This is a genomic window from Bacillus sp. FSL R5-0447 (assembly GCF_038606125.1).
Taxonomy (GTDB): Bacteria; Bacillota; Bacilli; order Bacillales; family Bacillaceae; genus Bacillus; species Bacillus velezensis.
Genome location: NZ_CP152012.1, coordinates 2311768 through 2366593 on the forward strand (window position 1 = coordinate 2311768; position 54826 = coordinate 2366593).

At 43.5% G+C, this 54826-nt stretch carries 68 protein-coding genes and 2 pseudogenes (1 of these 70 cut by a window edge); 26 read left to right on the plus strand and 44 right to left on the minus strand.

Annotation, left to right across the window (positions count from 1 at the left end; all coding sequences use genetic code 11):
* Positions 1 to 197 precede the first annotated feature (197 nt).
* The 6 genes from NYE68_RS11410 to cdaS all read right to left on the minus strand — a co-directional run bounded on the left by NYE68_RS11410 (position 198) and on the right by cdaS (position 7284).
* Positions 198 to 2114, minus strand: coding sequence for a VWA domain-containing protein (locus NYE68_RS11410; protein ID WP_324636886.1), 1917 nt, complete (start codon positions 2112 to 2114; stop codon positions 198 to 200).
* 10 nt (positions 2115 to 2124) lie between these two features.
* Complete coding sequence (locus NYE68_RS11415; RefSeq protein ID WP_003153758.1) at positions 2125 to 3015, minus strand: MoxR family ATPase; 891 nt, start codon at positions 3013 to 3015, stop codon at positions 2125 to 2127.
* A gap of 77 nt (positions 3016 to 3092) precedes the next feature.
* The gene (locus tag NYE68_RS11420) at positions 3093 to 3683 is read right to left on the minus strand and encodes a superoxide dismutase family protein (RefSeq protein WP_007407968.1); all 591 of its coding nucleotides are present in this window, start codon (positions 3681 to 3683) and stop codon (positions 3093 to 3095) included.
* Positions 3684 to 3765: 82 nt separating this feature from the next.
* Positions 3766 to 5007 carry a peptidoglycan endopeptidase gene (locus NYE68_RS11425; protein ID WP_053573300.1) on the minus strand — a complete coding sequence of 414 codons (1242 nt, stop codon included), beginning with the start codon at positions 5005 to 5007 and terminating at the stop codon, positions 3766 to 3768.
* Between the two features lie 320 nt (positions 5008 to 5327).
* The gene (locus NYE68_RS11430; protein WP_061890660.1) at positions 5328 to 6539 is read right to left on the minus strand and encodes a macrolide family glycosyltransferase; all 1212 of its coding nucleotides are present in this window, start codon (positions 6537 to 6539) and stop codon (positions 5328 to 5330) included.
* Positions 6540 to 6657: 118 nt separating this feature from the next.
* Positions 6658 to 7284, minus strand: a complete 627-nt coding sequence (gene cdaS / locus NYE68_RS11435) for a sporulation-specific diadenylate cyclase CdaS (RefSeq protein WP_015417634.1) — start codon at positions 7282 to 7284, stop codon at positions 6658 to 6660.
* A 277-nt stretch (positions 7285 to 7561) separates the two neighbouring features.
* Here cdaS and NYE68_RS11440 point away from each other — a divergent pair, with 277 nt between their 5' ends.
* Positions 7562 to 8923 carry an MATE family efflux transporter gene (locus NYE68_RS11440; RefSeq protein WP_156240378.1) on the plus strand — a complete coding sequence of 454 codons (1362 nt, stop codon included), beginning with the start codon at positions 7562 to 7564 and terminating at the stop codon, positions 8921 to 8923.
* Between the two features lie 13 nt (positions 8924 to 8936).
* Positions 8937 to 9785: an STAS domain-containing protein gene (locus NYE68_RS11445; protein WP_324636882.1), complete on the plus strand. Its 849-nt coding sequence runs from the start codon at positions 8937 to 8939 to the stop codon at positions 9783 to 9785.
* Between the two features lie 27 nt (positions 9786 to 9812).
* Here NYE68_RS11445 and bshB2 read toward each other — a convergent pair whose 3' ends face one another.
* From bshB2 to rarD, 4 genes are all read right to left on the minus strand, one after another.
* On the minus strand, positions 9813 to 10478 hold the full coding sequence (gene bshB2, locus NYE68_RS11450; protein ID WP_007407961.1) for a bacillithiol biosynthesis deacetylase BshB2: 666 nt from the start codon (positions 10476 to 10478) through the stop codon (positions 9813 to 9815).
* 17 nt (positions 10479 to 10495) lie between these two features.
* Positions 10496 to 10846 carry a YojF family protein gene (locus NYE68_RS11455; RefSeq protein WP_156240380.1) on the minus strand — a complete coding sequence of 117 codons (351 nt, stop codon included), beginning with the start codon at positions 10844 to 10846 and terminating at the stop codon, positions 10496 to 10498.
* Positions 10843 to 11121, minus strand: coding sequence for a hypothetical protein (locus tag NYE68_RS11460; RefSeq protein WP_003153742.1), 279 nt, complete (start codon positions 11119 to 11121; stop codon positions 10843 to 10845). Before NYE68_RS11460 ends, NYE68_RS11455 begins: the two co-directional genes overlap by 4 nt.
* A gap of 67 nt (positions 11122 to 11188) precedes the next feature.
* A complete protein-coding gene (gene rarD, locus NYE68_RS11465) occupies positions 11189 to 12085 on the minus strand; it encodes an EamA family transporter RarD (protein ID WP_039254865.1) in 897 nt (298 codons plus the stop codon).
* Positions 12086 to 12182: 97 nt separating this feature from the next.
* On the opposite strand from rarD, the gene NYE68_RS11470 reads away from it, so the two are divergent.
* A complete protein-coding gene (locus NYE68_RS11470; protein WP_039254863.1) occupies positions 12183 to 12647 on the plus strand; it encodes a hypothetical protein in 465 nt (154 codons plus the stop codon).
* Positions 12648 to 12681: 34 nt separating this feature from the next.
* On the opposite strand, the gene NYE68_RS11475 is transcribed toward NYE68_RS11470, so the two are convergent.
* Positions 12682 to 12921, minus strand: a complete 240-nt coding sequence (locus tag NYE68_RS11475; RefSeq protein ID WP_003153736.1) for a hypothetical protein — start codon at positions 12919 to 12921, stop codon at positions 12682 to 12684.
* A gap of 202 nt (positions 12922 to 13123) precedes the next feature.
* On the opposite strand from NYE68_RS11475, the gene NYE68_RS11480 reads away from it, so the two are divergent.
* Positions 13124 to 13513: a tautomerase family protein gene (locus NYE68_RS11480; protein WP_064115624.1), complete on the plus strand. Its 390-nt coding sequence runs from the start codon at positions 13124 to 13126 to the stop codon at positions 13511 to 13513.
* Positions 13514 to 13565: 52 nt separating this feature from the next.
* On the plus strand, positions 13566 to 13934 hold the full coding sequence (locus NYE68_RS11485; RefSeq protein ID WP_324636878.1) for a hypothetical protein: 369 nt from the start codon (positions 13566 to 13568) through the stop codon (positions 13932 to 13934).
* Between the two features lie 39 nt (positions 13935 to 13973).
* Here NYE68_RS11485 and NYE68_RS11490 read toward each other — a convergent pair whose 3' ends face one another.
* Entirely contained in the window at positions 13974 to 14315 is a 342-nt protein-coding gene (locus NYE68_RS11490) for a winged helix-turn-helix transcriptional regulator (protein ID WP_012117759.1), read from the minus strand.
* Between the two features lie 129 nt (positions 14316 to 14444).
* On the opposite strand from NYE68_RS11490, the gene NYE68_RS11495 reads away from it, so the two are divergent.
* Positions 14445 to 15053, plus strand: a complete 609-nt coding sequence (locus NYE68_RS11495) for a nitroreductase family protein (RefSeq protein ID WP_003153727.1) — start codon at positions 14445 to 14447, stop codon at positions 15051 to 15053.
* A gap of 43 nt (positions 15054 to 15096) precedes the next feature.
* Here the strand turns inward: NYE68_RS11495 and NYE68_RS11500 are convergent, their stop codons facing one another.
* Positions 15097 to 15699, minus strand: a complete 603-nt coding sequence (locus tag NYE68_RS11500) for an alpha/beta hydrolase (RefSeq protein ID WP_023356960.1) — start codon at positions 15697 to 15699, stop codon at positions 15097 to 15099.
* A 2-nt stretch (positions 15700 to 15701) separates the two neighbouring features.
* Positions 15702 to 16625: a ring-cleaving dioxygenase gene (locus NYE68_RS11505; protein WP_251257404.1), complete on the minus strand. Its 924-nt coding sequence runs from the start codon at positions 16623 to 16625 to the stop codon at positions 15702 to 15704.
* A gap of 185 nt (positions 16626 to 16810) precedes the next feature.
* Here NYE68_RS11505 and NYE68_RS11510 point away from each other — a divergent pair, with 185 nt between their 5' ends.
* Together NYE68_RS11510 and NYE68_RS11515 are read left to right on the plus strand one after the other, a co-directional pair.
* Positions 16811 to 17011 carry a DUF3311 domain-containing protein gene (locus NYE68_RS11510; protein WP_003153716.1) on the plus strand — a complete coding sequence of 67 codons (201 nt, stop codon included), beginning with the start codon at positions 16811 to 16813 and terminating at the stop codon, positions 17009 to 17011.
* Entirely contained in the window at positions 17011 to 18501 is a 1491-nt protein-coding gene (locus NYE68_RS11515) for a sodium:solute symporter (protein ID WP_324636875.1), read from the plus strand. The genes NYE68_RS11510 and NYE68_RS11515 overlap by 1 nt, the downstream gene beginning before the upstream one ends.
* A 33-nt stretch (positions 18502 to 18534) precedes the next feature.
* Here NYE68_RS11515 and NYE68_RS11520 read toward each other — a convergent pair whose 3' ends face one another.
* Both NYE68_RS11520 and bglA read right to left on the minus strand, forming a co-directional pair.
* Entirely contained in the window at positions 18535 to 20013 is a 1479-nt protein-coding gene (locus NYE68_RS11520; protein ID WP_324636872.1) for a glycoside hydrolase family 30 beta sandwich domain-containing protein, read from the minus strand.
* Between the two features lie 147 nt (positions 20014 to 20160).
* Positions 20161 to 21603: a 6-phospho-beta-glucosidase BglA gene (gene bglA, locus NYE68_RS11525; protein WP_012117765.1), complete on the minus strand. Its 1443-nt coding sequence runs from the start codon at positions 21601 to 21603 to the stop codon at positions 20161 to 20163.
* Positions 21604 to 21852: 249 nt separating this feature from the next.
* Between bglA and NYE68_RS11530 the strand changes: the two genes are divergently transcribed.
* Positions 21853 to 22578 (plus strand): GntR family transcriptional regulator, encoded by a 726-nt coding sequence (locus NYE68_RS11530; RefSeq protein ID WP_015417645.1) that lies wholly within the window; start codon positions 21853 to 21855, stop codon positions 22576 to 22578.
* A 60-nt stretch (positions 22579 to 22638) separates the two neighbouring features.
* On the opposite strand, the gene NYE68_RS11535 is transcribed toward NYE68_RS11530, so the two are convergent.
* On the minus strand, positions 22639 to 24042 hold the full coding sequence (locus NYE68_RS11535) for a S41 family peptidase (protein WP_015417646.1): 1404 nt from the start codon (positions 24040 to 24042) through the stop codon (positions 22639 to 22641).
* A gap of 146 nt (positions 24043 to 24188) precedes the next feature.
* Between NYE68_RS11535 and NYE68_RS11540 the strand changes: the two genes are divergently transcribed.
* The gene (locus NYE68_RS11540; RefSeq protein ID WP_174747116.1) at positions 24189 to 24890 is read left to right on the plus strand and encodes a class I SAM-dependent methyltransferase; all 702 of its coding nucleotides are present in this window, start codon (positions 24189 to 24191) and stop codon (positions 24888 to 24890) included.
* Between the two features lie 92 nt (positions 24891 to 24982).
* A complete protein-coding gene (locus tag NYE68_RS11545; RefSeq protein ID WP_007407946.1) occupies positions 24983 to 25234 on the plus strand; it encodes a hypothetical protein in 252 nt (83 codons plus the stop codon).
* Positions 25235 to 25277: 43 nt separating this feature from the next.
* Here NYE68_RS11545 and NYE68_RS11550 read toward each other — a convergent pair whose 3' ends face one another.
* Together NYE68_RS11550 and deoD are read right to left on the minus strand one after the other, a co-directional pair.
* On the minus strand, positions 25278 to 26096 hold the full coding sequence (locus NYE68_RS11550; protein WP_015417648.1) for a M15 family metallopeptidase: 819 nt from the start codon (positions 26094 to 26096) through the stop codon (positions 25278 to 25280).
* Between the two features lie 83 nt (positions 26097 to 26179).
* Positions 26180 to 26878, minus strand: coding sequence for a purine-nucleoside phosphorylase (gene deoD, locus NYE68_RS11555; protein ID WP_003153702.1), 699 nt, complete (start codon positions 26876 to 26878; stop codon positions 26180 to 26182).
* Positions 26879 to 27014: 136 nt separating this feature from the next.
* Between deoD and NYE68_RS11560 the strand changes: the two genes are divergently transcribed.
* Positions 27015 to 27140: a hypothetical protein gene (locus tag NYE68_RS11560; RefSeq protein WP_003153701.1), complete on the plus strand. Its 126-nt coding sequence runs from the start codon at positions 27015 to 27017 to the stop codon at positions 27138 to 27140.
* A gap of 54 nt (positions 27141 to 27194) precedes the next feature.
* On the opposite strand, the gene NYE68_RS11565 is transcribed toward NYE68_RS11560, so the two are convergent.
* The 3 genes from NYE68_RS11565 to NYE68_RS11575 all read right to left on the minus strand — a co-directional run bounded on the left by NYE68_RS11565 (position 27195) and on the right by NYE68_RS11575 (position 28433).
* Positions 27195 to 27515: a YodL domain-containing protein gene (locus NYE68_RS11565; RefSeq protein WP_003153700.1), complete on the minus strand. Its 321-nt coding sequence runs from the start codon at positions 27513 to 27515 to the stop codon at positions 27195 to 27197.
* Between the two features lie 59 nt (positions 27516 to 27574).
* Complete coding sequence (locus NYE68_RS11570) at positions 27575 to 28186, minus strand: phosphatase PAP2 family protein (RefSeq protein WP_025284872.1); 612 nt, start codon at positions 28184 to 28186, stop codon at positions 27575 to 27577.
* 73 nt (positions 28187 to 28259) lie between these two features.
* Complete coding sequence (locus NYE68_RS11575; protein ID WP_003153696.1) at positions 28260 to 28433, minus strand: YozD family protein; 174 nt, start codon at positions 28431 to 28433, stop codon at positions 28260 to 28262.
* A gap of 117 nt (positions 28434 to 28550) precedes the next feature.
* Between NYE68_RS11575 and NYE68_RS11580 the strand changes: the two genes are divergently transcribed.
* Positions 28551 to 28694 (plus strand): hypothetical protein, encoded by a 144-nt coding sequence (locus NYE68_RS11580; protein WP_012117771.1) that lies wholly within the window; start codon positions 28551 to 28553, stop codon positions 28692 to 28694.
* On the opposite strand, the gene NYE68_RS11585 is transcribed toward NYE68_RS11580, so the two are convergent.
* The 15 genes from NYE68_RS11585 to cgeC all read right to left on the minus strand — a co-directional run bounded on the left by NYE68_RS11585 (position 28691) and on the right by cgeC (position 40444).
* Positions 28691 to 29371, minus strand: a complete 681-nt coding sequence (locus tag NYE68_RS11585; RefSeq protein WP_014418138.1) for a hypothetical protein — start codon at positions 29369 to 29371, stop codon at positions 28691 to 28693. The two genes, NYE68_RS11580 and NYE68_RS11585, sit on opposite strands and share 4 nt — an antisense overlap.
* A gap of 227 nt (positions 29372 to 29598) precedes the next feature.
* Positions 29599 to 29817 (minus strand): hypothetical protein, encoded by a 219-nt coding sequence (locus NYE68_RS11590; protein WP_039254843.1) that lies wholly within the window; start codon positions 29815 to 29817, stop codon positions 29599 to 29601.
* 315 nt (positions 29818 to 30132) lie between these two features.
* Positions 30133 to 30357 (minus strand): YozE family protein, encoded by a 225-nt coding sequence (locus NYE68_RS11595; RefSeq protein WP_007407941.1) that lies wholly within the window; start codon positions 30355 to 30357, stop codon positions 30133 to 30135.
* Positions 30358 to 30431: 74 nt separating this feature from the next.
* Positions 30432 to 30710: a YokU family protein gene (locus NYE68_RS11600; RefSeq protein ID WP_007407940.1), complete on the minus strand. Its 279-nt coding sequence runs from the start codon at positions 30708 to 30710 to the stop codon at positions 30432 to 30434.
* On the minus strand, positions 30707 to 32128 hold the full coding sequence (gene ablA, locus NYE68_RS11605) for a lysine 2,3-aminomutase (protein ID WP_031379013.1): 1422 nt from the start codon (positions 32126 to 32128) through the stop codon (positions 30707 to 30709). The genes NYE68_RS11600 and ablA overlap by 4 nt, the downstream gene beginning before the upstream one ends.
* Complete coding sequence (gene ablB, locus NYE68_RS11610; RefSeq protein ID WP_033574677.1) at positions 32125 to 32997, minus strand: putative beta-lysine N-acetyltransferase; 873 nt, start codon at positions 32995 to 32997, stop codon at positions 32125 to 32127. The genes ablA and ablB overlap by 4 nt, the downstream gene beginning before the upstream one ends.
* Complete coding sequence (locus NYE68_RS11615; protein ID WP_148660087.1) at positions 32960 to 34267, minus strand: peptidase; 1308 nt, start codon at positions 34265 to 34267, stop codon at positions 32960 to 32962. Before NYE68_RS11615 ends, ablB begins: the two co-directional genes overlap by 38 nt.
* Positions 34233 to 34928, minus strand: a complete 696-nt coding sequence (locus tag NYE68_RS11620) for a 3-oxoacid CoA-transferase subunit B (protein WP_015240034.1) — start codon at positions 34926 to 34928, stop codon at positions 34233 to 34235. Before NYE68_RS11620 ends, NYE68_RS11615 begins: the two co-directional genes overlap by 35 nt.
* Entirely contained in the window at positions 34913 to 35602 is a 690-nt protein-coding gene (locus NYE68_RS11625; protein WP_015240035.1) for a CoA transferase subunit A, read from the minus strand. The genes NYE68_RS11620 and NYE68_RS11625 overlap by 16 nt, the downstream gene beginning before the upstream one ends.
* Positions 35603 to 35608: 6 nt before the next feature.
* Positions 35609 to 36940: an aspartate aminotransferase family protein gene (locus tag NYE68_RS11630; protein WP_015417655.1), complete on the minus strand. Its 1332-nt coding sequence runs from the start codon at positions 36938 to 36940 to the stop codon at positions 35609 to 35611.
* A 247-nt stretch (positions 36941 to 37187) separates the two neighbouring features.
* Positions 37188 to 37634, minus strand: a complete 447-nt coding sequence (locus tag NYE68_RS11635; RefSeq protein ID WP_039255090.1) for a GyrI-like domain-containing protein — start codon at positions 37632 to 37634, stop codon at positions 37188 to 37190.
* 137 nt (positions 37635 to 37771) lie between these two features.
* Positions 37772 to 37912, minus strand: coding sequence for a YjcZ family sporulation protein (locus NYE68_RS11640; protein WP_007612029.1), 141 nt, complete (start codon positions 37910 to 37912; stop codon positions 37772 to 37774).
* Between the two features lie 78 nt (positions 37913 to 37990).
* The gene (locus tag NYE68_RS11645) at positions 37991 to 38770 is read right to left on the minus strand and encodes a GNAT family N-acetyltransferase (protein WP_015240038.1); all 780 of its coding nucleotides are present in this window, start codon (positions 38768 to 38770) and stop codon (positions 37991 to 37993) included.
* 38 nt (positions 38771 to 38808) lie between these two features.
* A complete protein-coding gene (locus tag NYE68_RS11650) occupies positions 38809 to 40080 on the minus strand; it encodes a glycosyltransferase family 2 protein (RefSeq protein ID WP_324636860.1) in 1272 nt (423 codons plus the stop codon).
* A 64-nt stretch (positions 40081 to 40144) separates the two neighbouring features.
* Complete coding sequence (cgeC, locus tag NYE68_RS11655) at positions 40145 to 40444, minus strand: spore maturation protein CgeC (RefSeq protein ID WP_012117782.1); 300 nt, start codon at positions 40442 to 40444, stop codon at positions 40145 to 40147.
* Between the two features lie 210 nt (positions 40445 to 40654).
* Between cgeC and NYE68_RS11660 the strand changes: the two genes are divergently transcribed.
* Complete coding sequence (locus NYE68_RS11660; protein ID WP_033574682.1) at positions 40655 to 41086, plus strand: hypothetical protein; 432 nt, start codon at positions 40655 to 40657, stop codon at positions 41084 to 41086.
* A 6-nt stretch (positions 41087 to 41092) separates the two neighbouring features.
* Complete coding sequence (locus NYE68_RS11665; RefSeq protein ID WP_324636856.1) at positions 41093 to 42049, plus strand: DUF3880 domain-containing protein; 957 nt, start codon at positions 41093 to 41095, stop codon at positions 42047 to 42049.
* 49 nt (positions 42050 to 42098) lie between these two features.
* On the opposite strand, the gene phyC is transcribed toward NYE68_RS11665, so the two are convergent.
* A complete protein-coding gene (gene phyC / locus NYE68_RS11670) occupies positions 42099 to 43250 on the minus strand; it encodes a 3-phytase (RefSeq protein WP_094031784.1) in 1152 nt (383 codons plus the stop codon).
* Positions 43251 to 43565: 315 nt separating this feature from the next.
* On the opposite strand from phyC, the gene NYE68_RS11675 reads away from it, so the two are divergent.
* Complete coding sequence (locus NYE68_RS11675; protein WP_003153663.1) at positions 43566 to 43991, plus strand: SDR family NAD(P)-dependent oxidoreductase; 426 nt, start codon at positions 43566 to 43568, stop codon at positions 43989 to 43991.
* 33 nt (positions 43992 to 44024) lie between these two features.
* Here NYE68_RS11675 and sprB read toward each other — a convergent pair whose 3' ends face one another.
* The 3 genes and pseudogenes from sprB to NYE68_RS11690 all read right to left on the minus strand — a co-directional run bounded on the left by sprB (position 44025) and on the right by NYE68_RS11690 (position 44898).
* Positions 44025 to 44201, minus strand: a complete 177-nt coding sequence (sprB, locus tag NYE68_RS11680) for a recombination directionality factor SprB (RefSeq protein ID WP_015417661.1) — start codon at positions 44199 to 44201, stop codon at positions 44025 to 44027.
* Between the two features lie 2 nt (positions 44202 to 44203).
* Positions 44204 to 44275: pseudogene (locus tag NYE68_RS11685) on the minus strand (hypothetical protein); the annotation flags it as partial.
* A 278-nt stretch (positions 44276 to 44553) separates the two neighbouring features.
* Positions 44554 to 44898 (minus strand): DUF3221 domain-containing protein, encoded by a 345-nt coding sequence (locus NYE68_RS11690; RefSeq protein WP_223255331.1) that lies wholly within the window; start codon positions 44896 to 44898, stop codon positions 44554 to 44556.
* Between the two features lie 459 nt (positions 44899 to 45357).
* Between NYE68_RS11690 and NYE68_RS11695 the strand changes: the two genes are divergently transcribed.
* The 5 genes and pseudogenes from NYE68_RS11695 (at position 45358) to NYE68_RS11715 (ending at position 48574) form a co-directional block, all read left to right on the plus strand.
* Positions 45358 to 45591 (plus strand): hypothetical protein, encoded by a 234-nt coding sequence (locus tag NYE68_RS11695; RefSeq protein WP_268556834.1) that lies wholly within the window; start codon positions 45358 to 45360, stop codon positions 45589 to 45591.
* An 848-nt stretch (positions 45592 to 46439) separates the two neighbouring features.
* A complete protein-coding gene (locus NYE68_RS11700) occupies positions 46440 to 46868 on the plus strand; it encodes a hypothetical protein (protein ID WP_033574684.1) in 429 nt (142 codons plus the stop codon).
* Positions 46869 to 46942: 74 nt separating this feature from the next.
* Complete coding sequence (locus NYE68_RS11705) at positions 46943 to 47464, plus strand: hypothetical protein (protein WP_021493934.1); 522 nt, start codon at positions 46943 to 46945, stop codon at positions 47462 to 47464.
* A 167-nt stretch (positions 47465 to 47631) separates the two neighbouring features.
* Positions 47632 to 47795, plus strand: a pseudogene (locus NYE68_RS11710) (hypothetical protein); the annotation flags it as partial.
* 314 nt (positions 47796 to 48109) lie between these two features.
* Entirely contained in the window at positions 48110 to 48574 is a 465-nt protein-coding gene (locus NYE68_RS11715) for a hypothetical protein (protein ID WP_218791232.1), read from the plus strand.
* A 190-nt stretch (positions 48575 to 48764) separates the two neighbouring features.
* Here NYE68_RS11715 and NYE68_RS11720 read toward each other — a convergent pair whose 3' ends face one another.
* The gene (locus NYE68_RS11720) at positions 48765 to 49070 is read right to left on the minus strand and encodes a hypothetical protein (RefSeq protein ID WP_324636848.1); all 306 of its coding nucleotides are present in this window, start codon (positions 49068 to 49070) and stop codon (positions 48765 to 48767) included.
* A gap of 26 nt (positions 49071 to 49096) precedes the next feature.
* Positions 49097 to 49282 (minus strand): hypothetical protein, encoded by a 186-nt coding sequence (locus tag NYE68_RS11725; RefSeq protein ID WP_132105000.1) that lies wholly within the window; start codon positions 49280 to 49282, stop codon positions 49097 to 49099.
* A 341-nt stretch (positions 49283 to 49623) separates the two neighbouring features.
* Here NYE68_RS11725 and NYE68_RS11730 point away from each other — a divergent pair, with 341 nt between their 5' ends.
* Positions 49624 to 49998, plus strand: coding sequence for a YoqO family protein (locus NYE68_RS11730; protein WP_063094986.1), 375 nt, complete (start codon positions 49624 to 49626; stop codon positions 49996 to 49998).
* Positions 49999 to 50231: 233 nt separating this feature from the next.
* On the opposite strand, the gene NYE68_RS11735 is transcribed toward NYE68_RS11730, so the two are convergent.
* Entirely contained in the window at positions 50232 to 50684 is a 453-nt protein-coding gene (locus NYE68_RS11735) for a hypothetical protein (protein ID WP_060675231.1), read from the minus strand.
* 379 nt (positions 50685 to 51063) lie between these two features.
* On the opposite strand from NYE68_RS11735, the gene NYE68_RS11740 reads away from it, so the two are divergent.
* From NYE68_RS11740 to NYE68_RS11755, 4 genes are all read left to right on the plus strand, one after another.
* A complete protein-coding gene (locus NYE68_RS11740; protein WP_225046423.1) occupies positions 51064 to 52179 on the plus strand; it encodes a Rap family tetratricopeptide repeat protein in 1116 nt (371 codons plus the stop codon).
* Positions 52176 to 52298 carry a phosphatase RapK inhibitor PhrK gene (phrK, locus tag NYE68_RS11745; RefSeq protein ID WP_016936664.1) on the plus strand — a complete coding sequence of 41 codons (123 nt, stop codon included), beginning with the start codon at positions 52176 to 52178 and terminating at the stop codon, positions 52296 to 52298. The genes NYE68_RS11740 and phrK overlap by 4 nt, the downstream gene beginning before the upstream one ends.
* A 523-nt stretch (positions 52299 to 52821) precedes the next feature.
* Complete coding sequence (locus NYE68_RS11750; protein WP_324636845.1) at positions 52822 to 53751, plus strand: hypothetical protein; 930 nt, start codon at positions 52822 to 52824, stop codon at positions 53749 to 53751.
* An 86-nt stretch (positions 53752 to 53837) separates the two neighbouring features.
* Positions 53838 to 54826, plus strand: a protein-coding gene (locus tag NYE68_RS11755; RefSeq protein WP_254003395.1) for an IS3 family transposase whose coding sequence is annotated in 2 segments (ribosomal slippage) — positions 53838 to 54111 and positions 54111 to 54826 — 1152 coding nt in all; it runs 162 nt beyond the window's last position. Because the reading frame shifts where the segments join, the coding sequence is not laid out codon by codon here.

Consider the following 54826-nt stretch of genomic DNA (forward strand, 5'->3'; position numbering starts at 1 on the left):
GTGATCAATTCACTATCTTGAAATAACTTTTGAACGCTGTGCCCAAAATTATGTAATAAAAACGCTTCCAAGGATATTTTACCACTGATTGCGTTTGGATTCTACCTTGATTGTTCACAAAATAGTAAAAAAAACAGATCAATACCGAAAAAATTAAATCATTTTAAAATAAAAAGCGAAAAAGCATAGGAAAAAGCCTATCCTATGCTTTTATGAAGCAGTTTTTTCAAGAGCGGATACAGCACATCGGGCAGCTGATCGACATCCGGAACAAAAATACTGTACTTTCCGTACATATCCTGAATGGTTTTCATCTGTGATTCCTCTATCGCAGTATTGGACAGAAAAACATTTATGACTTCTATCCCTTTTTTTCTCGCTTCGATGACAGCCTCGCTCGTATCGACGATGCCGTTTTGTTCGTATCCGAATGCTGCCGGCTCTCCGTCTGAAAACACGATTAAAAATTTTTGCGCCTCACTCCGCCGCATCAGCTGTTTCGTCATTTGTCTGATGGCGTATCCGTCTCTGTTATCTTCTTCAGGCGCAAGCTGCATGATCAGCGGACCCGCCGCCTGCAGCAGCGACTCTTCAAACGGAATGACGGTATTGAAGAAATTCGGCTGGCTCGTTTCGGTCGCTTCGTTTGTATCCTCCCAAAATCCGACGATCTGGTGCGGTACGGACACTGATTTCAAGGCTTCATGAAAAAGAACGATCCCTCTTTTTGTTTCATCCATTTTGTCGAACATGCTGGCCGAACAATCGACAAGCAATGTAAAAACGGCGTCAATGTCTGAAGACGGGTCCTGCTTTTTATAGAAAAGGCGCGGGTTCCGCTCCGTAAAATAGCGGATCAGTTTGCGATTCAGCCGGCCTGCGTGAAGGTCAGTCCGCGGGAGCGTTTTTTTGTGCTCAAGTGTTTTTTGTATCATCTGCTTCAGGCGTTTTTGATATGATTCTATCGTTTTTGCCTGTTCTTTATAAGATTGCTCCTCTTCAGGAGACACTTTATGAGGCGTTTGATAAACCGGGAAGGCAAATTTGTTTTCTTTTCCGTCAGCCACCCCCGCGCCCTCATGTTCATCCTGAATGGATTCAAGCGCTTCCAGTTTGGAGTAATCCTCTCTTTTCGTCTGACGTGCGGAACCTTGAACGGAGCCGAGCGCCTGGTCACCGTCATCGCCTTCTCTGGCCGCGTCTTTCCCAAGATCTGATTTCGCGCCGTGCTCAATATCAAATTGAAGGAAACTTTTTGACGGCGCTTCGGTTTCCCGGTGCCACGTATTCATTTTCTCTTCAAGGATTTCTTCATCTCCGTCGGAAGACTCAGGGAGCGTGAGATCGTCACTTAACGAAGGCGCTTTTTTTACACTTTCGAATATAGGCTCTTCAGACGCTTTTTCGTAATCAAGTTCCGGCAGAAAAAAGTACGTGTTCAGCATATCTTTCTCAAGCACTTCATCAAGGCCTTCCATGAGGTCTTCCGTTATTTTTGCGATTTGTTCCGTAGAATCCGCCTCATACACCCGGATGAGCTGACGTTCAATATACGGTATCATCATATCAATATTTTCATGCATGGAAGGAATGCCTTCAAGCGGAGACTCAGCCGTCAGCTTGACAAACATCGCGCAATACAAAGCGTCGGTGAAAATGCTCCGTTCTAAATTCAATGTCAGCTGCGTCGTGAAATATTTCCTGTACATCTCCCTCCGCTTCTGAAAAACACGTTTCGTTCCCGGCCGTTCTTTTTTGATCAGCTCTTCAATTCTGATATCCTCAAGCAGCATAAACAGCTGCTTGGCAAAGCTTTGGCGGGTGAAGTGCCGGTGAACGTCATTTAAAAACGCCGCAAATACCCGAAATGAGCTGCTGCGTGTTCCGACAGCGCGCAAATAGACATCGCTTTTCAGACCGGCTTCCATATCCCCGGCTGATCGGTCTTTCCAAAAGTGGCTCATGTAAATTTTCTTTTCAAAGGGATTGTAGTAAGACTGCACGCCGTATTCCACTTCAACTTCACTGCTTCTGGTCAGTGTTTTGGCCAGATCAGTCAGCATCATGAACAAAAACGAATCAATCGTGCTGTCATTAAATTTGATAAACTTCATTGTATATCCCTCATTCGAACAGCGTTTCTGCAATATTTCTGACAGCGGCTTTTTCCCTGTCGTCGTCAAGTTTTTCTACGATGCCTCTTTCAATCGCCCGTTTCGGCGGGATGTACGCAGCCAAGTCGCACGTATCAATGAGAGCCCTGATGGACGCCGCTTCTTCTGACACTTGTCCGTTATGCGCTTGTGCGATTAAATCAGAAGACAGCGTCATAAAACGCTCAATTAATTTCTCATCTTTTAAAACAGACTGAGAGGTCAGCACCTGTTTCAGGAGGCTTCCTTTAATATACGGAACATCAATGATGACAAAACGGTTTTTAAGGGCTTCGTTCAGCGGAACGGTGCCGACGTAGCCTTCATTAATCGCGGCGATAACACCGAATCCTTCGCTTGCCTTAATCACTTCTCCTGTAAAGGGATTTGTCATCATTTTTCTGTAATCTAGCACGCCGTTTAGAATCGGAAGGGTTTCAGGCTTTGCCATATTGATTTCGTCAATGTATAAAAAATGTCCCTCGTTCATTGCGGTTGTTACAGGTCCGGGAACGAATTCAATTGTCGCCTGTCCCTGTTCATTTTCAATCGTTTTATAGCCGACAAGCGCTTCTGCATCGAGGTCTACGGAGCAGTTGACGCTGTGCATCGGTTTATGAAAATAGTTCGAAAGCGTTTCCGCCAATTTTGTTTTCCCTGAACCCGTCGGTCCTTTTAATAAGATATTTTTTCCCATTGTCAAAGCAATGACGGCATCGAATACAATCGCTTTATCTTCGGCCTCATAGCCTGATGATCCGATTAAATCCCGGAATTCTTGGGAAACGGGATGATTTTGATAAGCCTGCAGTTTGTTTTGTATATCTTCCGGAAGTGATAGGTGCTGTAATTCTGAAGTCATAGGTGATGTTTCCTTTCCATTTGTATTCCATAACCGAGTATACTAAAAAAGCCCTTGTATACTCAATACAAAAGGGCTCATTCCCTGCGGGCGCTTTTTGTCAGGGGAGCGCAGGCGATTCTGGCTCCGGAATTTCCGCTCGGGTTTGTCAAATAATCGTCCGTATGTTCATGAATGACGAACGCGCTTCCGTCCCGGTCGAGCAGGCTGAGTCTGCTCCCTTCTTTTAATGAAGTTTGCGGCGCGTTCATAATGACATCCACTTTACCGTCAGCCCCCACTTCAAGATTGGGGAGATCCCCGGCGTGATGACCCATCGGATTGTTGAAGCCGTGTTCTTTGTTCAAAGGGTTGAACGGACCGCCGGCTGATTCGAAATCAGGTGCCTGACATGTCCCTTTTTCATAAATATGAAACCCGAGAGAAGTGCCGGGCGGCAGATGCCCCGCTGATATATGAATGTCTGACCCTTCATCATCAGATTCCCTCACTTCGATATATCCGATCGTTTTCCCGTTTTGATTGATGAGTCCGGCATGCTCACGGTATGCAGATGCTTCCAATGCGCGGCTTTCCCCATGTTTTTTGGGCGGAACAGGAGCGGGTCTCCCCCCGCAGCCGCAAAGCGTAATTGATGCGAGCATGAGAAAAAGCAAGAGACGATTCATGCTTCCTCCCCCTTATTTTTTTACCCATCAGTCTTGTCAAAACGTGAAAATGGTAAACAAAAAAAGCCCCGAAAGGCTTTTTTTAAAAATAACTGCGCGCTCCTAAATAAGCTTTTTTCCAATACGGATTGCTTAAGTTTGAAACTTCAACCCCGGAGGAGCTTGCGTGAATAAAATCTCCTCCGCCTAAATACATTCCCATATGAGAAGGGCCCGCTTTATATGTCGTAAAGAAGACAAAGTCGCCTGCTGACGGCTGGCTGATATGTTTCATCGTATTCCAATATCCGGCCGTGCTCAGACGGGAAACAGAGCTTACCTTATTTAAAAGGTAATAGATGTAACCGCTGCAATCGAAGCCCGCAGGCGTATTGCCTCCCCAGCGGTAAGGCACGCCGACATGTTTTTTCGCCTCGCCTATCATTCTGTCAATCTTTGACCCTGTCACCGGAGGTTCGGGAGTATTCGGCTTGTTTGGTTTTGCCGGTTTGTTATCCGGCTGCCGTACAGGATCTTCTGTTTTTCCCGTTCCGTTAATCACCAGAACTTGTCCGATTTGAAGCACATCAGTTGTCAATTTATTTTTTTCTCTGATGAGCTGAGCGGTGATGCCGAACCGATTAGCAATTTTCCAGAGGGAATCGCCTGCTTTTACTTTGTAAGTGGATGGCTTCTCAGAAGGGTTTGAATGAGATGGCGGTGTTGTGCCGCTGTTTCCGTTATGTGAAGAACCTTTGATCTTTAACACTTGATTCGGATACAGCATGTCTGATGTTAATTGATTCAGCTTTTTCAGATCGGCGATGGTGATGCCGGTTTGATTGGCGATTTTCCACAGCGAGTCACCCGGCTTCACAGTGTAAGTCCCTGATGCGCCTTTATCAGGCTTTGTCTGTCTGCCGCCTCCGTCCGTGCCGCCGGCAGACCCTTTAATTTTCAGTTTCTGGCCGGGATAGATGACATCTGAACTCAAACGGTTCAGGCTTCTCAGCTCAGAAACGCTCATTTTGTATTTTTTTGCGATCACCCATAACGAGTCTCCGTATGTAACTGTGTAGGCACCCGTGCTTCGTTTTCCCTTTTGCCCCGTTTTATGTGTGCCGCTGCCGTCGGGAATGTGCAGCCGCTGTCCTGGGTGGAGTATCGTTGATTTCAGTTTATTTTCCGACTGCAGGGCTGAAATACTGGTATGATATTGCCGGGAAAGCTTCCAAAGAGAGTCGCCGCTTTTTACTTGAATGGTTTTTGCTTCAGCGGGATGCACGGCGAAGGTTGAAGTCATTACTGCAGATACAGCCAGTCCGGCTGCGATTTTTTTCTTCATATAACGAAAAACCTCCTATTTATCATTGCTGAAAGGGACGTTCCTTTTCTTTGGACGCCGCCTGTTATGCAGGATTCATTCAGAAGTCGACATTAATTCCGAATCATTTGGCCTTAGATCATCACCAATGTCACACATTTTACATAAATTGAGAACATTTCACAAAAGACTTTGGAATCATTTTCATAACATGGCTTTTTTCCGCGACATTCCACCTTTCTTGTCTGTTTTTCATACAATTCTCTTTACGGCGTGAAAAATCCTCCCGAAAAACAATCAAAAAAAGCCCGCTTCCTTTAAAGGAAGCGGGTGATGGCTGATTACAAAACCCGGGTCTCGGCAGTTTTCACGTCTTCTGCTATCAATTCCGCTGCACGCTGTGCTCCGCCGGCCGCTTTCAGGGATTCTCCGATTTCAGATGCTTTTGTCTGATATTCAGGATTTTCGCTCAATTCTTTTATTGCTTCAGAGAGCAGTTCCGCTGTTACATCTTCTTTTTTAAACATTTTGCCCGCGCCCGTGTTTTCCACTTGGCTTCCGACGGCGAACTGATCTGCGCCCATCGGAATGACGATCATCGGGGTTTTGTAGTAAAGCCCTTCGCTCGTACTGTTCATTCCGCCGTGAGTGATAAATAAGTCCGCTCTTTTCAGGATCTCAAGCTGCGGAACATAAGGCTTGACAATGACATTCTCAGGAATTTCATCAAGCTCCGCAGGATCAAGATGTTTGCCGATTGACATGACGGCTTTTCCGTTAAAGTTTCTGACCGCTTTTAAGCATTTATTAAACAATTCCTTCTGATTGTTAAAAATCGTGCCCATGGAAATAAACAGGACTTTTTCTCCTGCAAGCTGTTCAAACGGGAAATCTTGAGCCGCCGCCCTTTCGGTTATGGACGGACCGACAAAGAGATAAGAATCGCCAAACTCTTCTTCTTTCGGCTGAAACGCTCTTGAAGTAAATACGATGGTTTTTCTGCCGTCATTTGAGAAAATATCATACGGCGTTTTAATGTCTGCGCTGAATTCTTCATTGAGCCGGCTGACCGCTTCGGTATAAGCCGGATAATGAGATGATTCCTCTGATACAAGGTTTGTATTTGAAAACACTTCTTTAATAAATGCTTCATTCATTGCAAATGTCGTACAAAGTGAATATGCCGGCAGTTTTAGCTGGTTTCTCACAAGCCTTCCTGCCAGAAAATGATGATCATACAGGATGTAGTCGTAGGATTCATCTTTTACTTCCTCAAGAATACGGAGTGCGGCTTTTTTGGAAGTCTCAATCATTAAAAGCAAAAACTCGGTAGCGTCCCGCTGTTCATCACCCGTTGCGTTTTTTCCGAATTCATCTTTTCGGAAATCTTCATATTCACGGAATTCCGCTCCGCTTGACGCGATTTTGTTCTCATATTCCTTCACGCCGTAATATACGACATGTTCCCCTTTTGCCTTCAGTTCTTTTACGACGCCTAAAGACGGATTGATATGGCCTTCTCCCGGAAAGCCGATCATCAATACATTTGCCATCTTTCCACTCCCTATTCTTTTAAATTTTATGTATATTTAAACGATAACATCAATACAGAAAAAGGTAAAGATGTTCACCTTATTAATATTAAATGGGTACAATATTCCCATTTTCTTATTATTTCGTATGAAGCGCCCGCGGCGAAACAAGCGGATACAGTCCGCCGTCTTTAGCAAAGGACATTTTTCCCGTTTCTTCTGAAACAACGAGCACGAGTGCATCAGTCACGGCCGAAAGTCCCATCGCGGCCCTGTGGCGCGTCCCGTATTTGAGATCGACATGTTTTGTTGTGAGCGGAAGCACATTGGCTGCTGATACAACTCGGTTTTCTCTGACCAATACGGCTCCGTCATGAAGCGGATTGCCGGGATAAAAAATACTCTCAATTAAAGCTGCACTGATCTCGGCATGCAGGCTGGTCCCTTTTTGTATCATTCCGTCCAGCGGATCTGCACGTTCAATCACAATCAGCGCTCCGTGTTTTTCTTCCGCCAGATGCTGCACGGCCCTCGCCAGCTCTGTATAGGAAGGCGTGAAATGTTCGATATATGACTGCAGGTAAAACGACGAAGCGACAGCCTGCATTTCCTGAAACGTATGTCCCAGTTCATCTAATTCGCAAAGAAGGCATTGGTCTTTTTCATTCAATGTCCGCAGTATCATTCCGGCATCCTCTGTAATTTGTTTCAAATACGTTTGAACGGCAGCGGTAAACGCGCTTTCCGTCATTTGAGTGTGGCGCATGTCACATCAGCTCCTTTCCCTTATTTTCTGCATCGCGCGCATGGATATGCGCCGCTGTGTGCACCATAATCATGAAAGGAGGCGCACATCATATGGAATTCGCACGGCTGATGCAATATATCTGCACCTTTTTAGGGGTCATTTCACTTTCATTCATTTATGCCAAGATGTTTAAAAAGCCGAAACCGGACAAAAAAGAGTAGGCCGGCTTTCATTGCTTTTTATACATAAAATGTTATAATTTCTCTCGTTAAAATAAAGAAACGGGGAACCTAACTTGAGAGAAACGAACACGATCGGCCAAAAGGTCAGACAGCTGTTACATATCTTCATTCCGATTTTAATCACACAGGCGGGCCTTTCCCTGATCACCTTTTTGGATACGGTGATGTCAGGGAAAGTGAGCGCTGCCGATTTAGCCGGGGTTGCAATCGGTTCAAGCCTGTGGACGCCGGTTTATACGGGCCTGGCAGGAATATTAATGGCCGTTACGCCCGTTGTTTCGCAGCTGTTTGGAGCCGGCAGACAAAAGGAAGTGCCGTTTTCCGTCATCCAGGCCGTTTATGTAGCGGCCGTTCTCAGTGCGGCGGTTATCCTGATCGGCTTTTTCACCGTTGATATGATCTTGGGACATTTGGGCCTGGAACCTCGTGTCCGGACGATCGCAAAACACTTTTTAGGATTTTTATCCCTCGGTATTTTTCCTTTGTTTGTGTACACCGTTTTGCGCTCGTTCATTGACGCACTCGGCAAAACGCGAGTCACAATGCTTATTACGCTTTGCTCATTGCCTATTAATTTTGTTTTAAATTATGTATTTATTTTCGGGAAATTCAACATGCCTGCATTGGGAGGAGTCGGGGCGGGGCTCGCTTCCGCCCTGACTTACTGGTGTATTTGCGCCATCAGCTTTTTTATCGTCTGCAGATTTGAGCCGTTTGCCGGGTACTCTGTATTTCGGAAACTGTACCGTTTTTCTCCGTCTGAATGCAGGAAGCTTTTGAAAATCGGATTGCCTATCGGTTTTGCGGTATTTTTTGAAACGAGCATTTTTGCGGCTGTCACACTGCTTATGAGCCATTTTCAGACGGTGACGATTGCAGCCCACCAAGCGGCAATGAATTTTGCTTCCCTCTTGTATATGCTGCCGCTCAGCGTATCCATGGCCATGACCATTTTGGTCGGCTTTGAAGCAGGTGCAAATCGCTATAGAGATGCCCGCTCATACAGCTATATCGGGATCGTGATGGCGCTTAGTTTTTCTTTATGCACGGCGGCTTTCATTTTACTGTTCAGGCCGCAAATCGCCGGAATGTATACATCAGATCCGGCGGTGCTCATGTTGACGCAGCACTTTTTAATCTATGCGCTGTTTTTCCAGCTTTCTGATGCCGTAGCAGCTCCGATACAAGGCGCTCTGAGAGGATATAAGGATGTCAACTATACACTTGGCGCGGCTTTTGTGTCGTATTGGATCATCGGGCTTCCGCTCGGTTACGCAGTCGGCACTTATACGAGCCTCGGGGCATACGGCTACTGGATCGGTTTAATTGCGGGACTTGCCGCAGGAGCTGTCGGTTTATTCTTCAGACTGATGAAGCTGCAAAAGCGTTATGTGAAAAAAATGACGATTTTATAAAGGAGGAGCAGCAATGCCAAAACATAAACTGCTGTACGATTATTTAACTGAACGGGCGGAGGACATCAGTCAGACATGGTTTGATACGCTTCATGAAACGGATCCTGATTCTGTTTATGCTTCTACTGACCCGGCTGTACTCACAAATCTGAAAAAACAAAATCTGGCGTTTAATTATCAGCTCAATCGGATTTTTTCTGAAGAGAAGGAAGTATATACAGCGGCATTGGAAAAGTGGGCGTTTGAAGCCGCACGGGATGAAGAACATTTAAAAACTCCCATCCATTACATCATTCGCGAGTTTATCAGAGTTCGTGATTTGTATGTCGGCCATGTCAAGCAGTTTACCAGACTTCATTCAGACACCTTGACAGAAGAAGATGCCGAAGATATATTCCATACGCTGATTAAATCGTTTGATGTGGTGATTCATATTTTCATAGAGGAAATGTATAAAAACACAAACATTCAGCTTGAAGCGCAAAAAGAATTGATCACCGAGCTGAGCTCGCCGGTAATTGTGCTTTTTGACAATGTCGGACTGCTGCCGCTGATCGGGGATATTGACACGGCAAGAGCAAAAATGATCTTGGAGAATACGCTGCACCAGTGTTCAGAGAAGCGCATCACGCAGCTGTACATTGATTTATCGGGCGTAGCCATGATTGATACGATGGTTGCCCAACAGCTTTTCACCTTAATTGAATCACTCGGAATGCTCGGCGTGAAAGCGACAATATCCGGAATCCGTCCTGAAATCGCCCAAACCGCAGTGCAGCTCGGACTGAGTTTTTCAAATTTATCAATAAGGTCTTCGCTTGCAGAAGCGATCGCTTCCGATCTGACACAAAAAAAGGGATAAGGCATTTCAGCCTTATCCCTTTTTTTATCAGTCTTTCCACGGATATGTCCAATACACTTCTTCTTCAAACCATGTCTGAAGAACCGGCTCGTTATTTTTTATTTTTTCTTCCAGCTCTCTCAGCATGCCTTCCGTTTGGGTGCGGTGCGCTTTTAAGGCATTCATTTTAATATCGGCAACCTCTTTAATATCAAGAATAACATCAGGCTTGCCGACGGCTTCCTCCCTGTTGCGGGTGATTGCCATGCAAAGCGTGCGCGGGCGGTCCTCTTTTTTCTTTCTGTAAAGCGCTCTGATAACCGCTTCGCCGCATGCATCATGATCCGGATGGACGCCGTGCTCCGGATAGAATGTGACAATCAGACTCGGTTTTACATCGTCGATAATCTCTTCCATCATATCCGCGAGCCACTCGTCATCTTCAAATTCAAGTGTTTTATCACGAAGCCCGAGCATTCTAAGGTCAGTAACGTCCATTGCTTTGCATGCGTCGATCAGCTCTTGTTTTCTTAACAGCGGCAGTGTTTCACGGTTCGCGAAAAAAGGATCTCCCATGTTCCGGCCCATTTCGCCAAGCGTTGCGCATGCATACGTAACGGGAATATCTTTTTGTCTGTGTAAAGCAATCAGCCCTGCCACTCCGTATGATTCATCATCAGGGTGAGGCAGGATGACGAGTACATGTTCTTTCATGATTTTCACCCTTTTCTTTAAACTGTAAACGGCTTTTCGCTGATTTGAAGCGAAATCGCCAATTTTCCGCCCGGCAGATGCCCTGCCATTAACAAGCGGTCTTCGTCATCTACTGTATATTCTGTCAGACCTTCTGCGTAAATCCAGCCTTCTTCCGTTTTCAAACCGACGCGGTACGGGCCGTTTCCTTTGATTTTCGCCTGATGGTACGTCACTTTTGCATTGCGTATATAGGCTACAACCGTCATGTTTTTCTCATTCAGATGCGCTGAATAAGAACCGGTCGTTGTTTCCAAATGGATATATACAGGACGATCGGTATATCGCTCTAAAGAAGTTTGCACATCTTCTTTTATGATCGCTTTCATAGCTGCTCCCCTCTTTCTTCTTTTAAAAATTGCAAACGCTTCGTATGTAGTTCAACCAATTCATATTTCTCAATCGGCCGCAGCCGGGAATCTACAATTCGCTGCACCGCCAGAGCAAACTTTTCCTCGGGTGACTTCCGGAGCCTCGGATGTGTTCTTTGATCAAGCAGTTCAAGATCAATTGCCTTCTCCGCTTCTTCAAGAGTTGAAGCCGGGAGAGTGCGGTTATTCCACAGTGCCTGATAGGCTTTTGCTATGTCTTTATCAGTGCCCATTGTACAGCTCCTTTACATACTCGTAATGATTATACATAATTTAAGCTATCGCTGGAAAGCGAAAGGCTTAGCGGCTTTTTATCGGCCGCTTCCATTTTATCTGTGAAAAGGTAAACAAAAGCAATGCTGCCCATATACAAATGAAGGTAAACGCTTTTTGCCCGGAAAACGGTTCATGATACACAAATACGCCGAGCATAAGGGTAATGGTCGGCGCTATATATTGCAAAATGCCGACTTGATACAGCGGCAGACGCTTTGCCCCCTCTGCAAACAGCAACAGCGGCAGAGCCGTAAATACGCCTGCGAAGAATAGGAGCGCCCATGTTCCTGCCCCCAAGGACCCGGGAGTGCTCCCGTCAGCTGTATATCCTAAATAAATAAGTGCAGCCGGGGTAATCAAAAGCGTCTCCAGCGTCAGTCCGATCGTGCTGGACATGCGGGTTCTTTTTTTACATAAGCCGTACAGACCGAAGCTGAATGCAAGCAGCAATGCGATATAAGGAACCGCGCCATATTGAAACGCAGATATGATCACGGCCGCCCCGGCAATAGAAACGGCTGCTGTTTGCATCTTGTTAAGCTTTTCTTTTAAGAATAGGATGCCCAAAAGAACGGAAACGAGCGGATTAATGTAGTACCCGAGACTTGCTTCAAGCAAAAAGCCGTGATTGACGGCCCATATGTACACAAACCAATTAACGGAAATTAAAACGGAAGCGAAAAAAAGCGCCAGCAGGCCCCCTTCCGATTTCAAAAGACGCAGTTCACGCCATCCGGTTTTCCACTTCTTAAGCACAGTTAAAAGCACACACATGAAAACAAATGACCATAAAATCCGGTGAGCTAAAATGTCCAATGCGGGTATTTGTTCAAGAAGTTTCCAATAGACCGGAAACAGCCCCCACATGACGAAAGAACAAGCGGTATAAATGATTCCTTTTCTTGCATTATTCCCTTGCACGGCCTTCCCCTTCCTTTCTGTAAACAGATTATATTATATCACGGGAAGCTTCCGGCGGGCATATACTATGTTGTCCGTTAAGAAAGGGTGAGATGCCGTGTTTGATTGGAACAGATATTTTCCCTTCCAAAATCAGTTCTCTAAAGAAACGTTTAAAAATGCTGATCCGAAAGATGTCGAGACATATGTCAACCGAGTGATGGAAAGCGTATTCGGCGCCGGTTATGCCGGACAGTTCCCTTTTCGCGACCCAATGTCCAAAAAGGCCGAGCCGGTCGAAGCGGAACCGCCCAAGCCGGAAATTGACCTTTTTGAAACATCCGATCATGTTTTTGCGAAAATTCCCGCCGAACAAGAGGAACTCGACCGTATCAGGATTAAGCATACGTCACACAGCCTCGTTGTAGAGAACAGCAGTCTGGGAGAAGGAAAAAAAGAAATCGTCCTTCCGAGCCTCGTCAAACGGAAAGGAACAAAAGCAGTCTATAAAGACGGGATGATTGAAGTTATGTTTTCAAAACAGGAAGACTACAATCTATCGGAAGTGGAGATTTTAAGATAAAAAAACGGCCCGCGCGATGCAGGCCGTTTTTTCTTTAATAAAATGGCGGATAACCGCCGGCACCCGGCCCAAAACCGCCGTATGGGACACCTCCGTATCCGTAACCGGCGAACCCGTACGGATAGCGGGGTCTTGTGAAACCTGTGGCAATCACGCCTCCGAGAAGACCGCCTAAAAATCCGCCGAATAAAGGAGCGCCGAACAAAAAAGGACTTCTCGCCGGAAATCCGGCAGGACCGAAATTCCCGCGATACAATGCATGACGAGGGTACATGTTTTTCCTCCTTTATGTCTGCCTATTCTTAAGCGTATTCATAAAATGAGGAAATTGATTGGGCGATTGTAACAACATGTGCCTCTCTGTGATATTGCATTAATGTATAAATATTTTGGTTATAATTTGATTACATTTTGATTAACTGTTATACTTTTTTACAAGTTGCGACATGATAAAAAACCATCAGGGGGAATAAAATATGCCATTACTTCGTTTTGACGTTATTGAAGGCCGGGATAACGCAGCATTAAAGAAATTACTGGATACCGCCCATTACGCCATGGTTAAAGCTTTTGACGTCCCTGTAACGGACCGTTATCAGATCGTTCACCAGCATCGGCCTCATGAGCTTATCATTGAAGATACCGGGCTCGGTTTCAAAAGAAGCAAAGATCTTGTCATCATCAGCATTGTCAGCAAAGCGCGCACCGAACATCAAAAAGAAACGTTATATCAACTGATGGCTGATCAGCTTAAAACAGAATGCGGCATATCACCCGAGGACGTCATGATGTCCATTACAGAAAACGGGAACGCCGATTGGAGCTTCGGGCTTGGTGAGGCTCAGTTTTTAACCGGGAAACTGTAAAAGGCCTCCCGGCTTGTTCTGAATGATTGCAAACTGAATAAAAGAGGGATGTATGTTGGTTAGTGAGTTGTATCCTTGTTTAATATGCGGATTTAAAGGATTAGAGACAAGTCCCGTTTATAACGGCGAATATCAAAAAACATTTGATATTTGCCCCTGCTGCGGGTTTGAATTCGGCTACAGAGAAGACCATGACGTAAGCTTAGGGTTTATTGTAACGCCTGATCATTTAATTGAAGCGGCATTTCAGTTATACCGGAAACAGTGGATTGAGGGAGGAATGAAACTATTTTCTCCAAATGATGTTCCGGAGGAATGTAAAAATGATCATTTCCTTACATTTGATGCTTTATTAAAGCAATTAAAAGGCTTGAACCTCAATCTGAACAATTTTGATATTAATGGTTTTTATGACGAGTAAACATGATCATTAAGAAAAGGCTGCCTTGGGCAGCCTTTGTTATTCATCACATGTGTCGTTGGCAGATCCCCCGGGCTCGCAAAAACTGTCTGCCCATTTTTGCATTTCCTGAAAAACGGCTTGCAGGGCCAAGCCTTTATCAGTCAGTTTATAAATGACTTTGACAGGTGTTTCAGGCAGCACCTGACGCTCGACGATTTCATTTTGTTCCAGCTCTTTGAGCCGCTCCGCGAGCATTTTTTGGCTGATTGTCGGTATCGTTTCGGTCATATCTTTAAATCGTTTCGGCCCGTCCATCAGTACATGGATAATGAGGCCGTTCCAGCGCTTTCCCAAAAGAGAAAAAGCGGATTCCATTTTAGGACACATTGTATATCCCACGTGAGTTCATCCCTTCATCTATGAATTGACAAGTTTTTTGTGATCCATTAAAATTAGTTTTCGAGTTACATTTAGTAAGCTTCTAACTTTTCTATTATGATAACACGTTTATCCGAAGGAGGAAACATGATGACATCCGTATTAGACGTTTTAAAGGAACGCGCATCTGTTAAAGAATACGATAAAGACGCGGTCATTACAAAAGAGGAATTAACAGAACTCCTTGAAATCACAACGCAAGCGCCTTCCGCCTGGAACCTTCAGCATTGGCATTTTCAAGTCTTTCACAGTGATGAAGCAAAAGCTGCCCTGCTTCCGGTTGCTTTTAATCAAAAACAGATTATTGATTCATCAGCAGTTATTGCCGTATTAGGCGATTTAAAAGCAAATGAAAATGGTGAAGACGTTTATGCTGAACTGGCTGAGCAAGGCAATATCACAGAAGAGATTAAACAAACGCTTTTAGGCCAGATTAACGGTGCATACCAAAATGATCAGTTTGCCCGTGATTCAGCATTTTTAAACGCTTCTTTAGCAGCGATGCAGCTGATGCTAGCCGCTAAAGCAAAAGGCTACGACACTTGCGCGATCGGCGGATTCAATAAAGAGCAATTCGTTAAGGAATTCGACGTGAGCGAGCGTTTCGTGCCCGTCATGCTGATTTCAATCGGTAAAGCCGTTAAGCCGGCGCATAAAAGCAACCGGCTGCCTGTATCTAAAGTGTCAACTTGGCTGTAAGATGAAAGAAACCCTTAGTCCGCTTAAGCAGACTAAGGGTTTTTTATAGGAATCGCTCACTGTACCAGGTTCGTGCCTGCTCTGCTTCCTGCTGTGTGAGCTGATGACCGCCTTCCTGCCAAACAAGAGAAACGGATGCATGGGCATCTGTCAGATACTGATAAAGCTCCTCCGATTCTTCTTTTGTACATAGGGGATCGCGTTTTCCCGCACCGATAAACACAGGCATCCCTTCCATATCAGGCAGCTTCACTCCGCGTATCGGCACCATCGGATGATGCAGAACCGCTCCTTTCAGTACATCTTTATAATGAAACAAAAGACTTGCTGCAATATTGGCGCCGTTTGAATAGCCGGCAGCAATCACGTTTTCTCTGCTGAATCCGTACATTTGCGCCGCTTCATCAATAAAATTCTTTAATTCTTCCGTCCGTTCAATTAAATCTTTCTCGTCAAATACGCCTTCTTTCAGCCGCTTAAAAAAACGGGGCATGCCGTTTTCCGACACTGATCCTCTGACACCGAGCAGACTTGCGTTCGGATCGATAAAACGTCCGAGCGACAGAAGATCATGTTCATTTCCTCCCGTTCCGTGCAAAAGCAGCAGAACATTTTCTGACGTTCCCTGTTCAAACACATGTTTCATCATCATTCTCCTTTCTCCATTTTGGGCAGAACAGCTGTAATCTGGCTGCGATGCTCTTCCAGCCATTCCGGAAGCTTCAGCTCTGTTCCGAGATTTTCAAAGGATTCATCCGTCATAAACCCCGGTTCATCGGTTGCCATTTCAAATAAAATGCCGCCGCTTTCCCTGAAATAGATTGATGTAAAGTAAGACCTGTCAAGAATGTCAGATGAAGCAAGATGAGAATCAGCAAGAATATCCTTCCATTCCGCCTGCTCTTTTTCGCTAGTGCGGAAAGCGACATGATGAACCGTCCCGTAACCGCCGATACCTGCTTCTTTCGGCGCGAGATCAACATCTATAATATGTCCGATCCGCGCCTCCGATTGCAGCCTGACAATCTGCTGTTCTTCTCCTGTCTTTGAATAACCGAAGCGTTCTATGAGAAATTGAATGGTTGCTTCAGGACGGTACGAGTACAGAAGAACACCTCTCATGCCTGTGATCGCTTCTTTTTCAGTAATGCCCGCAGGAGTCCATTCACTCTGTCCGCTTCTTTCATCTTCCATTATGGCAAGCGGCAGGTCTTCTGTATCATTAAAGAGAAGCACTTGTTCAGACAGCATGATCTGTTCTTTTACAGACAAGCCGTTTTCTTCAAGCCGGCGCTTCCAAAACGCGAGTGCTCCTTTCGGCACGGAGAAATAAATTCTTCCGGCCTGCCCTTTTCCCACGGTTCCCGGGCGGCTTCCCTGAAAAGGAAAAAATGTAATGATCGTACCCGGCTCTCCGTTTTGGTTGCCGAAATAAAAGTGATAAGTGGCCGGGTCGTCAAAATTAACGGTTTTTTTAACGAGCCGCAAACCCAGCACTTCAGTATAAAACCGAAGATTTTCAGCAGGATCTTTTGCAAATGCGGTAACATGGTGCAATCCTTGTGTATTCAATGTATTCACTCCTAAATATCTTGATTTCGAGATATTAACTATTCTAATTTAATATGAATGAAGATGCAACTAAAGTGTTTCAGTTAAAAAAGTAATAGAATTCTTTTTTTTCTGAAAAATATCTTGTGATCTTATCTGACACCTGCTATGATAAGGAGCATTATCAAGTTTCAGGAGGAAAGTAAATGGTCAGAAAAGCACTAATTTTCGTTCTCATCTTAATCCCTTTCAGCCAGCTGGCCCTGCTGTCAGTCGCTAATCGGGTTCATCCGATCATTATCGGGCTGCCTTTTTTTCATTTCTGGCTGCTTTTATGGATCGCAGTCACTCCATTATGTTCGTTTCTTATTTATAGGCTGCAGAAGAAACAAGGAGGACTGGACTGATGCCCGCAAATATAACAGCATTGATCATTACAGCCGTCATCGTTTTAACCGTTGTCTGTATCGGCTTTATAGCCGGGAGAGACAAATCATCACGCACTTCTGTTGAGGAATGGTCTGTCGGCGGCAGACGGTTCGGGGGGCTCCTCGTCTGGTTTTTAGTCGGCGCGGATCTCTATACGGCTTATACGTTTTTAGGCTTAACAAGCACTGCCTACACAGGGGGAAGCGTTGCTTTTTTTGCCATTCCGTATTCTGTTTTGGCGTATTTTATCGCGTATTTCTTTCTGCCGAAGCTGTGGAAAGTGGCAAAAATACACAAATTAACGACGCTTGCCGATTATGCCCGTGAGCGTTTTGACAGTAAACTTTTGGCCAGTCTTGTCGCCATTGTCGGCGTTCTTATGCTCATTCCTTATATTTGTCTCCAGCTGAGCGGAATTCAAGATACGCTTCAGGTGGCCGGAACGGGTGTCATTAATGTCAATATGGTCGTCATCATCTCTTTTATTCTTGTAGCGCTGTATACTTTTTTCAGCGGAATTAAAGGGCCGACGTTTACGGCGATTATTAAAGACATTCTCGTGTGGGTGATTATGCTGTTTATGGTCGTCTCACTCCCGCTGATCCATTTTCACGGCTGGACGCCGATGATTCACACTTTGGCTGAAAAAGCGCCGCAAATGCTGACGATTCCGGACTCGGGGTCGAAAGGAATTCCTTGGTTTATCACAGCTTCCATCGTATCTGCGCTGGCGCTCTTTATGTGGGCGCATGCGGCAACCGGCGTATTTACGGCAAAAAGCGCAGATGCCGTCCGCAAAAACAGCATGTTTCTGCCGCTTTATAATATTGTTTTGATTCTTGTTATTTTTCTCGGCTTTATCGCGTTTCTTGTCCTGCCGGAAGATACCAATCCGCGGCTCGCTTTATTGAAGCTGATTCAAACGTCTTACGGCGGAGTCGCGCAGGGCTTTGCTTACTCCACGATTGCTCTTGCGTCATTGATTCCCTGCTCTATCATGGCCATCGGAGCATCAAACTTATTTGCGAATAACTTATATCGGGATTTGATTCACCCGAATGTGTCACCAAGCAAGCTGACGATGATCACCCGTTCAATGGTATTTGTCGTCATCGGGCTCGCGCTTTTATTCGGCATGCTGTTCCCGACTGCGCTCGTTACCCTTCAGCTTCTCGGTGTTTCCGGCATGGTTCAGATCTTTCCGGCTATCGCCGTCAGTCTGTTTTGGAAGAATCAAACGAAAGAAGCGACAATTATCGGTCTTCTCGTCGGTCTTATCGTGACATTCACGGTAAATATCACCCAATCCGCCCACGGTATATATGAAGGCTTTTGGGGTTTGACCGCTAACATGGCAGCCGTTATTATCCTTAACCCGTTTTTTGTAAAAAAAGCGGCTTCAAACGCCGTCAAAGACGGTTTATTCAATAAAGCGCCTTCTGATCAACTGAACCAAAAAGGCGCTTAACAGAAAGAAGCCGGCACGTATATGTGCCGGTTTTTACTTTTTCCGCTTCCATTTGTAGGTAGCCACGGTTTTAGCCGGGATGACGGCTTCAAACTGCCGATTTTCTGAAACGACATGGAATTTTTGATCGGCGGATGTCTGGTTGATTACGACTGTCACAATGGATTGATCAGGATTAAGGAACGATACATTCGAGACTGTGTTTTTGGAGCCGTAATTACTTTCTATCCGCTTTGCTCCCCGGTCGATAAATTTTGAAAAGTTGCCTGTCATATGAAAGATCGGGATATTCCAATAGCGGTCAGGGTTTTTAGCATCCTGAATAAACAGCGTCGGGTCCGGGATGCCTATCCAATGATGCGTCTTGATTTGACTGTCGAGCATCGTCACCCACGCATTGTAGCTCGACGCGCCGTTGCGGAAATACTGCGCGATCCGGTCCGCCCCTGCCGTCCCCCAGACAGACCGCTCCGTTAAGTGAATAGATTGATCAGGATATCTCTTTCCGATCTCCGACATGACGGAAAGATCACCGTCATAATCGTGAAAAGCGATGCCGTCTGCCGCCCGGTTTCCTTTTTTATCATCTAAAATCGGCGGAATATAGTTCCACGCCCCGCTCGCATTGTGATCATAAATCCAAATTTTCGTGTCAATTATGTGTTTTTTCATTTCTTTTTTTAAGGCCAGTGCCAGTTTGCGCTGCTGAGACGGCGGCATATACATGCTCGGATAGTCGATTTCCAGCAAAGGTTCATTTTGAAGGGTCATGGCATAAATCGGAATTCCTTGCTTTTCGTACGCCTCAATAAATTTGCGGAAGTAAACGGCCAGTGCGCCGATATATTTATCTTTCAGCATTCCCCGCTTAAGGTTTTCATTCGTTTTCATCCAAGCCGGCGGGCTCCACGGTGAGGCAATGATTTTCAGTTCCGGATTTATCGCCAGCGCTTCCTTGATGGTTGCTGTAATGTGTAAATCAATATCCTTTTGGATCGAGAAATGACGGAGCTTAGGATCTGTTTGGCCTTCAGGCATATCGTCATACGTATAAAATTCCTGTGCCGTAAAATCAGATGTCCCGATCGTTATGCGCATAACGTCCATTCCGATACCATCTTTGGGATCAACGAGTTTTTTCAGCACTTCCTTTCTTTTTGCGGGTGTCATTTTTGATAAATTATGGATTGTGGATTCTTCCAGGGACGATCCTACGCCTAACACACTTTGATAGCGGCGCGATGGATCAATATACACAGCGGCGGAGTCAGAAGTCTTCTTTTTTGTCAATGTAAGCGGTGTTTGTTCGTCTAAGGCGTATTTCACTTCTAGCGGCCCGTCATACCACGTACGGGAAGCCGGATCTTTTTCAGAACTGAACCACACCCTTACTTTGTTTTTGTCTGAAGCCTTCCGATCAGCTGCATACACTTCGGTTTCCATGCTGCTTGATATGAAAAAGAAAAACATAAGAAAAACCAGCGTCATGTGCAGACCTTTTTTAAAAAACATGAACCACCATCCCTTTCCTTATTTTTATAAGCGATTCTAAATGAAAAGCCGGACAGTCACCTCCTTCCCGCTTAAATGAATGCGCTTTCAAAATTACTGATAAAAAGCCGGCTTCACACAACGGTGAAGCCTTCCCTTTTTAAACCTTTAAGATACATATGAGCCGTTTGTTTCAATCACTTTTTTATACCATTCAAATGAGTCTTTCTTAAGCCGCCTCATTGAACCGTTGCCTTCATTATCCCGATCAACATAAATCATGCCGTAGCGTTTTTTCATTTCTCCGGTTGTAAATGACACGATATCAATAATTCCCCATGGTGTATAGCCCATTACATCCACACCATCATATGTGATTGCTTTTTTCAAAGCTTTTATATGTGACGATAAATATTCAATTCTTGAAGTGTCATGAATTGAACCGTCCTCTTCTAATGTGTCGATGGCGCCGAATCCGTTTTCCACGATAAATAACGGAATCTGGTAGCGGTCGTATAAGCGGTTTAATGTGTATCGTAAACCGGTCGGGTCAATCGCCCAGCCCCAATCACTCGCTGTAATATAAGGATTTTCCACGCCGTTTGGCAATCCTCCGTTTACGACATCCCCGGTATTATCGTTTGATACATCACTTTTTACGGTTGTAGACATGTAATAGCTGAATCCGAGGTAGTCCACTCGGCCGTTTTTCAAAATCTCTTCATCACCGTCTTCAAAGTGTATCTGATAGCCTTCTCTTTCAAACTCTTTTAACGCATAGCTTGGATAATATCCGCGAACCTGCACGTCCGGGAAGAAAAAACGCTGTCTCATCGTTTCTTCAGCCAGCATCACATCGTCGGGGTGAGATGAGTACGGGTAAATCGGAACATGTGATACCATCGCGCCGATCCTGAACTCGGGATTGATGTCTCTTCCCTTCGAAACAGCCAATGCGCTTGCCAGCAGTTCGTGATGGCCGGCCTGATACATGACTTCTTTTGCGTTTTCGTTTTCTTTGACGGCGACGCCCGAGTTCGTCCATAAAAAGATAGGATTATTCACATCCATCTTATTATTGATTTCGTTAAACGTCATCCAATACTTCACCTTATGTTTATAGCGTTCAAAACACACTTCAGCGAATTTTACAAAAAATCCGACTGTTTTTCTGTTTCTGAAACCGCCGTATTCTCTCGCCAAATGCAGCGGCATCTCAAAATGTGACAACGTGATTACCGGTTCAATCCCATGTTTCAGCAATTCATCAAACACCCGGTCGTAAAAAGCCAATCCTTCCTCATTGGGCTCGGCTTCATCACCTTTAGGAAAAATTCTGCTCCAGCCGATGGACGTTCTTAAACATTTCAGACCCAGCTCGCTGAATAATGCGATGTCCTCTTTATAACGATGATAAAAATCAATCGCTTCATGATTCGGATAAAATTCCCGCTCTTCAATTGTATCTGTTATTTTCCGGGGCACACCATGCGCACCTGCTGTCATAACGTCCACTACACTCGGTCCCTTGCCGCCTTTATTCCATCCCCCTTCAAATTGGTGGGCGGCCAGAGCGCCTCCCCATAAAAAATCTTTTGGCAATGTCCCCATCGTTTATATCCTCCTTTATTTGACTGCCGCTTGCATGCCGAATAAATGCACTGCAGCCGCTTCAAGCATCCGCTTCGCAAGTGCAGAAGAATTCCTGCCTTCATTTTCATATTATACGTTTACATTATAATTGTACCGGTATAATTTATCAATACATAAACAATTATAGTTAATTTACGAAATGGCTTTTAAAAACGATTATGCTATAATTCTGGAAGAAGCGGGACAATAAATGAATGAGGAATGTATATGTTAAAATACCAGCAAATCGCGATAGATATTGAAAAATACATAGAAGAACATCAGCTGCAGCAAGGGGATAAACTGCCTGTGCTGCAAACCTTAATGACCCGGTTTAACGTGAGCAAAAGCACGATCACCAAGTCCTTAGATTTATTAGAAAAAAAGGGGATTGTGTTTCAAGTGAGGGGAAGCGGCATTTTTGTCAGACGGAATAAAAGAAAAGGGTATATCAGTCTGCTTTCTAATCAGGGATTTAAAGAATCGCTGGAAGATTTTAATGTCACTTCCAAATTATTAGCGCTGGAAGTGAGAAAACCCACGCCTGAGGCTGCCCAAAATCTGAATATGCCGCCTGACGGCGACGTGTATTATGTCAAGCGAATCCGATATATTGACGGGCTGACATTGTGTATCGAAGAGTCATTTTACAACAAATCGATTATTACGTATTTGAATAAAGAGATCGTGGCAGAATCAATATTTGATTATATTAGAGAAGGTCTCGGATTAAAGCGCGGTTTTTCAGATTTATATCTGTACGCGGGGATGTTAAATGAGGAAGAAGCGGAGTACTTAGGCCTGTTTACAGGAGCGCCTAAGCTTTGCGTTGAAACGATTTTTCATTTAACCAACGGCCAGCCGTTTGACTTCTCAAAAGTCACCTATCACTATGAGCAATCACAGTTTTTCATTCAGGCGAACAGCCACCTTTTTGAACAGGAAACGACATAAGACGGGCTTTTCGCAAACAGAAAACACCCAATGCGCGAGCGGCGCATCGGGTGTTTTTTACTATTTCATATTCTTATTTAATGTTTCAACGGCTTTTTTCATTTGTGTATCGTTGTCCGCAAGCTGTTTTTGCAGATCCGTCATCAATTTTGCCGTTGTGTCTCCCGTTATAATGCCTGTTTGTTTCAGTTTCTCTTTTGCTTGGAATTGTTTAACGGCTTGTTCAAATGCTTTATCATACGTGCCGTTTACATTCACGCTGTACCCCAGCGCTTTCAGCATTTTTTGCGCATTGGTGACCGTGGTTCCGGAATCCCCGTATTTGTATGTTTTTTTCGCATCTAAATACGGCAGGTTCGCATATTCAGGAAGCTTAACCTGATATTGCGGTTTGATGCCTTTTTTATGAATCCACTCTCCGTCCGCTGTCAGCCATTTAGCGATTGTCAGTTTAACGGTAGAACCGTCGCTGTAATCTTTTGCCGTCTGCACGGTTCCTTTTCCGAACGTTTTCTCGCCGATCAGCGGAATGCCCGATGATTCATGCAGCGCAGCCGACATGATTTCTGCGGCGCTCGCGGTGCCGTCATTGACGAGGACGACTGTCGGTTTTGTCACTTTGCGCTCTTTCGTCGCTTTCATAACCTCTTTCGTGCCGTCTTTGTATTCGACCTGCATGATATTTTTCCCTTTATCGATAAACATGTTGCTCATTTTGATGGCTTCATCCATCAGTCCGCCCGGGTTGCCCCTTAAATCGAGAATGTATCCTTTCGCTCCTTGTTTTTCGAGGCTGTCAATGGCTGAATTCAGCTCTTTTGCCGTCGATTCGGAGAAGGATGTGATTTGGATTTCGCCGATGTCTCCTTTTTTCATTTCAGAGTACACCGTTTCAACCGGAATGGTGTCACGTTTGATCGACAGGTTCAGATCGCCGACACCCGCTCTGTGCAGCACGAGCTTGACGTTTGTTCCCTTTTTGCCGCGGATTAATGCGACGGCTTCGTTTACATTAAGGCCTTTAACGCTTTTGCCGTTGACCTTCAAGATCTGGTCATTCGGTTTAACCCCCGCTTTTTCCGCGGGTGACCCTTTAATCGGCGATACAATCAGGATGCTGCCGTCCTTTTCTTCCACTTGTGCGCCGATGCCTTCAAACGAAGCGGAAATGGTTTCTTCAAAAGACTTTCCTTCCTGCGGGTCCATATAAGAAGAATATGGATCATCCAGGGAACTGATCATGCCTTTTATCGCTCCGTCTACTAATTTGCTGTCATCTGTTTTTTGATAGTAATCACTTTTAATCTGCTCGTAGGCTTTATTGAATTTCTCAAATTTGCTGTTCGTCAAAGCAGCCGAGCCTTGTCCGAAAATGGTCGTATTGCCCGTGATAAACAGCGTAAGCGCCGAGGCTGCGACCGCGGTGATCAATATAATAAAAAACAGTTTAAATTGCCGCTTCAAGAAAACACCACCTTTTTATTCTTACATTATTATCATAGACGAACGCTCATTCGTCAACTTCAAACGTGAGGCGCCCTTCTTTCCCGTTTACCCAAACCTATGCTTTTCTCTCAACATATGCTGAGGAAAAAAGGAGGATTCGGCCTTTGAGCAAATATTTAGAAATGCTGTCCTTATTCGGAGTCGGAGGGGCTCACCCCGGCGGGCTCGCTTTTTCCAAAGCCGTTCTCACAAAAGCGGCTCCTCCTCCTGGCGAACCGATTCTTGACGCCGGCTGCGGAACGGGACAGACGGCCGCTTATCTCGGCCACCTGCTGTACCCCGTCACCTGTGTTGATAAGGATCCCCTTATGCTTGAAAAAGCAGCAAAACGATTTGCCGCTGAAGGCTTAACCATTCCGGGCTATTTGGCGGAGCTTGAGCGGCTCCCGTTTGCTGAAAATCAATTTTCCGCCGTTCTTTCCGAATCAGTTCTCACCTTTTCAAATCTTGATTCATCGCTGTCTGAAATTCTGCGGGTCCTTAAACCCGGGGGTATGCTGATCGGCATTGAAGCTGCTTTACAAAAGCCCATGCCGGAAAACGCCATCACGCAGATAAAAGACTTCTACGGTTTTACCGTATTGCAGGATGAAACGGCATGGAAACAGAGATTGCTTCAGCAAGGCTTTCAGAAAGCGGATTTCATTCCCGCTGTTTATGAAAACAATGCGCAGGAGCCGACTACAGAAATGGATTTATCGCCCGTTATTCAGCCGGTTCACTACGATACGCTGACGGCTCATTACGAGCTTATGCAGACGTACCGTGAATATTTGGGACACTGCGCTTTTGTCGCTTACAAGTAAAACGGCGATTATCCTCCTGTTTTCGTCCAACCTTTTTACCGCACTCTATCATAAGCTGACATAGAAAGATAGGTTGGATAGGAGGAGAAAAGATGCAAAACTATTATCATCTTTGCCGGCAGCACCAGGGAAAAGTAGCAAGAATTACAGAACGAAACGGCAGAGTCCACGTCGGAAGAATCGTACGGGTGACTAACAGCAAAGTGTATATCGCCCCTGTCGGCGGCCGTCACAGAGGATACGGGTTCGGCTATTGGGGAGGCTGGGGAGGCTGGGGAGCAGCCTACGGTATCGGCCTTGGTTTCATTACCGGATTTGCGCTTGGAGGTTTACTCTTCTGGTAATAAAGAAAGCCCGCTTTCTATTTTTCAAGCGGGCTTCTTCTTATTACACTTTCTTTACTTCATTAAAATATTCTTCAAGCGTTAATTGATGGTCATGGATGGCTTTTGCCGCTTTTTTGCCTACATAGCGTAAATGCCATGGTTCATACTCATACTTTGTGACATTTTCTTTGCCTTTAGGATAGCGGATGATAAAGCCGTATTCATACGCATGGTCTTTCACCCATTTGCCGTCCGCCGTGTTTCCGAACGCTTCATTCAGCTCATATCCGTTGCTTTTGCTGGAAATGTCCATGGCAAGCCCCGTCTGGTGTTCGCTTTGCCCTGGATATGCGACGGCTTCTTTCGCCTTTTTTTCACCTTTCAGACTGACTTCATTATCGAAAATAACTTTCTGTCTGTCATAAGAGCGGTATCCTGAAACAGCAACCAGGTCATAACCTTCTTTTTTCCCGGCGCTGAATAGTTTCGCCAAAGCATCGGCGGCAGGTTTGCGGATATATCGTTTCTCGATTTTCTCAGTAAAAGAAAATTCGACTTTCGGGATCACGAGATCATTCGGTTTATAATCTCCCGGCAGCGTGTATGTCTTATTCACGAGCGCAAGTGTATTTGTCGGGTTTTGAATGGTCTCAAGCCCGTTCACTTCTTTAATATCATTAAAATATTTGCTCTCCAATACAAAATCGCTGTTTTCTGCCTTCGTTGTTTTTTTGCTTGATGTGTCATCTGATTGTTTTGTTTCAGCTGCTGTTTTTGTGTCCTTGTGGCTATCGCCGCCTGAAATGCTGCAGCCGGTTCCCACGATTGCGGTTACGCTGAGAGCGGCAGCGAGCGAGAACCATTTAGTGGATTTCTTCATTTTACACTTACCTTTCTTTTTTTGAATCAGGGCGATGCATAAAGAAGAGGGCTGCTTTAATCAGCATAACCCTCATCTCAAGTTTACGAAACAGTATGCAGCGCCAGTTTAATCATATCATGAAAAGTCGTTTGACGCTCCTCTGCCGTTGTTTCTTCTCCCGTTAATACGTGATCGCTTACAGTCAGGATAGACAGCGCTTTTTTGCCGTATTTAGCGGCAAGCGTATATAAAGCAGTCGTTTCCATCTCTACGCCGAGAACGCCGTATCTGGCAAGCTTTTCGATTTGGGAGTCTTCATTGTAAAACTGATCGGCGGTGAATACGCTTCCGACCGCTACGGGAAGATTGTTTTTTTGCGCTTCCTGGTACGCTTTATGAAGCAGTTCGAAGTCTGCGCAAGGAGCATAATCTACACTGCCGAAGGCGACACGGTTCATCTGTGAATCCGTTGAAGACGTCATAGCCAAAATCACGTCACGCACCTTCACGTCATTACGGATGGCTCCGCATGAGCCGACTCTGATTAAGTTTTGAACATCATAGCTTTGAATCAGTTCATTCACATAAATAGAGATAGACGGAACACCCATGCCGGTGCCTTGAACTGATACTTTTTTGCCGTTATATGTACCCGTAAATCCGTACATTCCTCTGACTTCATTATAGCATTCCACATTTTCAAGATACGTTTCCGCAATAAATTTCGCTCTGAGCGGATCTCCCGGCAAAAGCACTGTATCCGCAATTTGGCCTTTTTCTGCGTTTATATGTACACTCATTTCCTTTTCCTCCTGCCTATTCAAACTCCCACCCATTGTACACTGAATAACGGTAAGAGACAATCATCAGCATGACTGGGGCGATCTTGGGCAGAATATGCGGGATGACAAGCCTAAAGAAAAAGGAGTGAACATAATGGGCAAAAAACAGCGCAACCGGGTGACCGGCCAGAAAAAGAACAATCACGTGCCCGTTTCAGACGTCATTGCAGCTGATGAAGCGCATGGAAAAGAGCATTCCGCCGCTAAACGGAAGCCTTAACACTGTGTTTCCCAGACAATACGGAAGCCGGCTGAAGATTCAGCCGGCCCCATCTTACCTCGGCTGGACGAGCAGCCGGTTAATTTTGCTCCATCCCGCAGGGTTAAGCCTGTAATAGGTCTTTCCTTTTCTTCCTTCGTCTATGAGTATGACATCTCCGGTCGCTATGAATCTGGCTTGATAGTCGTTTGGGACCGTATCAGGCACATTAAAAACAGAAAATGCCCTTTCCAGTGCGTCTTGATGATTGTCAGCGGCCAGCTCTGTCCGATAGACGACCCTGTATCCCTTTTTCTCGCCGTAGCGGGGTGTTTGAAAAATCGTCACATCATAGGCGCAAGTCTTTTTTTTAAACACGGGCAGCGATAACAGCATCAAGATCCCTCCCTCTTATTTCTTAATAGTATTAGCGTTTTTTCTCATTTCTCCTGTCTCTATTTTTGTCGAAACGGATGATACTTTTCGTCAAAGAGCGCAAAAAGCGAAACGAGGCAAAGTCCGAGACTGAATCCGGCAAGCACATCCGTCGGAAAATGCGCGCCCAAATAAATTCTGCTGAATCCGATCAGAATGACGAGAACCCCGGTAAAGACGGTGACGGCCCGTTTTCTTTTCGTGAAAAACGGAACATGCTTGATCAAAAAGTAAGCGATGACGGGATACATCACTGCCGAATTCATGGAGTGGCCGCTCGGAAAACTGTATGAGGTTTCATGGACGAGCGGTTCAAAAGCGGGTCTGGCTCTTTCAATCAATTCTTTTATTTTTATGTTTACAATCCGTTCAATGAGAAAGAGAAGCGGCAAAAAAACAACATCCGGCGTTTTTTTGTACATATACAGAGCCGCGCCTGTCAAAAGAAGAAGCGGCAAAAGCACCGCGGTCGTGCCGAGCTCCGTTATCCATAACATCAATTCATTCAGCCAGGCAGCCCTGATCCTGACAGCCGCTTCTATGACACGCTCATCAAAAACCCGGACGGCTTCTATCCGGATCGCTGCTGCGAGCAGAATAAACAATGCGAAAAGACTTGCTGGCTTGTACAACGTTTTCCCCCCATGTTTCATTCTCCCGAGCTGATTGAAAAAACCGAAGCTTTTTCACTTCGGTTCCGCAGTTTCAGTCTTCATCAAGCTCTTCGTCTATCATACATTTTTCTAATAAATAATCAAAGGTGATGTCGGCTATTTCGAAGATTTCCTCTTCACTCGGTATGTACCCGCGCATAGCAAGCTGACTGTAAAAATAATCAGCTATTTCTTCTGTGTCAATCACAAGATCTATTTCTTTCATGCAAACACCGCCTCCTTTTTTATGTTTTATGAAAAAACCGTTCAAATTATACCCGAAAGTTCTAAACGTTTTGTCCGCTCATATACTTTTAAAAAACAAGCCCCGGAGGGAGAAAAGATGATGACGAAAATGATGGCTTTATTGGACGGAGATGGATTTGATATCGTATTGGAAAAAGTGCTGAAAGGAATGTCGTTTGTCATCTTTGCCGGCTGTCTGCCCTGGTTTTTATATGTCACCGTCCGTTTTTTTGCCGGCTAGCTGAAATGCTCCCGCAGGCTTTCCAGCACAAAATTCATCATATCTTTATATTCTTCGTCACCGAACAAATGATAAAGAATCTTATAATCGTTATAAATATCAAGCAGCTCATCTACAATCGATACCGCCAGCACATGCAGGGTATCGGGATCATCAGCATCGCCTTCAAACTGAAGAAGAGCAGACGCGACGGTATCCTCGCCGATCTCATGAGATGCTTCTCCAACATAGTGGACAAACAGCAGCTGATGCACAAACTGATCCATTTCATATTTTCTCAGAACCAGCGTGAGATCCTCTTCCTCCGTTTCAAGCCACTCTCCGTCTTTCAGCCGAGTCAGCTCATAAATAATATCCTCCCAGCCATCCTCTAAATATCTCCATATTTCAGTTCTGTGGCCGATGACACGGAATAATTCCTTTCCGTAGTCCTTTACATATACGACGTCGCCGATCAGAAATTCATATTCAATATCCAATTTTTCCATATCGACGATCACGCCCTCATAATCCTTATAAAGCTGGATGGACGATTCAAAATAAAGCACTTCATTATGATTGACTTCGTAAAGATAATGTTTATCAATTTGATGAACCTTCGTAATGGTGCCGACGGTTCCGTACATCACGACGACCACGATGTCTCCCACTTGAAATTTCGGTTTATCTGGCTTCATGCTGTCTCCCCCTTGCCGCGGACTGTCATACGCTATCGTATGCCGGCCGCCATCATTTCGCATGGGCATGAAAACCACAGGAAATATCTATTTCTGCACCTGTTCAAAATGGCAAAAAACGCAACATGCTTGTGCGTTTTTTCACTTACCGTAACAGAAGCGTCCGATGACATTCCGCTCTCGATCGACTGAGCAGTAACAGTGCTGAGACAAAAAGCTTCTATTTTTTATGAGTCTTTGTATGACGCAAAGGTAAATACCCGGCCCGAAGGCATGTTGACAATATCACCGCCGTGATGTTCAAGATTTGCCGTGAAACACATCATCGAAGATGTATGGAGACTCAATTCCGGCTGCATATTTGCAATGGCTTGTTTATCATAAACAATCAAACTCGTCTCGGCTTTCAATGAAGCCACAACTTCAATCCGCTTCAACCTTGTCACATAAAATCCCCTTTTCCGTCCAAACGTCAGTGCCTCATCAGTCTTACCTAATGGATCATTTGATTCCTCTCACTTCATTTAAATGTTTGATTATTTCTCCGTGAAAAGTGGTTCCTTACCCGGGACCCCGCCGGCAGCAGGCCTGATCCGGTGAACTCTGCAGCTATACCTTCTCCTTCCTGATTATGATACGTGCCGTCAGGAAGATTTGTTTACGTGCTGATCAAAACGGACGGCGTTGCGGGATTTGATCATAAGGCACCTCATAAGCGAGTGATTTCAACAGAAAAAAACCGCACAATGTGCGGTTTTTCGTCAGGCGTGATGTACCTCGGTCTCATATTTTTCCCAAGCTTCATCAAATGTCGCCATCGTTTCTAAATAGTCGGCGCTCAGTTCTAAATAAGAACTGAGCTCGTGATAATCGCTTGACGTTTTCGGAAAGCCGTGATCTTCGTATGCCTGATTCGCAAACTGGCTGATTGCGTCCTGCGGCTTGGGATGCCTGTATTTCATCAAATAGTGATAAAAGGATTTCATGGGTTTCCCCTCCTGATGACTGTCTTTTGTTGTACTATTATACAATTCAAGTGTGAAATTACAACAAAAGAAGACTAGGAGAAGTCAAAATAATTCCGTTTCAAGATCCGTTCTGTCTCCATCAGCTCTTGATATGTGAGTGTTTCCGGTAATTTTTTTGCATTGACTAAAAAAAGCTGATTTTCGATTTCCGCTATGACCGCTTCCTCCTGATAAGTCATGCCGCAGGAGGAACAGGCGAATGAGGGTGTTTCTGTAATTTCTATGGCCCTCGTACCGTCAGGAAGCTCCCAGTACACAGCCGCCTGACAAGCTGACGCCTTCTGATTGCCGCACCACTCGCATGGCTTCACGGCGACTCACCTCCGACTTCCGATCCTGCTTTTTGCTCTTTTTTTTGCTGTGCAATAAATTTCTTTTCTTTCAATTCATCTCTCTTTTCCCTGCGGTCTTTCAGCGTTTCATGATCAGGGTTGGATGTAAACGTTTTCCTTCTGTCGATCCTCGATACATTTTCCGGTGTGAACGAAACCTCTTTGTCCGCGAAAATGGCGCTCAGTCCGACCGGCTCGCGTTTGGCCATCGTTCCCGGAAAAACAGATTCAAAATAGTCGTCGGCTTGATTCGGGATATAGTTTTCCGGCTCGGGATAAGATGTAATCACCCCTTCGAAGTTTCTGATCACAACTTTCTCCGGACTTTGGGAGAGCAAGTAGTTCGGCTGCAGGGCGATTTTACCGCCTCCGCCCGGGGCGTCGACGACAAAGGTCGGCACGGCAAAGCCCGTTGTGTGGCCTCTCAGTCCTTCAATGATTTCCAGCCCTTTCGACACAGGCGCTCTGAAATGGCCGATCCCCTCTGACAAATCACATTGATAAATATAATACGGACGCACGCGGATTTTCACTAAATCATGCATGAGTTTTTTCATAATCGGCACCGAATCGTTAATGCCTGCTAAAATAACGGCCTGGTTACCGACCGGAACACCTGCGTTAACGAGCTTTTCACACGCCGCAACCGATTCTTCCGTCAGTTCGATGCTCGTATTAAAATGAGTGTTCAGCCAGACCGGATGATACTTTTTCAAAATCTGACAAAGGTTATCCGTTATCCGCTGCGGAAATACGACGGGTGCTCTCGTTCCGATCCGGATAATTTCAAGGTGGGGAATGTCACGCAGGTTTTTTAAAATATATTCCAGAATCTGATCGTTGATTAAAAGCCCGTCTCCGCCGGAAATCAGGCAGTCACGGATTTCCGGCGTTTCCCGGATGTAAGCGATGGCCGCATCAAGCTGTTTTTTCGGCACCCCCATTCCGATCTGTCCGGAAAAACGCCTTCTTGTGCAATATCGGCAATACATCGAGCATTGATTTGTCACCAGAAAAAGAACGCGGTCGGGATAGCGGTGCGTAAGACCGGGAACCGGTGAATCTTCATCTTCAAACAGCGGATCTTCAAGGTCATATTTCGTTTTGTGCATTTCTTCTGACAGCGGCACGGACTGCATGCGGATCGGACATCTCGGGTTATCGGGATCCATTAAAGAAGCATAATAAGGCGTAATGTTCAGGGGAATGGTTTTTACAGACATCCTGACGCCTTCTTCTTCCTCTTCGGTCAAATGAATGACTTTTTTCAGATCATCGACGGTTCTTACAGTATGGGTGAGCTGCCACAGCCAATCATTCCACTTGTCTTCCGGCACATCTTTCCACAATTCAATCTCCTTCCAATGACGCTTCGGCTGAAACCATTTGTTTGTCAAACGAATTCCTCCTTATGAATGGCCAAACGTAAAGTCTTGCACCATATATTCATATTTTCGAGCCCTTCTGAAATGCGGCAGTTGTTCACAAGCCTGCCTCTGTAGCCGTATCCGGCATGATACAAAACAGCATTCATCCCGTAAGACGCTGCACGGGCCAAGGAAAAAAGATGGATGATTCCCCGGCCCGCGAGTTCCTGCTCCAACGCTTTAAACAAGTGTGCCGTTACGGAGTTCCCCCTGTAATCTGACAGAACCGCGCAATCGGTCATTTCAGCGTGCCCCAATACCGGATTGATATCTGCGCTTGCCGCCCCAATGAGACGATCCTGATCGAATGCGGCATAATAGATGGTGTTTTCTCTCATTGTTTTTTTAATATAAAGGGGATTAAAGACAGGAGTCGGATAGGTAAGAAAAACATGTTTATATAAGTGCGTTAAACGGTCTGCATCATCTTCGGCCGCTTTTCTGAACATCAGCGTGCTTTCTGTCTGAGTCAGTCCCCGCCGCGGTGTCTCATATAAACGGTCAACAGTCGAATCTTCTGATACATATGAATCTGACCGTCTCCGTTCCTCTGATAAATAGCGCACCATCACAACAGCCTCATGCCCGTTGTAATACCCGTCTATGACACCCTCAACAATAAAAAGATGCTTGACAAATTCCGGCTCATCGCCGCGCTTGGCAAAGAAAATTACCTTTTGGGCTCCTTCTTGCTTTGCTTCTGCCAAAACGGCCGGAATAAGCGCCGTGATCTGTCCGTCATAACGAATGACTCTGAGCCGCTCATTGAAACGGTCTGCATCAATCTCGGCCGCTCCCTTTTCAGCCCTCAGTTCCTTTATCAGCTCCGTCACCCCCATCTGCCACCCCGCACCATTCCATGATAAAAAGAGAAATGATTTTGACGGCATCGATTAACGCCCGGATTTCAATGTATTCATTCGCCTGATGCGCCGCTTTGACTTCTCCCGGCCCGAAGACGATGACCGGCGTCTGTCCCGCGTGCTGCAAAAGCCCTCCGTCCGTTCCCCACGGGGACGCTTCACGAACCGGTTTTGCCCCTTTCATTTTCTCAAAAGAAGATTCCAGAGCGGAAATCAGCGGATGCTCATCCGGGAGATCATTCGGAAGCCACTGAGCCCCAAACCATTCTATTTCCGCGGGGTGGTGTTTAAACCATTCATCCCGGTACTCCAAATCTTTCAGCCAGCTTGCCAGCTCTTCTTTTACTGCTTCGGGCGTTTCATCCGGCGCTATTCCGCACCTGCCTTCTATCACCACACGGTCAGCTACCGATGATGGCCACGTTCCCCCTTGGACGGTGCCGATATTAATGGGAACCGGAATCGGAACGTCCCGATAAAGCGGGTCTGTGATACGGGCATTGCGGACGTGTTCAAGCTCTTTTAGGGCTGTGATGACATGCAGGCTTTTTTCAATGGCGCTCACCCCTTCATAGCGGGTGCCGCCGTGTGCGGACAATCCCCTTACCGTAATGCGGAACCACATAGACCCTTGCTGCTTAACAAACAGCTTTAAATTAGTCGGTTCGGGAATAAGCGCCCCGTCAGCCTTGTAGCCCCTCATAACAGCCGCCAGTGTTCCCGCGCCGCCGCACTCTTCATCTACGACACTTTGAAACAGAACATCTCCTTTTAATGTAATCCCGCAGGCTTCAAGCGCTTCTAACGCAAACAAGAGGGCTGTATTGCCGCCTTTCATATCCGTTGACCCGCGGCCGTAAACTTTGCCGGCCTTTTCAACAGCGGTAAACGGTTCATACGTCCATGCGGCGGGATTTCCTTCCGGGACAACATCAATATGTCCGTTCAGTATCAGTGATCTTCCGCCCCCGGCCCCTTTCTTTACAGCTGTGATATTCGGGCTTTCATGGAAGTCTTCGCGTTCCGATACGAAATAAGGATGCTCTTTCAATTGTTTGACACTCGGCTCCCATACATCAATATCCATGTCAAACTGTCTCAGTTTTTCCAAAACGACTGCCTGTGCGTTAAATTCATGGCCGAACGTGCTTTTTTCCCCGATCAGCCGTTTCAGCAGGCTTACCGCTTTTTCTGTGTTTTCTTCCGCCCACTCAGTGACTTTCTTTTCTAATTGATCCATGGACAGGCCCCCTTTTAAGAAAACATTCTCCCAATCTGATTTCGGCATCCGTTGTTTGAATGACATCGTCTATGGTCGTGCCATTCAGCAGTTCCTCAAGAACAAAAGCCCCATCATCTATGCTGATGACGGCTTTCTCTGTAATGATGAGATCTGCACAGCCCGCTGCTGTAAGCGGCAATGAACAGCTTTCGACCAGCTTCGGCCGGCCTTTCTGATCGGTGTGGCTCATGACGACAACCACTTTTTTCGCGCCTTGGGCAAGCTCCATCGCCCCGCCCATTCCGGGCACTTTTTTCCCCGGCACGAGCCAATTGGCGAGATCACCTGTCCTGCTGACTTGGAGCGCGCCTAAAATGGTAATATCTATCAGCCCTTTTCTGATCATGGCAAAAGACAGAGCTGAATCAAAATAGGAGGCTCCCTTAACTGTACTGACAGGAAATCCGGCCGCATTGCATAAAAGCTCATCCTCCTCTCCGCGCTCCGGACTGCCGCCGATCCCGAGGACGCCGTTTTCCGCCTGCAGCATGACCTCCATGCCGGCCGGCAGAAAGTTCGGCACTAAAGAAGGAATGCCGATCCCCAGGTTGACAATCATACCTGAGGTAACTTCACTGGCGGCCCGCCTCGCGATACTCTCTCTTTCCGCTATTCCCAAGCCCATTTCCACTTCACTCCTTCACTTTGCACGACACCCTCCACGAAAACGCCCGGCGTTACAATATGCTCGCTGTCAAGTTCGCCGGCAGGCACAATCTCTGCCGCCTCAGCAAATGTTCTTTCGGCCGCCGCAGCCATCAGAGGGTTCATGTTGCGCGCCGTTTTGTCAAACGTCAGATTCCCGAATTCATCAGCAGTATGTGCGGACACAAAAGCGAAATCAGCCGTCAGCGCTTTTTCAACTAAATAGGACTTTCCGTCAATCGTTACGGTTTCTTTGTTTTCACAAACGGTTGCGTTATCAATGCCGATATCAGTTAAAATACCGCCTAGCCCCGCTCCGCCTGCGCGAATCCGTTCAGCAAGCGTCCCTTGCGGCGAAAATTCCACCTCAAGCGCTCCGTCAGTCATTTGTCTGCCCGCGACAGGATTTGAGCCGATATGGGAAGCGATCAGCCTTTTTACCCGCTTATGAACGATAAGCGGGCCGATGCCGATTTCCGGAAATCCGGCATCATTGCAGATGACGGTCAGCTCTTTAACGCCGCTTTCCAAAATCGCTTCGATTAATGACGGAGGTGAACCCACTCCCCCAAAACCGCCGAACATAATGACAGATTCGTCCTTGACATCGGCAATTGCTTCATGAATATCGATTTTTTTATGAAAAATAGACATATCAGCTCAATCCTTCTTCATCATTTTTTCAACTTCTTCTGCGGCCTGTGAAAATAGATCTGACAGCTCATCCAGCTCGGCATATGAAATCGTGAACGGCGGGGCGATGATGACGGCGTCTCCTTCTCCGCTGTCAATACCGGGCTTTGCAGGGTAAATAAGCAGGCCCCGTTTTTTTGCCGCTTTAATGATTTTTTCGGTGAAGGCCTGTTTTTTCGAAAAAACGTCCTTCGTCGTTTTATCCTTAACGAATTCAACCCCGATCAGGAGGCCTTTACCGCGGACATCCCCAATCACCCCGCTGCGCTCTTTGATTTCTTCTAATTTCCGCTTCAGCATTACGCCTTTCTCCTCTGACTGCCGAAGCAGATCGTGTTTCTTAACATAGCGAAGCACTTCAAGCGCCGCTCTAGCACAGTATGGGTTGGCACTGTACGTATGTCCGCTCATAATGACCCCGGAGCCCCGCTTGATCGTTTCAATGATGTCATCAGAAGCAACGGCTGCCGCAATCGGAGCGTAACCGGCGCCTAACCCTTTTCCGAGCACCGCGATATCAGGTGCGATCCCCCAATGCTCAGAAGCAAGCATCCGCCCTGTTCTCCCGAGCCCCGTCATGACTTCATCCGCGATAAACAAAATACCGTGCCGGCGGCAGACCTCCTCAAGCGCTTCATAATAACCTGCCGGCGGAGTGATGGCCGCCCCGGCTGCTCCGACAATCGGTTCTGCGACAAATCCCGCGATAAATGAGGAACCGATCCGTTGAACAGCCGTTTCCAGTTCAGCCGCCGCAGCTTTCACAAATTCCTCTCCCTGCAGCTCTGAACGATACATATTAGGCGCTGAAACGGCAGGAAACCGTTCGATCAGCTGGGTGAAGCGGTATCTCCGTTCGTAAAACCCCGATAATGAAAGCGCTCCCAAAGTAATGCCGTGGTAACTGCCCCATCTTGATAGAAAGACGGATTTTTGGTATTGCCCTTTTTCCTGCCAATATTGCACGGCTATTTTCATCGCTGTTTCGACTGCCTCTGATCCGCTGTTTACAAAAAATGACCAATTCAGCCCGCCCGGCAGATGATCCGCCAGAAATAAAGCGAGTTCTTCTGCCGGAGTACTGGTGAATTGCGAGCGATACACAAACGAAACAGAGTCAAGCTGCTCTTTTAAAGCTTGTATAATATCCTCCGTGCCGTGACCGATATTGCAAGTGACCGCCCCCGATGCTCCGTCAAGATACTTGTTCCCCTCCTGATCATACACATATGATCCCTTTCCATGACTGACTGACGGATAATTTGCGTCAAGCTCCGGTTTGATTAAATAGCTCCCCATATCTTTCCACCTCGAAAACCCATTTGCTTCATTGTATGAACAGATGAATAACCGCATTCTTATCCTTCAGAAAGTTTTTTGCAGAAAATGCCTTTCTGTAAAACAGGCTGCCGGAAATGTCCCGACAGCCTGAAGAGCGTTCTGGAAATTCTATTCCTATTGTTGATTTTATTCTTTGCTCAGCTCATCATCACATCATTTTTGATCTGAATCAGTATAAGCAGAAGGCGGAAAATTCACGTCTTCTTTACTGTATGGGAATTAATATTTCACACAAATGATGATTCACCTTTTGTAAAGTATACCTTTCGATAATGGGCTGTTCTCTGATTGATAAATTATTTTTTTCGATCTCAGAAAAAACAGTGTTCCAAAATCCACTGACTGCCTCTTTTGTATGATCAAGCAAGAAAACAGCGTACTTCCCTCCGGAAAATGTACCGATCCGGGCTGGTTCAGGCACATGGTCTTGATTGATAACAAGACAAACATCATAGCGGCATTTCTCTTTAGGAGTACGATTCGGATGATCTTGCGGAATTGCTAAAATGACAGAATGATCAAGCAGACCATTCAATTGCGCCCAGTTTTTAAATGACTCCATCAGTTCTTTGTTTTGCTTTCCGCCATACTCTCCGACGTTTCGGAAATAAGCAATTCTGGATTCAGGTAATTCTTCAATCGTTATGTTCACATTTTCGCCCCCTTCTCCAGAAAGGTAATATGTATTAAAATGTTTTTCAAGCTGATTTTTCAGCATGGATATAACAAAAAGCCTGCAGAAAGTGATGTTCTCTGCAGGCTGATTTTCATTATAGGATTTTTTTCAGTCTAACAAATAAAAGCCGCACCGACGATGATTAATAAAATAAACAATACCACGATCAGCACAAAAGTGCTGGTTCCGCCTCCGCAGCCGCCGTGCCCGTAACCATAGCCAAAACTGCCGCAACCGTAGCCATATCCGTACATACGCAAATCATCCTTTCTTCTTACGATATACGGCATTGTATGCGGGCCAACTCCCAATTGGTTTATGCGAATGCCCAACTATGTAAGAAAATAATGAAAAATTGTATGCACGCGCCGAAATCTTTTGAAGCCGAGTTTTTCATAAAAGCGGTTTACACCGTCCATCCCGGACGTCACAAGGTATACGGTTTCCATGCCGTTCAGCTTTGCCGCCGCCATCAGCTCATTCATCAATATCGATCCGTAGCCTTTTCGTTGGAATTGATCCAGAATTGCGACTTCTTCTATTTTTGCGGTTTTATCTGCTTTGTTGATGAAAAGCTCTCCGCAGCCGATCGGAATCGTTTGCGAGGCGTCGCTGTAGCACACAACAAGCATGACCGTTCCGTCCTTATACAAAGGATATTTCCGCTCAAGCTTTTGTTCGGCCGCCGCCTCGCCAATGTAAAGGGCGTCATAGATGTTCATAATAGACGACCCGTCGGCGAGGCTTTTTTCCGTCCCCCAAGCAGTGAGCGGGTGTCCCGCCTGCAGGTCCCCATTTTCCAGTTTCCTTGCAAAAAACAGCTCATCTTCCACTACGCAGCCCTGCTTTACGAGATTTTGTTTCAGAAGAAGCGGAAACGCGTGCTCCGGAGCCGCTTTCACATGAATATAATTGGCTTGAAGCAAGCCCGGAACGGACGAAAAAAACGGCAGCAGTTTGTCTAACGGAAATGTACGGTGCAGCTGAACAAAGTTATGCGAAAAAATCTGCGGCAAAAAAGGGTCCGTATATACACTGAAATGCTCGAACCTCTGAATGCCGGAAGTAAGCTCTATATACTGCTTCTCGGTTTTATCAAATTGATCGGTCATAAAAGCTCTCCTTTTCCTTACACATCCAACTGCATCTCTCAACCTTTTGTTATATTGAGATTTCTCATAATTTCATCGTACACCGGATAGAACGGCATTCCAATTGGTAATTGTTTAATTTGCTGAAAGGAAATGGGTATCGCCTTCTGATTCGCAAAAAAACGTTTCGCTACGTCATGACTGATCGGATGGAGAACCCCTCTCAAATAAACATAAAATTCCCGTTCAATGCGCAACAGCATTCTCCCGGGCAGATGTTGAATACACCCCGATGTCCCCCGGCTGATCGGCGGACCGTCCGGAAGCGCTTGTATTTCGTCCCGTTCTAAAGCCGGGATGTCATGCCGTTTAAATCGGTAAAAGCGAAATGCGCTATGATCAACCAGTCTTTTCTCCCCGTCTTCTATAAAATAAACATGAAACTGATCCCTGACGAGCTGAAAATTCGGAATACTGACGGAGTTCTCTTCCTCATATTGAAATAAAAACGGATCCGGAATGACGACGGTTCGGCCTTCATATAACGTATGCCAGCGCTCGTTTACAGGCTTCCTTTTATTTCGGTCAAGCTGATATACTTTCTGATCCGTCCCCTTTACAAAGGATCCGTCGATCAGGACAGACGGAAGCGATTGATACGTGTTCTGAAATGAGTGGGGTGTTTTATAGGTCGTATCCAACACTTCTTTTATCGGCAGAAATGATGTAAATGTGTTGAGCCTGCTCCAAAAAACAGAGTCTCCGTGATTCCAATGCATAACATCTTCGTCCCAAAAGCTGCCGAACTTCTCTTTCACACGCTCAAGCAATGATCTCCGGTGCATCACTGAACAGTGATCAACGAGAAAAGCGGCCTGATCAAGCACCTCTTCAGCAAAACGATAGAAGTGGAATTGTTCTGTTCCGCGCCCGTTTACATGTATCACCTTCTGGCTGGAATAGACGGCATCAAACTCGCTGTATTGATTAAGCGCTTCCGCCATGCGGCTGAGCCTATCCGGATGAAATACGGTGTCGTCTGTCAAATAAGTGATGTATTCGCCTTTAGCCCGTGAAAGCGCATCATTAATCAAAACGGCATACCGGGTCGACTTCAGCCGTTCGGCAGGATTGATAAAACTGTTGTCATAATATATGCGAGGATCTTTTATATACGTACTGATGGCAGCCGAGGTTTCTTCATTTGAATGATCATCCATCACAAACAGCTCCCAATTGCTGTAGGTCTGATGCAAAACACTTTCAATCGCCTGTTTCACAAGATCCGGTTTGTTGTAACTCGTTAAGATAATTGAGATCTTCTTTTCCATCCCATCACCCCTTCTGTAAAACATAAAAAACGGCTCCGAAAGAGACAGAGCCTGATATCCGTTATTAAAAAGCACCCCAGCTGACGATGCTTGAAATCGCGACGTTTGATCTCGTATGATTGAGCGGATTTTGAAAAACGGCCAAATCTGACAGCACTTCTTTGACAATTACGTTTTGCAGTGTGCTGCCGTTAATCAGATTGACGCGTGATACAGGAACCCCAAGCTCTTTTGCCATTACAAGCTGACGCCGCAAATCTGAATGATCTCCGGACGGCTGACGGGATAACAAAAGAAGAAGAAGCAGTACGAGCTGAAATTCCTCCTCAAAACCCCCGTGTTTTACAGTTTCTTCTGAATCCAAAGTATTCCTCTCCTTCATTTTTTAATCTATACAACGTATGTCATACTCTTACAAACCGCATAGGCAAACAAAGCCTGATTCGAAAATTCAGCTGTTTGATTAAATATTGAAAAAAACACAAGCAAAACGGCATTCGACTTATACCAATCTCTTCAATCAGGAATATGAATAAACGTGAGGTTGAAATTGTTAAAGGAGGTGTATGTCCGCATGAGCGAAGATCGTTTGGAGCTTAAAAAGAACTTATTGAAAACTCTTTTAGCCCCTGTATTTGACAACAGCGCTTTATCTAGCGGTACAGATGGAGGAGATAACGTGAAAAACAGCGTAAAAGAATTATTGGAAGCGGCAATTGATGCAAAAGTAGATGAAGCAGCGGTGAAAGACAGTCTCAGCGCACAATCTGTATTGGGAAGCGGTATTTCATTAGCGGCGAGATGGATTTTTGCAAGAATTCAGCCCGGCACTGTCATCAGCATTGTGATGGATTCAGGAGACATGATCGGCCCGGTTCAATTTGTTGCCTTTGACGAAATTCACGGAATCGTTTTTGTTACGCAGGAAAATTCCGTTACACCGGCAGGCTCTGCTACAACATTGCTTGACGTCGACAAAGTTGAAAGTGTCACGTTCACTTCGTAACAGCATATGAACGTTTTATATATCCGTTCAGGATATAAAGGCATATACACGTATTTTGACCGCTGGATCGAGGAAGGCTTTTTACAGTCTTCCGTCCGCTTTTTTTCTGTTTCTGAGTTTGAGGAAGATACCATCCGCAGTATACGGGCATTCAAACCAGACATCAGCCTGATGATGACGGGAGACCGTATTCCGTCTGAATGGCTTCAATGGCTGAAGACAGAACAGATTCCCGTTTATCTATGGATGACGGAGGATCCTTTTTATTTCGATGTGAGCATGACAATCGCCCCTTTCGCCGATGCCGTTTTAACGATAGAACAAAACGCACTTGATGCTTACCGGCAAATGGGCTTACAGCACGTATATTATGTCCCGATCCCCGTTAATCAGCGGCTTTTTAAGAAACAACCTGCTGAAGCTTCTCTTCACACAAATCTGCTTCTGATCGGATACCCGTACCCGAACCGCGTTGAACTGGTGAAAGCAGCGGCGAAGCTTCCGTATACGCTTCGTATCATCGGGAAGGGATGGCGCAGACATCTGCCTAAAAAAATCGCCAGGCAGCAAAATGTGCTCGTAATGGATGAATGGATTGCACCCGAACGTGCCGCATTATATTACAACAGCGCAGACGTGGTCTTAAACCCTCACCGTTCTTATCGGTTTGCGCTCAATCAGAACGGACGCGGCATCGAAAATATCAGTTTAAATACGAGAAGCTTAGACATTGCGGCTTGTCAGGCCTTTCAGCTGACAGACCTTTCTCCCGCGCCCCCGTTTTCATCCTTTGTTTCTTACAGCGGGCTTGCGGATTTTGCGGATAAAATCCATTTTTATATGACAAACCCGGGTGAACGTGAACAAATCGCGGCGCTTAATTATCAAGAGACAGTACCGGCGTACACGTATGACCAGCTTCCGGCTGTGCTTGCGGCTATCCGTTCCAAGACTTTCTCATGAAACGCTCTTCACATCAAAAAGCAGCTTGGATAAGCTGCTTTTTTCATGTTTATTTTCCGCTTCTGTCAGTCAGTTTTCTCGGGTCAACCTGTTTATTGACCTGCGGGTGAAAGCCGATTTTATCAGCGATTCTTTCCCAAGGCACCATTTTAAAATTTTGATTGGCCTTTTGGCCGTGATCTATATTTTCTCCGTCCTGTGCGACAAAAAGGCCGAACGGATATTCAGGTCCCAGCCCGAAACCCAGAACGTCAATGCCGTCTGTATCGCTTGTGCCGTCTGTCTCAGGCCCGTCTGTTATCTGAAAGTCCGCAACATATTTGTTCTGTCCCTGTCTTTCATAAATCGCGTAGCTGCTGTTACCCTGGCTTGATGCAAGCAAATAACCTTTCCCGTCAGCAGCGTAGTAAATCGTCAGTCCTTCAATATCAGGGGTTAAATGCCTGCCGTCGGCACGATCGATAACCGTTCCGTTACTGCCGCCGTCCGGCTCAGCGCTGAACTTCCAGATGGCCTCATCTTCTTCTGCGATATAAAGACTGCCGTATTCATCGTCTGCTGCCATCCCTTCTGTCTGAGAATTCATTTTAAACGCCCTTACCTTTTTGCCGGATATGTATCCATTTTTATCAGCATTTAATTCGTATTGTTCAAATTCGCCTTCTTTCCCTGTCACCATCGCGTAATATTTTCCTGTTTTTTGACTGTGGTACAAGCTGAAACCGTATACTTCATCAATTGCTGACGCAATCGGGCGGTCTGGGTTCGTAATGCTTTGTAATGTACCGTTTTTTCCGTCGATGGCGTAAATCTCAATGGTATTCTTTCCTTCAGACCGATTGGATGCCGCCGCAATATCAACTTTTTTTCCGTTCAACGGAAAATCATAGCGGATATCAACATTGTTCAGCTTCCCGGTAGGATAGGAATGAAGCATCTTTCCCTCTAGGCTGTACACGACTAATCCTGATTTTTTATTGGTTGTGATCAATTTGCTGTTCTGAGGATTCTTGGGATCCAGCCAAATCGCAGGATCATCAGCTGCATCACCGGCTGTATCAACCGGCTCCGTTTCCGCCGCCGCATTTACGGTAAAATGATAAGGATCAGACAGCTTATGCTTGGCCTGGGAAGAAACCGCACCGCATGTGAGCATCAATCCGGCTGCCGCGGTTAACAAAAGTGTTTTTGAATGATTCATTTTCCTTCCTCCTTTTATGAACGTGCACTTTAATTGTAAAATACATACAGGAAGTTCAGTGTTAAGTTTTTGTGAAGATTGTCCGCATGTGAGAATTTATGAAGAGAAAGAATTGACATGAGCAAATATTTAAAATGAACATTTAGTACAATGTTTTATTTGTGATTTCTATTCTATTAACCAGGTAAAGCGATATAAAAGCGCATCAGATTAATGTTTTTCTCTAATTTTTGATTTATTGGTTTCTTTCATTAACTCGCTGAAATTGTTCAACATATGATGCATGGTAGAGAAACGAGAGTTGGAGGATAAGCCATGCCTAAACAGCAAGCAGTAGAGCTACAACCGTTTTTTCACGATAAAACTGTTCTCGTCACAGGCGGGACAGGATCAATCGGAAGCCAAATAGTAAAACGCCTTTTGCTCTTAACCCCTAAAGAAGTCATTGTGTTCAGCAAAGATGACAGCAAACAATATGTGATGAAACAAAAATACGCGGATGAACAAAGACTGTCATTTGTGCTCGGCGATGTTCGTGACTACAGAAGAGTCAACCAAGTGATGAAAGGTGTTGATATTGTCTTTCACACAGCTGCGCTGAAGCAGGTTCCGACATGTGAGGATAATCCCTTTGAAGCCATTCAAACCAACCTTATCGGCGGACAAAATGTCGCAGAAGCCGCTTTGCTGCAAGAGGTGACGCATGTGATTAATATCAGTACCGATAAAGCCGTTTATTAAGATACTTACTACTAACCAATTAAAAAAAGAAGCTTACTCTGCAGTTCTTTCCAAAGCAGCTTCCAATAAATGTTGAGCAAATTGTTTATAAAATTCATCTAAGTCATCACTGGCTTCATCCTGTTCTATATAGCGGATACTGTAATTATCTTTATGGACAACCTTTATTGTTTTCTTCTTCAATTCCTCATAACGTTGGTAAGGTTCCAAAACTACACCCCCGCTTTCACAGGAGTATTATATGTATGTAATGGTTCGTCTCTTGACTGTTCTTTCTTTATCAAAACCTCGCAAGCTTGTTCAAATGTACGGTTAACTTATCCAGCGTTCAGACCGATCTCTTCGCATATGAATACGGGAATGCTGTTTTATTCAAGGTGCCCAGTAATTCAAAAATGTGTTCTTGGCATGTGCCTTCTCTGCACCTGATTCAACAATCGTCAAATAAATCTTGGGGCAGGATTAAGCCACCGCGAATGAGGTAAGGTTTGAAGACATTATTTCTGTTCAATATGCCGCTTCAGTTTTTTCAGCGGTATTCCTAGGAATTACAGAATATGTACTAAATACTTTCAAACTTTGAGATGTTTGTTTTTGGAGGTGAAGATTCATTTAATTTTTTATACCAAATACGTATTTTTTGTCCTTTGCTCAAGTCATCTTTATTGTTAAGTTGACTAAGTCCCAGTATAACTATATCCGATCTATACTTCTCAATAATTTCTTTTTCACTAAGATTTTTATAGTCTTTAACATCAGCTTTCTCATTAGGTATGAGAATTGCTTGATTCTCTCTTTTTAAGATGACATAGCCGACCATAGTTTGCTCAGCCTCCATAAAATGTTTGTTATGTTGGTTTTGACACCCTAATGTTATACATAACAAAATTAACAGCATTATAAACACTTTATACAAGTTCAAACCGCCCTTCTTGCATATTTGTAACAAGAATAAAACACTGTTTTAGGAAATGACAGACTAAAACGCCTCATGTTTATGAATTTAAACCAATTCCCCCTAGACAAATGGAACACGGCGAGGTCTTCACCATTATAGAACCGTACAATTGCATCATGAAATATTCAATTGGCTGATCAACCACATCACCTTCTTTAAGCGATCTAATGTTTATATAAGGTCTTATAAGTCTATACAGCTCCTCCGCTTAATCATTTTGCTTATCTCTAAGCAGTTTACATTAACTAAGGGTATGTACAGTTTTTCAGACATGTTCAGCTTGTCCTTGAAATGCCGGATTGCTTTATCTTGTTCTTGACTTAAAATGTTTATCATTTAATCATGCTGACTTAATATAATGTTTAAGTGTTTTTATATGGGGGGAATATGTGTAAGGAGGCGGTTTATTTGAGTAACGATCAGAAAATAACACTAAACTCTTCTTTTGCGTTATCCACTCTTATTGTCTTACTTATTGCATTGTACCCGTCCTATTCTTCTTGGTTTGTCACAATATTCTTTTTAGGATTTGCACTAATATACACATTTGAAAAAAAGAGCAAATCTTCAAAACTAATTGCTATTATCTCTTATCCACTATTTATTGTTGCGTTTGTTTACAGCTTAATAAACAGCATGTAATAATCCTCCCACCTAAGGCAGGATTATTTTTTATCACATTGCAGCAACTTTTGGGCCGCCTTTGTCTGAGATGATAAAGCTGTCACTCCCGATTTTTTCTTTCGATCCTTATCTTCATCAATCGTTACAAGGTGTTTTGTCATTAAAGTTGCCCCTGCCATCTTAAATTCCTGACTATCCTTAAAGTAAACAATTTACATTCACCTAGAATGATCATATTAGCTAATCCAGCTAAATAAGATGACCAACCCCCTGTAGGCAAATTTAAAAGCAAATCCTATGTTTGAACGACAGCGGCCGTTGAGTACTTTTCAAATTTGGTATCCCGTATGTAGTTCCGGCATCCTCCCAATCATCTGCAGTTGTCGAGTAACTTAGGGTCTTAATATTTGAGGCGGTTTTAAGTTAAGTATATTGACTGATTGATTAAAGGTAGATGTTGCTTTCAGTATCATTCCTAGTCTGAGTTAGCTCTTTCGCATTAACTCCTGCCCAAAATCATAAAGCAAACCACTCCAGTAAAATTCCAATCTTGCCAATGGTGTTTCTCAAACCTAATTCCCCCCTCTGAGTGTTTTAACACTCAGACGTTACCCTGAAAATATTTGTTTTTGTTAAAATTACAGTTTTATTGAATCTTCTCCACGGCATAAAATGGGCATCCCCAGTGAGACTTTCGGTTCTTTTTTAAAAAAGTTGTGTCTCGTATAATAACAAAAGTATGTTTTTAAAATTCTTGTTCCTTCTTTTATAACTGAAAATTTTCAGGTAATATACTGATTTTATTACAAATATCCAATATGGTTGTAAATATATTAAATTAATGGTTATTTAAGGATGATGAAGAAATGAAGAAAAAACCTATTTCATTTATCATGGTGTTCACGTTGGCTGTGCTGACTATATCAGTTGTTTCTCCTGGCTATGCAAGTGCAGCAGAAAGTAAAAAAGCACCTGTAGTTCAAAATAGCGTACAGGCTCCTTTAGCTTCAAATTCTGAAGTACATACACAGGGCATTCCTTTCGCTAAACAAATATTAGTAAAAGCACTTAGGGTTGGCGGTCCCGCTTTAGGAAACCTTATTAAAAAGATCCCATATAAATGGGCTCAAAAAGCTGGTGATGCTTGTTCTAAGTGGGGACACAAAGCGGCGGACGTTATAGATGAACTTACAAATTTCGGAGAAACAGCTGTTACTGTGGCCTTAGTGAAAGCCGGAATTCCATTAGCTGATGCACAGTTAATTGCGAAGGTTGTTGTGTTCTTTTTGGTATAACTATACATTAAAAACAAGAGAGTGAGGCTTACAACCTTCACTCTTTTGTTTTAATTAGGTAAGGAGAGATCACCATGAATCTGCTTGTTATGACGTTATCAATTTATCTTTTATCTCTCATCGTCTTTTTTATTTTTATGTACAGAGGAGAAAAGAAAGAAGCTGCAGAAAAAAACACAAATGAAAAATTTTTATTATCTACAGTAATAGGAGCTTTGGTTTTATCACTCATTCCTACTGCAGTCATAATGGTGATAATCTTATTTGCAACAGGATCAGCAAATGTGCTTGTAAGCTTCTTTGAATTAGAAATAGAATTTAAACAGATTGTTATAACAAGTGTGTGTATGGTTGTTTATTCTTTTACTTTTGATAATATTTTTGTGGCTGTTGGAAGGCATCTCATTGGGGATAACTTCTTCAAGTTTATATTTGCCTCATTGTTTAGGTTTTTATTCATTTATATAGTGGGTATCTTATGTTCAATTGGGAACAGCGACAATTTTAAATTATCATTAGGATTAACTTTATTTTTTCTTTTGTTAGAATGTATTTTCCCTAAAAAGTCTGATCGTGCCCAGAATTTAAAATCTTAAGGACGGGCATCTGGTGAGAACATAATGCATATAAAAAAGGAATAATGTTCAAAAAGATAAAGCAGGCTTAATGTCTGCTTTATTTAATTAAAATCCCTCTTCATACAGTGCTTTCTCTAAGAAATTCAGCTCCTAAAGCTCACACTGAACCTTCATGCTTTATACTTCGTCACAACAATAAAGTAACAAGCAAGTTCCCAGAACTCTCGAATCTTGATATGCTCAATGGTACTGTTGTTTTTGCAGCCCAAGGTGGTGTTCCTGACTTTGAGACTGTAATGGGACGCTAGCTTACTTTAATCTGTCAAAGAAAAGCATCTTGAAGGAATCGTATTAAAAAAGCCCCCATGAGATTAATAAACATTCTTATAGCTGGCTGAAAGTGATTATAGATTTAAGACTACATGGTAAACTCCGCATACATTCCTTTGAATCTTGGAGAGTATAATCTCTCCGTTACATAACTCCTTAATGCTTAGCCCCTTAAAATGAACTGAAAATTTAGTACATAATACAATAAGTTATCCTTGACCAAAATGCTCTTCATATTTTGTGACAGATTCATTCCAGTTTGAATAAACCTATTGACCTCCTAAAATTATGTGTTATTATTTACTTGAATTTACAAATAAAGGAGTGTTTAATTTGAAAAAGTTGTTTAGTTTTATTGTTTGCACCATGGTGGCCATTCTTTCTCTGAGCTTTGCCACTGCCGCATCTGCTGAGACCGACAATTCTAGGTTTTCAACTAAGCATACTAGCTCTGCCGAAGGTGAATTTAAAGCTTTTGGTCTTAACCCTCCTAATTCAAATAGCATTGTAAATCTTACGAAAAACAAATTGACATTCGCTGGACAAGCAACTGGCAATACATTATATTCAAACAGTTATTTTCAAGGAAAATCTTCGATAAGCTATTCAATTACAAACAATATTGGAACTAAACTAACTGTGAAAGTTTGGAATGATTCCGACTGGATTTTTGCTACTGAAACACTAACTGTAAATGCTAACGGTACAGCTACAGGAACAATAAAAAATCTAGATGCCAATGCGCTTTACTATCTATCTTTCTCTGCTCCGAGCGACTTTTCTGGCTATGTTCAATAAAACGTAATTTAAGCTCCATTCGTGGGGCTTTTTGTATTCATTAAAAACTATCGTAAGACAGAAATGGATTATTTGTAAAAATATGATATATTGATAATACAATCGAAGATTCAAGGCTCCTACACAAAAAACAAGCCAGTGATAAAATCCTTCTTCTTTTATCTAGACTTGTTCAGCTCTCTCCAACATTTCAAAGAAATTGTGCCGCAATTAGTTTGGCATTGTAGTCTTCAACCTCTTTCTTTGTGCTGCCCAATTTATCAAAAGCTACTCGCCAATCACCATTATGAATTCTGATAAAAGATTTAATCCTCAAGCCATCAAAACAAACATCTAAAATTAGCCTGTTGCCTGAAGTGCCATCAATTTTGCTAAAGGCAGCTTCTTTATTGTCACCAGCATAATGCACCTCTTTAATTGATTCATTGGTAAAGTACTCAGTTTCCCTGGTTGCTACATAGGTTTCATTTCTTCCTCTTACTCCGTTTAAAATCACGATTTCATCTTCACGTCCTAGTGATCTTAAGTCCTTTCTCTATATATACGCAGAGCTGTATTATGAGTTCGCACAGTATTTAATGAATTGTATTTGATATCAATCACTTCAATATTAATTGACTCTGCTCTTATGAAACCATTTAATAGCCTATCAATTTCAACCCATTCACCATTGCAATATTCATCTTGGAATAACGTTATTTTAATCATTGTCTAACCCTTCCTTTAATGAACTGCTTTCGTTTAACTTTCGGAAAACATATTAATCTGCTAACATTAATAGCTCATCGACATTATCATTGTATTCACCATATTCACCAGAGTCCCATTCAACACCTACAGAACCTCGATTTGTCGTCCACAATATAATTCCCATTTCTCCATTCTCAAAGACCTTACTTGCTCCCCTTTTTGACAACCGAGCATATTTCAACCCCTTTCTTAAAATAATCACATTTTTAAGTTAACTTTAAACTGCATTATGTTGAGAATATCACCTTTAATTGGTAAGCTGACATCTAAGGTCATACTTATACAAAGCAGGTGATATATTGAACAAAATAATCGGAATGACCGGATTAATTATCTCCTTACTTGTGCAAGGGTTCTCAGCAAGTGATTCATTGACTCATAAGATCGCCATGGCTTGTCTATTTTTGTTCTTATTGGTTTATAATTTTAACCATACTAAGGAGTTCTCTAAAAAGTCTCTGGCGATTATAGGCGCTTCCTTTATTGTGCTAATGCTTGGAATTTATCAATTCCTCTTTTTTACCAGTGATTACTTTGAAAGTCGCGGTTTAAATTTTGGATTTATCCTCTTACTTGAAATTGTTTTAGTTATTGGATTAGTGACTGCTGCGCTGAGTTTAATTAAGCATATTGCAGACTGTTTAAGGAAAACACCTGATGGTAAAGAGCGTTGACTCTTTGCCTTTTTTTAGCTAACCATTTCTTTTTATGCCGTCTTTCTATGTACAAAATCAAACGCAATATCGACTTTTGCCGGCTCTCTTCTGTCAAATGATGAATTGACTCCAGACATTCCACCTTAATGGACTCTTTTTCATTTTTCACCAGAATTTCTTGATCAATTACCTTTTTGACACTTTACAAAAGATCCAGTCGCATTGCTCTCTTTGATAAGAACTCTACATTTCTAATAGCAAGATTGAATATTGTTTGTTAATACACTTGGCCCCAACTTTTGCGTCTTAGAATTTGAAAGGCGTACTTGCACTTTAACATTTGTCATTTCAGCCGATATGGAATCAATCCTTCCAGCCCAATTAGGGCTCTCTTCCTCGGGAGTCGGATATAGTTTAAATCGCCAACTGATCTCCCCTGTTTTGGCGGCAAATCCTTCATAACCGTCGTAGCTTCCATAAGAAGATGGCTGAGGAAGGTGGACAGCAAGAATACTCATATTCGTTCTTGCAGCACTTGGCGGGTATAACTGCACTTTATAGATTAGTGCCGCACCCTTCGCATTTTTCAGTTTTTGATTTACCGGTTCGAGTACTGCACTACAAGGCATTGGACTTGCTTTCATTTGAGTTGGAGAGGCAATAACAGCAGCCAATAACGGTATAACCAAGATAAATCGTTTCATCTACATTCCCTCACATTTTTTTGTTAATTTCCCTTACTCCCGCCTTGAATATTCATCACTTTTGAATGGTTAGCTTCATTAAAAGGTGAAAAAGGCAGTACTGGAGCTAAAAGAGCTACTTGCGCTGCTGGTAAAGATGGAAAATCAGCATATGAATTAGCCGTTCTACAAGGTTTCTCAGGAACATTAGATGAATGGCTTGCCTCACTAAAAGCAACAGCAAACTGATCACGTACCCTTCTCTAACGAGGAGGATATTTTTTTTCGTTTTTTCAAATTAGAAAATCCCAAAATCTCTACATCCTTTTACAATTTTTTCAATGACTATGTTATGATTATTCCCAAAGGGTTTTTGAAATTTTCAGAAAGAGGGGTTTGGATGAGCAAGATCGCTTCAGAAGTTGTTGCTACTACACTGAATGATTGGTACATTGCTATAAAGAAACAAAAGGTACATGAGTCAATAAAATATTACTCAGAGATTAAAAGCCTGTTCGATGATATGGAAGAGGATCAAGAAGTTCTTGCATATTACAGTTTATTAGAAGAAAGACACAAAATGTTGCTACACTCTTCACGCGGAGAGCCTTTACAAAAGCACACTTATTTCACTGAAGAGAATGAAAATTTCATAAAAAGAACGAACGATAAATTGGAATATAACTTTTATTTATTCGAAGCAATGTACGAGGCATACAACAAAAATTATGATCGAGCAATTAACTTATATGGATTAGCGGAGAAAAAGCTTGCAGAAATTCCGGATGAAATTGAAGCAGCTGAATTCTACTCCAAGGTCTCCTACTTATACACTCTTGTTAAACAAAGCATTGTGGCACAACACTACATCAAGAATGCAATTGCAATATATAAGCGACACCCTGATTATAAATGCAAACTGGCAACTTCAACAATGATTGCTGCTGCAAACTATTCCGATATGAAACGGTTTGAAGAGTCAGAAACATATTATTTAGAAGCAATAGACATTGCACAAGAAACAAAGGATGAATATTTGGAAGCTCAGTTATATCACAACCTTAGTATCGTGTATTCTGATTGGGACAAACCTGATAAGTGCATTAAATCTCTCGAAAAAGCTATTGGAAATGAATCTTGGATGAATTCAAATCATTATATAAATTCTTTATTCATGATGATTAAGGAACTATTTAAAATTGACGAAAAAATGAAAGCCATTAATTTTTACAATAAAGCACAGGAAAGACTCATATTAATGGAGAATAAGATATACGAAGCCAAAATTAGCATCCTATACAACCTATATTGCGGTGAATTAAAAAACAACTTCAATAATTGCATCCGTTATATTGAGTTTTTAAAACAACAAAATGACCTTGAAAGTGTAGATGAATTGTCCTACATAGCTGCAAAAAGGTTTGAATCAATAGGTGCTTTTGAAGAAGCAACAAGCTTTTTCAATGAAAAAATTTGGGCTGAACAGAAAATGAATCAGGTGGAGGGAATCTTATGAAAAAAATTGTGCTTTGCGTATCTATTTTAACTGTAATTTTAAGTGGGGTAGCTTTAACGCAATTGAGTACAGATTCACCATCTAACATCCAGGTAGCTGAAAGGCCAGTCGGAGGTTAAAAATTAATTTAGCCCTACTCATATGAGTGGGCTTTTTATTTTATGATTTGTGATCACCTGTCAAACCTGCTCTATGCAAAGCTGTGCCTCCAGGTGTATAAGAAACAGCTCGTAAGATCGCTTTTGATCCGTATTTATTTCTTATCCCCTCCATAACAAAATTATGGAAGCATGGGCTGGAAAAGGGTAAGGAATTATCAGAACAACTGGAGTAAGCGATTCAAAAGCATAAGGGCGCAGATATCTATGATAAGGTAAAGGCTCAGACATATGCTAGTAGTAAAACAGATAAGCCTTATTCAGTTGCTGCAACCAAAAAAGTACAAATAAATAGTATTGCTCTAAACTTGTGTGGCAATCATACAAAAATTCAAAAGGAACGGACCTAGACAGTAATGGAGGCGCACTTGTCACATCTCCAGATATTGATCGTTCATCAAAAACTGTTAGCTACTAATCATTTTACTTGCAGATTTATTCTGCAAGTGTCTTTTTATTTTATATAAAAGATAAGGAGCATTATATGAAAAAGTCTTATGTTTTATATGGGATTTCAGGAGTTCTAATTAGTGCAATAGTTATATTGTTGATCAATGCATTCTTTATAAATAAAGGTGAACACTCTGTAAGTACTTCTAAAATTAATCCAACCGAGGATAAAATCTTTTTTATCTATTCAAATCCACTCATCAAGAAAAGCGTACTCATATCCACATCACAAGGAGAAAAATTCAATAAACGATACTTTAAGGTACCGGATATACCATATATCCAGAAAAAAACCCCCTCTTCAGACGATATCGTCTTGTTAGCTGAACATGAACCATATTATTACACATTAAAAAACAACACCATTAAAGAACATAAATTATCCAATCCATTTGCTTTTTGGTATCAAGGAGAAGATATTTCTGTAAAAGCCTATAATGTCGACACCAATGGAAATGAACTGAAAGTAAATGATAAAAAGTTCAATAAAAAATATAGCCTGACTTTGCCCTCCCTAGTAACCATGGGAGAAAGCGATGATAAGTATATTTACGTCATTCAAGGAATGTCTTTGTACGTCATTGATAGAAAAACAGAAGAGATTATTAAAACGATTGGATTAGCTTCCTATGGAGATGTATTTGATCACTCTGAAAAATATGTTGTGGCTAGCTCAGAACATGAACTAACTGTAATCGAAAAAGGATCATGGAAATCAAAATTCATAAAATATCCTGATGATATCGAACAAGCGGACGCTGTGTATTACGACAAAAAAAGCGGTAAATTTTACGTTACATATATTAACAAATCCGGATACGCCTGCTTACTTGAGTACGATAAAGATTTTTCTTTTGAAAAATTCGATTTAAAATTTCCGTATATGAATGCAAAGTTTAAAGATCAAAAACTTTATGTGATTTCACAAGAGGAAAACAAAAAAGGCATTGGTGGCTGGAACTGACCCCATAAGATGAGACAAACAAAAAACACCTTCAAGTTTGAAAACGGATCGTTGTTATCCGAAATTAGACTTGGAGGTGTTTTTCTATGAGGGCAAGAGTGAGTTATCCGGTTGAAGTCAAACAGAAGGCTGTAGAAATGAGATTGGCGGGCGTGCCTGTGAAGGAGATCATGCAGGAATTGAATATAAAGAATAAGACGCAGGTGCAGACATGGGTCAGGTGGTATAAAGCTGGGGACACACATCGATTCGAACAACCTGTCGGAAAGCAATATACTTATGGAAAGGGTCCGGAGTATTCTTCTGAATTAGAGAAACTCCAGGCAGAGAATCGTTATCTGAGACAACAGAATGAAGTGTTAAAAAAGTACAACGAATTGGAAAGGAAGCTGATAGGGAAACGACAATCAAACTGGTAGAAGAATTGCGCAAGACGATGACGGTACAGGACATCTGTGTCCATTTAGATATTTCACGCACTTCATATTATAGATGGAGAAAGAATCTGACTAAGAGTAATCCTAAGATACGACTGGAGAAACAAATCGGCACGTTGTGCCGAGAACACAAGTATCGATATGGATATCGAAAAATCACAGCCATACTAAAAAAGAGAATAAGTATTAATCATAAATCTGTTCAACGTATTATGCAGAAAAATCAATGGCAGTGTCGGGTTAAGATGAAAAAGCGTAAAAAAAGTGGGCAGCCATATTCTGTGGTCGATAATATATTGGATCGGAACTTTCAGTCTGATCGCCCTCTTGAAAAACTGGTAACGGACATCACATATTTGCCTTATGGACAGAAACAATTGTACCTTTCCAGTATATTGGATTTATACAATGGAGAAGTGATTGCTTTTACGATTGGAGATAAGCAGGACACAGACTTTGTCTTAGACACACTTGATCAGCTGCCAACACTTCCTGAAAACTGCGTGTTACATAGTGACCAAGGTTCTGTTTATACATCTTATGAGTATCAGAAAGCTGTTAAAACAAAAGGCATTACCATGAGCATGTCCCGCAAAGGGACGCCCGCTGATAATGCCTCCATCGAATCGTTTCATTCC

What these genes read in the sequence shown, in the direction of transcription:
- NYE68_RS11550 (WP_015417648.1), bottom strand. Translation starts at nt 26,096, where the DNA reads ATGAAGAAATCCACTAAATGGTTCTCGCTCGCTGCCGCTCTCAGCGTA.
- NYE68_RS11430 (WP_061890660.1), bottom strand. Translation starts at nt 6,539, where the DNA reads ATGGCAAATGTATTGATGATCGGCTTTCCGGGAGAAGGCCATATCAAT.
- NYE68_RS11520 (WP_324636872.1), bottom strand. Translation starts at nt 20,013, where the DNA reads ATGTTTTTTAAAAAAGGTCTGCACATGACGCTGGTTTTTCTTATGTTT.
- NYE68_RS11500 (WP_023356960.1), bottom strand. Translation starts at nt 15,699, where the DNA reads ATGAAACATGTGTTTGAACAGGGAACGTCAGAAAATGTTCTGCTGCTT.
- NYE68_RS11410 (WP_324636886.1), bottom strand. Translation starts at nt 2,114, where the DNA reads ATGAAGTTTATCAAATTTAATGACAGCACGATTGATTCGTTTTTGTTC.
- NYE68_RS11515 (WP_324636875.1), top strand. Translation starts at nt 17,011, where the DNA reads ATGCCCGCAAATATAACAGCATTGATCATTACAGCCGTCATCGTTTTA.
- NYE68_RS11735 (WP_060675231.1), bottom strand. Translation starts at nt 50,684, where the DNA reads ATGAAACGATTTATCTTGGTTATACCGTTATTGGCTGCTGTTATTGCC.
- NYE68_RS11725 (WP_132105000.1), bottom strand. Translation starts at nt 49,282, where the DNA reads ATGATTAAAATAACGTTATTCCAAGATGAATATTGCAATGGTGAATGG.
- NYE68_RS11620 (WP_015240034.1), bottom strand. Translation starts at nt 34,928, where the DNA reads ATGGGCTTGGGAATAGCGGAAAGAGAGAGTATCGCGAGGCGGGCCGCC.
- cdaS (WP_015417634.1), bottom strand. Translation starts at nt 7,284, where the DNA reads ATGCGCCACACTCAAATGACGGAAAGCGCGTTTACCGCTGCCGTTCAA.
- NYE68_RS11675 (WP_003153663.1), top strand. Translation starts at nt 43,566, where the DNA reads ATGCCTAAACAGCAAGCAGTAGAGCTACAACCGTTTTTTCACGATAAA.
- NYE68_RS11495 (WP_003153727.1), top strand. Translation starts at nt 14,445, where the DNA reads ATGACATCCGTATTAGACGTTTTAAAGGAACGCGCATCTGTTAAAGAA.
- NYE68_RS11415 (WP_003153758.1), bottom strand. Translation starts at nt 3,015, where the DNA reads ATGACTTCAGAATTACAGCACCTATCACTTCCGGAAGATATACAAAAC.
- NYE68_RS11455 (WP_156240380.1), bottom strand. Translation starts at nt 10,846, where the DNA reads ATGAAAGCGATCATAAAAGAAGATGTGCAAACTTCTTTAGAGCGATAT.
- NYE68_RS11750 (WP_324636845.1), top strand. Translation starts at nt 52,822, where the DNA reads ATGAAAAAGTCTTATGTTTTATATGGGATTTCAGGAGTTCTAATTAGT.
- NYE68_RS11420 (WP_007407968.1), bottom strand. Translation starts at nt 3,683, where the DNA reads ATGAATCGTCTCTTGCTTTTTCTCATGCTCGCATCAATTACGCTTTGC.
- NYE68_RS11630 (WP_015417655.1), bottom strand. Translation starts at nt 36,940, where the DNA reads ATGGGGAGCTATTTAATCAAACCGGAGCTTGACGCAAATTATCCGTCA.
- NYE68_RS11485 (WP_324636878.1), top strand. Translation starts at nt 13,566, where the DNA reads ATGTTGGTTAGTGAGTTGTATCCTTGTTTAATATGCGGATTTAAAGGA.
- NYE68_RS11645 (WP_015240038.1), bottom strand. Translation starts at nt 38,770, where the DNA reads ATGACCGATCAATTTGATAAAACCGAGAAGCAGTATATAGAGCTTACT.
- ablB (WP_033574677.1), bottom strand. Translation starts at nt 32,997, where the DNA reads ATGGGGGTGACGGAGCTGATAAAGGAACTGAGGGCTGAAAAGGGAGCG.
- NYE68_RS11545 (WP_007407946.1), top strand. Translation starts at nt 24,983, where the DNA reads ATGCAAAACTATTATCATCTTTGCCGGCAGCACCAGGGAAAAGTAGCA.
- bshB2 (WP_007407961.1), bottom strand. Translation starts at nt 10,478, where the DNA reads ATGAAAGAACATGTACTCGTCATCCTGCCTCACCCTGATGATGAATCA.
- deoD (WP_003153702.1), bottom strand. Translation starts at nt 26,878, where the DNA reads ATGAGTGTACATATAAACGCAGAAAAAGGCCAAATTGCGGATACAGTG.
- NYE68_RS11625 (WP_015240035.1), bottom strand. Translation starts at nt 35,602, where the DNA reads ATGTCTATTTTTCATAAAAAAATCGATATTCATGAAGCAATTGCCGAT.
- NYE68_RS11510 (WP_003153716.1), top strand. Translation starts at nt 16,811, where the DNA reads ATGGTCAGAAAAGCACTAATTTTCGTTCTCATCTTAATCCCTTTCAGC.
- NYE68_RS11580 (WP_012117771.1), top strand. Translation starts at nt 28,551, where the DNA reads ATGATGACGAAAATGATGGCTTTATTGGACGGAGATGGATTTGATATC.
- NYE68_RS11460 (WP_003153742.1), bottom strand. Translation starts at nt 11,121, where the DNA reads ATGGGCACTGATAAAGACATAGCAAAAGCCTATCAGGCACTGTGGAAT.
- NYE68_RS11595 (WP_007407941.1), bottom strand. Translation starts at nt 30,357, where the DNA reads ATGAAATCCTTTTATCACTATTTGATGAAATACAGGCATCCCAAGCCG.
- NYE68_RS11425 (WP_053573300.1), bottom strand. Translation starts at nt 5,007, where the DNA reads ATGAAGAAAAAAATCGCAGCCGGACTGGCTGTATCTGCAGTAATGACT.
- NYE68_RS11475 (WP_003153736.1), bottom strand. Translation starts at nt 12,921, where the DNA reads ATGTACCCTCGTCATGCATTGTATCGCGGGAATTTCGGTCCTGCCGGA.
- NYE68_RS11530 (WP_015417645.1), top strand. Translation starts at nt 21,853, where the DNA reads ATGTTAAAATACCAGCAAATCGCGATAGATATTGAAAAATACATAGAA.
- NYE68_RS11740 (WP_225046423.1), top strand. Translation starts at nt 51,064, where the DNA reads ATGAGCAAGATCGCTTCAGAAGTTGTTGCTACTACACTGAATGATTGG.
- phrK (WP_016936664.1), top strand. Translation starts at nt 52,176, where the DNA reads ATGAAAAAAATTGTGCTTTGCGTATCTATTTTAACTGTAATTTTAAGT.
- NYE68_RS11560 (WP_003153701.1), top strand. Translation starts at nt 27,015, where the DNA reads ATGGGCAAAAAACAGCGCAACCGGGTGACCGGCCAGAAAAAGAACAAT.
- NYE68_RS11640 (WP_007612029.1), bottom strand. Translation starts at nt 37,912, where the DNA reads ATGTACGGATATGGCTACGGTTGCGGCAGTTTTGGCTATGGTTACGGG.
- NYE68_RS11665 (WP_324636856.1), top strand. Translation starts at nt 41,093, where the DNA reads ATGAACGTTTTATATATCCGTTCAGGATATAAAGGCATATACACGTAT.
- NYE68_RS11445 (WP_324636882.1), top strand. Translation starts at nt 8,937, where the DNA reads ATGCCAAAACATAAACTGCTGTACGATTATTTAACTGAACGGGCGGAG.
- NYE68_RS11650 (WP_324636860.1), bottom strand. Translation starts at nt 40,080, where the DNA reads ATGGAAAAGAAGATCTCAATTATCTTAACGAGTTACAACAAACCGGAT.
- NYE68_RS11480 (WP_064115624.1), top strand. Translation starts at nt 13,124, where the DNA reads ATGCCATTACTTCGTTTTGACGTTATTGAAGGCCGGGATAACGCAGCA.
- NYE68_RS11705 (WP_021493934.1), top strand. Translation starts at nt 46,943, where the DNA reads ATGAATCTGCTTGTTATGACGTTATCAATTTATCTTTTATCTCTCATC.
- NYE68_RS11575 (WP_003153696.1), bottom strand. Translation starts at nt 28,433, where the DNA reads ATGAAAGAAATAGATCTTGTGATTGACACAGAAGAAATAGCTGATTAT.
- NYE68_RS11565 (WP_003153700.1), bottom strand. Translation starts at nt 27,515, where the DNA reads ATGCTGTTATCGCTGCCCGTGTTTAAAAAAAAGACTTGCGCCTATGAT.
- NYE68_RS11700 (WP_033574684.1), top strand. Translation starts at nt 46,440, where the DNA reads ATGAAGAAAAAACCTATTTCATTTATCATGGTGTTCACGTTGGCTGTG.
- NYE68_RS11660 (WP_033574682.1), top strand. Translation starts at nt 40,655, where the DNA reads ATGAGCGAAGATCGTTTGGAGCTTAAAAAGAACTTATTGAAAACTCTT.
- bglA (WP_012117765.1), bottom strand. Translation starts at nt 21,603, where the DNA reads ATGGGGACATTGCCAAAAGATTTTTTATGGGGAGGCGCTCTGGCCGCC.
- NYE68_RS11585 (WP_014418138.1), bottom strand. Translation starts at nt 29,371, where the DNA reads ATGAAGCCAGATAAACCGAAATTTCAAGTGGGAGACATCGTGGTCGTC.
- phyC (WP_094031784.1), bottom strand. Translation starts at nt 43,250, where the DNA reads ATGAATCATTCAAAAACACTTTTGTTAACCGCGGCAGCCGGATTGATG.